62 protein-coding genes (1 of these 62 running past the window's edge) are annotated in these 54,035 nt (G+C 74.6%); 28 read left to right on the top strand and 34 right to left on the bottom strand.

Features of this window, described 5'->3' with window-relative positions; translation table 11 throughout:
* A partial coding sequence (locus GA0070564_RS07350; protein ID WP_141714716.1) for a transposase occupies positions 1 to 306 on the top strand: 306 nt, incomplete at its 5' end.
* A gap of 76 nt (positions 307 to 382) precedes the next feature.
* On the opposite strand, the gene GA0070564_RS07355 is transcribed toward GA0070564_RS07350, so the two are convergent.
* From GA0070564_RS07355 to GA0070564_RS07365, 3 genes are all read right to left on the bottom strand, one after another.
* The gene (locus tag GA0070564_RS07355; protein ID WP_091604735.1) at positions 383 to 976 is read right to left on the bottom strand and encodes a hypothetical protein; all 594 of its coding nucleotides are present in this window, start codon (positions 974 to 976) and stop codon (positions 383 to 385) included.
* 629 nt (positions 977 to 1,605) lie between these two features.
* Complete coding sequence (locus tag GA0070564_RS07360) at positions 1,606 to 2,313, bottom strand: hypothetical protein (protein WP_091604738.1); 708 nt, start codon at positions 2,311 to 2,313, stop codon at positions 1,606 to 1,608.
* A 251-nt stretch (positions 2,314 to 2,564) separates the two neighbouring features.
* On the bottom strand, positions 2,565 to 3,023 hold the full coding sequence (locus tag GA0070564_RS07365) for a VOC family protein (RefSeq protein ID WP_091604741.1): 459 nt from the start codon (positions 3,021 to 3,023) through the stop codon (positions 2,565 to 2,567).
* A 100-nt stretch (positions 3,024 to 3,123) separates the two neighbouring features.
* Between GA0070564_RS07365 and GA0070564_RS07370 the strand changes: the two genes are divergently transcribed.
* The 3 genes from GA0070564_RS07370 to tsaA are packed head-to-tail and all read left to right on the top strand — an operon-like array spanning position 3,124 to position 5,344.
* Positions 3,124 to 3,993 (top strand): MEDS domain-containing protein, encoded by an 870-nt coding sequence (locus GA0070564_RS07370; protein ID WP_091604744.1) that lies wholly within the window; start codon positions 3,124 to 3,126, stop codon positions 3,991 to 3,993.
* Positions 3,990 to 4,937 carry a sensor histidine kinase gene (locus tag GA0070564_RS07375; RefSeq protein WP_091604747.1) on the top strand — a complete coding sequence of 316 codons (948 nt, stop codon included), beginning with the start codon at positions 3,990 to 3,992 and terminating at the stop codon, positions 4,935 to 4,937. Before GA0070564_RS07370 ends, GA0070564_RS07375 begins: the two co-directional genes overlap by 4 nt.
* Positions 4,934 to 5,344 carry a tRNA (N6-threonylcarbamoyladenosine(37)-N6)-methyltransferase TrmO gene (gene tsaA / locus GA0070564_RS07380; protein ID WP_218104893.1) on the top strand — a complete coding sequence of 137 codons (411 nt, stop codon included), beginning with the start codon at positions 4,934 to 4,936 and terminating at the stop codon, positions 5,342 to 5,344. Before GA0070564_RS07375 ends, tsaA begins: the two co-directional genes overlap by 4 nt.
* A 7-nt stretch (positions 5,345 to 5,351) precedes the next feature.
* Here the strand turns inward: tsaA and GA0070564_RS07385 are convergent, their stop codons facing one another.
* Both GA0070564_RS07385 and GA0070564_RS07390 read right to left on the bottom strand, forming a co-directional pair.
* Positions 5,352 to 5,981, bottom strand: a complete 630-nt coding sequence (locus tag GA0070564_RS07385; RefSeq protein WP_091604750.1) for an MBL fold metallo-hydrolase — start codon at positions 5,979 to 5,981, stop codon at positions 5,352 to 5,354.
* A complete protein-coding gene (locus tag GA0070564_RS07390) occupies positions 5,978 to 7,066 on the bottom strand; it encodes an S-(hydroxymethyl)mycothiol dehydrogenase (protein WP_091604753.1) in 1,089 nt (362 codons plus the stop codon). Before GA0070564_RS07390 ends, GA0070564_RS07385 begins: the two co-directional genes overlap by 4 nt.
* A gap of 131 nt (positions 7,067 to 7,197) precedes the next feature.
* Between GA0070564_RS07390 and GA0070564_RS07395 the strand changes: the two genes are divergently transcribed.
* On the top strand, positions 7,198 to 7,617 hold the full coding sequence (locus GA0070564_RS07395) for a hypothetical protein (RefSeq protein WP_091606876.1): 420 nt from the start codon (positions 7,198 to 7,200) through the stop codon (positions 7,615 to 7,617).
* A 78-nt stretch (positions 7,618 to 7,695) separates the two neighbouring features.
* Here the strand turns inward: GA0070564_RS07395 and GA0070564_RS07400 are convergent, their stop codons facing one another.
* On the bottom strand, positions 7,696 to 8,997 hold the full coding sequence (locus GA0070564_RS07400) for an MFS transporter (protein WP_245669855.1): 1,302 nt from the start codon (positions 8,995 to 8,997) through the stop codon (positions 7,696 to 7,698).
* Positions 8,994 to 9,659: a GntR family transcriptional regulator gene (locus tag GA0070564_RS07405; protein ID WP_091604756.1), complete on the bottom strand. Its 666-nt coding sequence runs from the start codon at positions 9,657 to 9,659 to the stop codon at positions 8,994 to 8,996. The genes GA0070564_RS07400 and GA0070564_RS07405 overlap by 4 nt, the downstream gene beginning before the upstream one ends.
* A gap of 130 nt (positions 9,660 to 9,789) precedes the next feature.
* On the opposite strand from GA0070564_RS07405, the gene GA0070564_RS07410 reads away from it, so the two are divergent.
* Entirely contained in the window at positions 9,790 to 10,710 is a 921-nt protein-coding gene (locus tag GA0070564_RS07410) for a glycosyltransferase family 2 protein (protein ID WP_091604759.1), read from the top strand.
* Complete coding sequence (locus tag GA0070564_RS07415) at positions 10,707 to 12,167, top strand: cryptochrome/photolyase family protein (RefSeq protein WP_091604762.1); 1,461 nt, start codon at positions 10,707 to 10,709, stop codon at positions 12,165 to 12,167. The genes GA0070564_RS07410 and GA0070564_RS07415 overlap by 4 nt, the downstream gene beginning before the upstream one ends.
* Positions 12,168 to 12,173: 6 nt before the next feature.
* On the opposite strand, the gene GA0070564_RS07420 is transcribed toward GA0070564_RS07415, so the two are convergent.
* Positions 12,174 to 13,067: an SDR family NAD(P)-dependent oxidoreductase gene (locus GA0070564_RS07420; RefSeq protein ID WP_091604765.1), complete on the bottom strand. Its 894-nt coding sequence runs from the start codon at positions 13,065 to 13,067 to the stop codon at positions 12,174 to 12,176.
* 32 nt (positions 13,068 to 13,099) lie between these two features.
* Positions 13,100 to 14,587, bottom strand: a complete 1,488-nt coding sequence (locus tag GA0070564_RS07425; protein ID WP_091604767.1) for a flavin-containing monooxygenase — start codon at positions 14,585 to 14,587, stop codon at positions 13,100 to 13,102.
* Between the two features lie 65 nt (positions 14,588 to 14,652).
* On the opposite strand from GA0070564_RS07425, the gene GA0070564_RS07430 reads away from it, so the two are divergent.
* Positions 14,653 to 15,315 carry a TetR/AcrR family transcriptional regulator gene (locus GA0070564_RS07430; protein WP_091604770.1) on the top strand — a complete coding sequence of 221 codons (663 nt, stop codon included), beginning with the start codon at positions 14,653 to 14,655 and terminating at the stop codon, positions 15,313 to 15,315.
* Here GA0070564_RS07430 and GA0070564_RS07435 read toward each other — a convergent pair.
* Positions 15,285 to 15,818, bottom strand: coding sequence for a hypothetical protein (locus tag GA0070564_RS07435; RefSeq protein WP_091604773.1), 534 nt, complete (start codon positions 15,816 to 15,818; stop codon positions 15,285 to 15,287). The two genes, GA0070564_RS07430 and GA0070564_RS07435, sit on opposite strands and share 31 nt — an antisense overlap.
* 43 nt (positions 15,819 to 15,861) lie before the next feature.
* On the opposite strand from GA0070564_RS07435, the gene GA0070564_RS07440 reads away from it, so the two are divergent.
* Positions 15,862 to 16,839, top strand: a complete 978-nt coding sequence (locus GA0070564_RS07440; protein ID WP_091604776.1) for a helix-turn-helix transcriptional regulator — start codon at positions 15,862 to 15,864, stop codon at positions 16,837 to 16,839.
* Between the two features lie 3 nt (positions 16,840 to 16,842).
* On the opposite strand, the gene pdxR is transcribed toward GA0070564_RS07440, so the two are convergent.
* Positions 16,843 to 18,339 (bottom strand): MocR-like pyridoxine biosynthesis transcription factor PdxR, encoded by a 1,497-nt coding sequence (gene pdxR / locus GA0070564_RS07445; RefSeq protein ID WP_091604778.1) that lies wholly within the window; start codon positions 18,337 to 18,339, stop codon positions 16,843 to 16,845.
* A 29-nt stretch (positions 18,340 to 18,368) separates the two neighbouring features.
* Between pdxR and GA0070564_RS07450 the strand changes: the two genes are divergently transcribed.
* Positions 18,369 to 18,980: a LysE family translocator gene (locus tag GA0070564_RS07450; RefSeq protein WP_091606880.1), complete on the top strand. Its 612-nt coding sequence runs from the start codon at positions 18,369 to 18,371 to the stop codon at positions 18,978 to 18,980.
* Positions 18,981 to 18,989: 9 nt separating this feature from the next.
* Positions 18,990 to 19,895, top strand: coding sequence for a B3/B4 domain-containing protein (locus GA0070564_RS07455; protein ID WP_091604781.1), 906 nt, complete (start codon positions 18,990 to 18,992; stop codon positions 19,893 to 19,895).
* Positions 19,896 to 20,304: 409 nt separating this feature from the next.
* On the opposite strand, the gene GA0070564_RS07460 is transcribed toward GA0070564_RS07455, so the two are convergent.
* Positions 20,305 to 20,910: an MBL fold metallo-hydrolase gene (locus tag GA0070564_RS07460; protein ID WP_091604784.1), complete on the bottom strand. Its 606-nt coding sequence runs from the start codon at positions 20,908 to 20,910 to the stop codon at positions 20,305 to 20,307.
* A 365-nt stretch (positions 20,911 to 21,275) separates the two neighbouring features.
* Here GA0070564_RS07460 and GA0070564_RS30160 point away from each other — a divergent pair, with 365 nt between their 5' ends.
* Positions 21,276 to 21,404 carry a hypothetical protein gene (locus tag GA0070564_RS30160; protein WP_281182116.1) on the top strand — a complete coding sequence of 43 codons (129 nt, stop codon included), beginning with the start codon at positions 21,276 to 21,278 and terminating at the stop codon, positions 21,402 to 21,404.
* A 168-nt stretch (positions 21,405 to 21,572) separates the two neighbouring features.
* Positions 21,573 to 22,382, top strand: a complete 810-nt coding sequence (locus tag GA0070564_RS07470; RefSeq protein ID WP_091604787.1) for an SDR family oxidoreductase — start codon at positions 21,573 to 21,575, stop codon at positions 22,380 to 22,382.
* Between the two features lie 3 nt (positions 22,383 to 22,385).
* Here GA0070564_RS07470 and GA0070564_RS07475 read toward each other — a convergent pair whose 3' ends face one another.
* On the bottom strand, positions 22,386 to 23,123 hold the full coding sequence (locus GA0070564_RS07475; RefSeq protein WP_091604790.1) for a class I SAM-dependent methyltransferase: 738 nt from the start codon (positions 23,121 to 23,123) through the stop codon (positions 22,386 to 22,388).
* 53 nt (positions 23,124 to 23,176) lie between these two features.
* A complete protein-coding gene (locus tag GA0070564_RS07480; protein WP_091604792.1) occupies positions 23,177 to 23,779 on the bottom strand; it encodes a hypothetical protein in 603 nt (200 codons plus the stop codon).
* 114 nt (positions 23,780 to 23,893) lie between these two features.
* On the opposite strand from GA0070564_RS07480, the gene GA0070564_RS07485 reads away from it, so the two are divergent.
* The 3 genes from GA0070564_RS07485 to GA0070564_RS07495 all read left to right on the top strand — a co-directional run bounded on the left by GA0070564_RS07485 (position 23,894) and on the right by GA0070564_RS07495 (position 25,418).
* A complete protein-coding gene (locus GA0070564_RS07485; RefSeq protein WP_091604795.1) occupies positions 23,894 to 24,805 on the top strand; it encodes a pentapeptide repeat-containing protein in 912 nt (303 codons plus the stop codon).
* A gap of 76 nt (positions 24,806 to 24,881) precedes the next feature.
* Positions 24,882 to 25,118: a preprotein translocase YidC gene (locus GA0070564_RS07490; protein WP_091604798.1), complete on the top strand. Its 237-nt coding sequence runs from the start codon at positions 24,882 to 24,884 to the stop codon at positions 25,116 to 25,118.
* 39 nt (positions 25,119 to 25,157) lie between these two features.
* Positions 25,158 to 25,418, top strand: a complete 261-nt coding sequence (locus tag GA0070564_RS07495; protein WP_091604801.1) for a hypothetical protein — start codon at positions 25,158 to 25,160, stop codon at positions 25,416 to 25,418.
* 18 nt (positions 25,419 to 25,436) lie between these two features.
* On the opposite strand, the gene rnhA is transcribed toward GA0070564_RS07495, so the two are convergent.
* Positions 25,437 to 25,913: a ribonuclease HI gene (rnhA, locus tag GA0070564_RS07500; protein ID WP_091604804.1), complete on the bottom strand. Its 477-nt coding sequence runs from the start codon at positions 25,911 to 25,913 to the stop codon at positions 25,437 to 25,439.
* An 80-nt stretch (positions 25,914 to 25,993) separates the two neighbouring features.
* On the opposite strand from rnhA, the gene GA0070564_RS07505 reads away from it, so the two are divergent.
* Positions 25,994 to 27,130: a serine hydrolase domain-containing protein gene (locus GA0070564_RS07505; protein ID WP_091604807.1), complete on the top strand. Its 1,137-nt coding sequence runs from the start codon at positions 25,994 to 25,996 to the stop codon at positions 27,128 to 27,130.
* 142 nt (positions 27,131 to 27,272) lie between these two features.
* Here the strand turns inward: GA0070564_RS07505 and GA0070564_RS07510 are convergent, their stop codons facing one another.
* The 7 genes from GA0070564_RS07510 to GA0070564_RS07540 form a co-directional block, all read right to left on the bottom strand.
* A complete protein-coding gene (locus GA0070564_RS07510) occupies positions 27,273 to 27,755 on the bottom strand; it encodes a DUF5956 family protein (protein WP_091604810.1) in 483 nt (160 codons plus the stop codon).
* 49 nt (positions 27,756 to 27,804) lie between these two features.
* Positions 27,805 to 28,587 carry a polyprenyl diphosphate synthase gene (gene uppS / locus GA0070564_RS07515; protein WP_245669857.1) on the bottom strand — a complete coding sequence of 261 codons (783 nt, stop codon included), beginning with the start codon at positions 28,585 to 28,587 and terminating at the stop codon, positions 27,805 to 27,807.
* Between the two features lie 56 nt (positions 28,588 to 28,643).
* Positions 28,644 to 29,444: an ABC transporter permease subunit gene (locus GA0070564_RS07520; RefSeq protein WP_091604813.1), complete on the bottom strand. Its 801-nt coding sequence runs from the start codon at positions 29,442 to 29,444 to the stop codon at positions 28,644 to 28,646.
* A gap of 15 nt (positions 29,445 to 29,459) precedes the next feature.
* Positions 29,460 to 29,813 carry an ATP-binding cassette domain-containing protein gene (locus GA0070564_RS07525; protein ID WP_176730594.1) on the bottom strand — a complete coding sequence of 118 codons (354 nt, stop codon included), beginning with the start codon at positions 29,811 to 29,813 and terminating at the stop codon, positions 29,460 to 29,462.
* Positions 29,814 to 29,904: 91 nt separating this feature from the next.
* Positions 29,905 to 30,735: a hypothetical protein gene (locus GA0070564_RS07530; protein ID WP_091604819.1), complete on the bottom strand. Its 831-nt coding sequence runs from the start codon at positions 30,733 to 30,735 to the stop codon at positions 29,905 to 29,907.
* Positions 30,732 to 31,046, bottom strand: coding sequence for a PadR family transcriptional regulator (locus GA0070564_RS07535; protein ID WP_091604822.1), 315 nt, complete (start codon positions 31,044 to 31,046; stop codon positions 30,732 to 30,734). The genes GA0070564_RS07530 and GA0070564_RS07535 overlap by 4 nt, the downstream gene beginning before the upstream one ends.
* 124 nt (positions 31,047 to 31,170) lie before the next feature.
* Positions 31,171 to 32,406, bottom strand: coding sequence for a lycopene cyclase family protein (locus GA0070564_RS07540; RefSeq protein WP_091604824.1), 1,236 nt, complete (start codon positions 32,404 to 32,406; stop codon positions 31,171 to 31,173).
* Positions 32,407 to 32,507: 101 nt separating this feature from the next.
* On the opposite strand from GA0070564_RS07540, the gene GA0070564_RS07545 reads away from it, so the two are divergent.
* Positions 32,508 to 33,575, top strand: coding sequence for a Gfo/Idh/MocA family oxidoreductase (locus GA0070564_RS07545; RefSeq protein WP_091604827.1), 1,068 nt, complete (start codon positions 32,508 to 32,510; stop codon positions 33,573 to 33,575).
* Between the two features lie 6 nt (positions 33,576 to 33,581).
* Here the strand turns inward: GA0070564_RS07545 and GA0070564_RS07550 are convergent, their stop codons facing one another.
* Positions 33,582 to 34,832: an MFS transporter gene (locus tag GA0070564_RS07550; RefSeq protein ID WP_091604830.1), complete on the bottom strand. Its 1,251-nt coding sequence runs from the start codon at positions 34,830 to 34,832 to the stop codon at positions 33,582 to 33,584.
* A 241-nt stretch (positions 34,833 to 35,073) separates the two neighbouring features.
* Between GA0070564_RS07550 and GA0070564_RS07555 the strand changes: the two genes are divergently transcribed.
* Positions 35,074 to 35,910, top strand: coding sequence for an ArsR/SmtB family transcription factor (locus GA0070564_RS07555; RefSeq protein ID WP_091604834.1), 837 nt, complete (start codon positions 35,074 to 35,076; stop codon positions 35,908 to 35,910).
* 49 nt (positions 35,911 to 35,959) lie between these two features.
* On the opposite strand, the gene GA0070564_RS07560 is transcribed toward GA0070564_RS07555, so the two are convergent.
* Positions 35,960 to 36,385 (bottom strand): DUF6069 family protein, encoded by a 426-nt coding sequence (locus GA0070564_RS07560; RefSeq protein ID WP_091604837.1) that lies wholly within the window; start codon positions 36,383 to 36,385, stop codon positions 35,960 to 35,962.
* Positions 36,386 to 36,574: 189 nt separating this feature from the next.
* Here GA0070564_RS07560 and GA0070564_RS07565 point away from each other — a divergent pair, with 189 nt between their 5' ends.
* The 7 genes from GA0070564_RS07565 (at position 36,575) to GA0070564_RS07595 (ending at position 42,782) form a co-directional block, all read left to right on the top strand.
* Positions 36,575 to 37,675 carry a sensor histidine kinase gene (locus GA0070564_RS07565; RefSeq protein ID WP_091604840.1) on the top strand — a complete coding sequence of 367 codons (1,101 nt, stop codon included), beginning with the start codon at positions 36,575 to 36,577 and terminating at the stop codon, positions 37,673 to 37,675.
* Complete coding sequence (locus tag GA0070564_RS07570; protein ID WP_091604843.1) at positions 37,672 to 38,340, top strand: response regulator; 669 nt, start codon at positions 37,672 to 37,674, stop codon at positions 38,338 to 38,340. The genes GA0070564_RS07565 and GA0070564_RS07570 overlap by 4 nt, the downstream gene beginning before the upstream one ends.
* Before the next feature lie 30 nt (positions 38,341 to 38,370).
* Positions 38,371 to 38,850, top strand: a complete 480-nt coding sequence (locus GA0070564_RS07575; protein ID WP_091604846.1) for a hypothetical protein — start codon at positions 38,371 to 38,373, stop codon at positions 38,848 to 38,850.
* Positions 38,851 to 38,948: 98 nt separating this feature from the next.
* A complete protein-coding gene (locus tag GA0070564_RS07580) occupies positions 38,949 to 40,079 on the top strand; it encodes a hypothetical protein (RefSeq protein ID WP_091604849.1) in 1,131 nt (376 codons plus the stop codon).
* 362 nt (positions 40,080 to 40,441) lie between these two features.
* Complete coding sequence (locus GA0070564_RS07585) at positions 40,442 to 40,939, top strand: hypothetical protein (RefSeq protein WP_091604852.1); 498 nt, start codon at positions 40,442 to 40,444, stop codon at positions 40,937 to 40,939.
* A gap of 147 nt (positions 40,940 to 41,086) precedes the next feature.
* On the top strand, positions 41,087 to 41,668 hold the full coding sequence (locus GA0070564_RS07590) for a class F sortase (RefSeq protein ID WP_425412445.1): 582 nt from the start codon (positions 41,087 to 41,089) through the stop codon (positions 41,666 to 41,668).
* Between the two features lie 97 nt (positions 41,669 to 41,765).
* Positions 41,766 to 42,782, top strand: a complete 1,017-nt coding sequence (locus GA0070564_RS07595; RefSeq protein ID WP_091604858.1) for a glycoside hydrolase family 6 protein — start codon at positions 41,766 to 41,768, stop codon at positions 42,780 to 42,782.
* Positions 42,783 to 42,845: 63 nt separating this feature from the next.
* Here GA0070564_RS07595 and GA0070564_RS07600 read toward each other — a convergent pair whose 3' ends face one another.
* On the bottom strand, positions 42,846 to 44,423 hold the full coding sequence (locus GA0070564_RS07600; protein WP_091604861.1) for a M28 family peptidase: 1,578 nt from the start codon (positions 44,421 to 44,423) through the stop codon (positions 42,846 to 42,848).
* Positions 44,424 to 44,660: 237 nt separating this feature from the next.
* Here GA0070564_RS07600 and GA0070564_RS07605 point away from each other — a divergent pair, with 237 nt between their 5' ends.
* Positions 44,661 to 45,071, top strand: coding sequence for a YchJ family protein (locus GA0070564_RS07605; protein ID WP_091606887.1), 411 nt, complete (start codon positions 44,661 to 44,663; stop codon positions 45,069 to 45,071).
* Here GA0070564_RS07605 and GA0070564_RS07610 read toward each other — a convergent pair.
* A complete protein-coding gene (locus tag GA0070564_RS07610) occupies positions 45,047 to 46,300 on the bottom strand; it encodes an MFS transporter (protein ID WP_091604864.1) in 1,254 nt (417 codons plus the stop codon). The genes GA0070564_RS07605 and GA0070564_RS07610 overlap by 25 nt on opposite strands.
* A gap of 202 nt (positions 46,301 to 46,502) precedes the next feature.
* Positions 46,503 to 47,501, bottom strand: coding sequence for a mechanosensitive ion channel family protein (locus GA0070564_RS07615; RefSeq protein WP_091604867.1), 999 nt, complete (start codon positions 47,499 to 47,501; stop codon positions 46,503 to 46,505).
* A gap of 100 nt (positions 47,502 to 47,601) precedes the next feature.
* Here GA0070564_RS07615 and GA0070564_RS07620 point away from each other — a divergent pair, with 100 nt between their 5' ends.
* Positions 47,602 to 49,206 (top strand): sensor histidine kinase, encoded by a 1,605-nt coding sequence (locus GA0070564_RS07620; RefSeq protein ID WP_218104894.1) that lies wholly within the window; start codon positions 47,602 to 47,604, stop codon positions 49,204 to 49,206.
* A 22-nt stretch (positions 49,207 to 49,228) separates the two neighbouring features.
* Here GA0070564_RS07620 and GA0070564_RS07625 read toward each other — a convergent pair whose 3' ends face one another.
* The 7 genes from GA0070564_RS07625 to GA0070564_RS07655 form a co-directional block, all read right to left on the bottom strand.
* Positions 49,229 to 50,293: a hypothetical protein gene (locus GA0070564_RS07625; protein ID WP_091604871.1), complete on the bottom strand. Its 1,065-nt coding sequence runs from the start codon at positions 50,291 to 50,293 to the stop codon at positions 49,229 to 49,231.
* On the bottom strand, positions 50,290 to 50,637 hold the full coding sequence (locus tag GA0070564_RS07630; protein ID WP_091604874.1) for a PadR family transcriptional regulator: 348 nt from the start codon (positions 50,635 to 50,637) through the stop codon (positions 50,290 to 50,292). Before GA0070564_RS07630 ends, GA0070564_RS07625 begins: the two co-directional genes overlap by 4 nt.
* A gap of 41 nt (positions 50,638 to 50,678) precedes the next feature.
* Positions 50,679 to 51,578, bottom strand: coding sequence for an SPFH domain-containing protein (locus GA0070564_RS07635; protein WP_141714717.1), 900 nt, complete (start codon positions 51,576 to 51,578; stop codon positions 50,679 to 50,681).
* A gap of 176 nt (positions 51,579 to 51,754) precedes the next feature.
* Positions 51,755 to 52,441, bottom strand: coding sequence for a hypothetical protein (locus GA0070564_RS07640; RefSeq protein ID WP_091604877.1), 687 nt, complete (start codon positions 52,439 to 52,441; stop codon positions 51,755 to 51,757).
* 19 nt (positions 52,442 to 52,460) lie between these two features.
* Positions 52,461 to 53,288 carry a hypothetical protein gene (locus GA0070564_RS07645; protein WP_091604880.1) on the bottom strand — a complete coding sequence of 276 codons (828 nt, stop codon included), beginning with the start codon at positions 53,286 to 53,288 and terminating at the stop codon, positions 52,461 to 52,463.
* 24 nt (positions 53,289 to 53,312) lie between these two features.
* A complete protein-coding gene (locus GA0070564_RS07650; RefSeq protein WP_091604883.1) occupies positions 53,313 to 53,660 on the bottom strand; it encodes a hypothetical protein in 348 nt (115 codons plus the stop codon).
* 14 nt (positions 53,661 to 53,674) lie between these two features.
* Positions 53,675 to 54,035, bottom strand: partial view of a hypothetical protein gene (locus tag GA0070564_RS07655; RefSeq protein WP_091604886.1) — the 3' portion only. It continues 314 nt past the right edge of the window; the window shows 361 of its 675 coding nt (coding positions 315-675); the start codon falls outside the window, past its right edge; its stop codon occupies positions 53,675 to 53,677.

The following is a 54,035-nucleotide window of genomic DNA, read 5'->3' on the forward strand; positions in this document are numbered from 1 at the left end:
AATCCCGACCGGCTACGTTCCGAAGCGGCCCTGGCCCACCTCTGCGGCGCCGCCCCGATCCCCGCCAGCAGCGGACGCATCGACCGGCACCGCCTCAACCGCGGCGGCGACCGAGCCGCGAACAACGCCCTGCACACGATCGTGCTCAGCCGGATGCGCTACGACCCCCGAACCCGCGCCTACGTTGAGAAACGCACCAAACAGGGCCTCGGCAAGAAAGAGATCATGCGGTGCCTCAAGCGATACGTCGTCCGCGAGGTCCACGCCGCCCTCCTCACCGACTTCACCGCCCTCAACACCCCTTGACATCCATAGGAGCATCGACGCTGGACATGCCGCTGGCCGGCACCCGTCGGGGTGCCGGCCAGCGTTCGTTCATGCGTCAGCTGTTCCAGTGCTGGGCAACCAGGTCGGCGGCCTGCTGCTCCCACTGCGCGTACGCGTCCGGGTAGGCCGAGACCTGCACCGTCTGGGCGGCGTCGGTCAGCGGCATGTCCTGCCACCCGTCGACCTGCTTCAGACCCTTCAGGAACGCCGTCGTGGAGTAGGCCGGGTCGGTGATCTGCTCCGGCGAACCCCAACCACTGGACGGGCGCTGCTGGAACAGACCCAGCGAGTCATGGTCGTTGCGGTCGCCGAGGTGGCCCAGATTCTCCAGCTTCGACTCCTGCAGGCTCGTGGCGATCGAGATGACCGCGGCCCGCTCCGGCAGACCGGCCTTCTTCGTGGCGGCGATGATCGCCTTGGCGTTGCCGGTCTGCTCGTCGTTCAGGTCAATCTTCGACTGCTTGCCCTGCACACCGTGCGGGATCAGCGCCTTCGCGTCCACGCCCGGCTTATCGGCCTGCACCGCCACCGCGACCGGGGAGGCGTGCACCGGCTCAGCGGCGTGAGCGGCAACCGGACCGGCGAACACACCACCGGTGAAAGCAAGACCAGCAATACCCAGCACACTCTTGGTCAGCATCTTGTTCATGACGAAGCTCCTTGGGGGTTTTGGCGCGCCACCCGAGGGGGATCAGGCGACGCGCAAGCACCGTCAGGCGCTCAACAAGCAGGGGAAAGTTCTTGGTGTCCGGCACGGCCACGGACCCAGCGGGGCTCGTCGTGGCGGCGGACCATGTGTAACGACCGCCGGCCCCACATCATTCCGGAGCCCAGGCCCGAGCCGTCAGGGCATCGGCGCTGGCAGCCGGGGGTGCTGCTGCGGTCGTACAGAGGGTGTAACGACCTCGCCTCGGCCGCCATTCCATCGCCGGGGTGCCGCCGGTCACCCGTGATCCGGACATCGGCCGCCAGACCACCCAAGCCGATGGCCCGGATCTCCCCCAGCGCGCCCGCACCGGTCGAGTGCGGCGGCCACCCGCCCTTCTCGTCGCCCGGCGCCAGGCCGCGCAGCGCGTTCATGTGCCCGGGGTCCGGATTCCGCCCCGCAGGCAGGCACCTATGCCGGGACCCGTCGGATCCGGTCCGGGCCCCGGTGAGTCGACAGGTGCGTAGCGGAAGGACCCCTGCTGGCCACCCGGCCGGGATGCGGGAGGGCCGGCCGGCCCCCGGTGGATCGGGAGCCGGCCGGCCCGGTGCTGTCAGTCGGTCACCCGCCCGTCACCACAGCTGGGCGACGATGTCCGCCGCCTGCTCCTCCCACTGCGCGTACGCGTAGGGGAAGGCGGAGACCTGGACGGTCTGCGCGGCCGTGGTCAGCGGCAGGTCCCGCCAACCGCCGATGTTCTTCAGCGCGCCGAAGAACGCCTTGGCCGAGTAGTCGGGGTCGGTGATCTGCTCGGGCGAGCCCCAACCGGACGACGGGCGCTGCTGGAACAGGCCCTGCGAGTCGTGGTCGTTGTACGCGCCGAGGTGGCCGAGGTTGTACAGCTTCGATTCCTGGAGCGAGGTGGCGACACCGATCACGGCGCCCCGCTCCCCCACACCGCTCTCCTTGGCCGCCTTCACGATGGCCCTGGCGTTGGCGAGCTGCGCGTCGTCGAGCGGGATGCGCGACTGCGCGCCCTCGACACCGTGCGGGATCAGCTTCTCCCGGTCGGGCCGGCCGGCCTTGGTCGGGACCTTGTCGCCGCCGGTGGTCAGCGCCGACTCGACAGTGGCGCCCCGCTTACCGGTGGCCAGTTCGATGGCCGCGGTGGCTCCGGCGTGCGGGCCGCTGGTGACGGGTGCGGCGACGGCGGTGGGGCCGAACGCGAGGCCGCCGAGGGCGGCGACGCCCGCGACGGTCAGCGCGGTCCTGCTGTTCGGGGTCTTCGCGACGGCGGTCTTCGCGATGGCGGGGAGCCATCGAGTGAAGTGCTGCTTCACGATGGTTGCCCTTTCGATCGTTACGACGCGCTCCGGGGTGAGCGCCCCTGGGGGAACTACCGGGCGGTACGGGTTTGCGGCCCGGCCGTACGGGGGAACCAACCTGCTTCGCGTATCCGTCATTCCGGAATTGCCCTCAGGAGCGGACGGCTGCGGTCCAGGTCACGCCGCGTACCGGGCAGCCGGGACCGGCCGCGCCCGAAGGTCGCAGCGGCGCTCCGCAGGGCGTGTCGGTGGCGGCGAGGCTCGGATCAGGCGTCGGTGCCGAAACCGTCCAGGGCGGCCCGTTCGTCGAGGTCGGTCAGCTCCTGAAAGACCGTGACGTGCAGCCCGGCGGGCGCGTCGAGGCGGGCGTTGAGCGACCGCCACGGGGTGACGGTCGGCGGGGCGACCTCGACCGCACCGCCGGCGACCAGGCGTTCGGTGACGGCGCGGGTGTCGTCCACCTCGAAGGCCACCCGGATCCGCGGCGCCACCTGCCGCCCCACCTCGACCTCGTCGATCAGCCGCTTCTGCGCCGGATTGGCGAGCTCCAGGGTGGCCCGGCCGGCCTCGAGGATCACCACGCGGGCGCCGTCCCCACCGGAGAAAGCGGCCTGCTCGGACAGACCCAGGACGTCGCGGAAGAACGCCACCGCAGCGTCGTGGTCCTCGGCCTCGACCACGAGGCGCAGCTGGCGTACGGTCGGGGGTCGGCCGGCATCGGTCACGGCCGCCGATCCTAGCGCCCCCGAGGCCGCCTGGCGGGCCGGTTCTGCCGGTCGGTGCCGAACGTTACAGTGGGGCGCGAACCGCGAAAGGCGGAAGACGGTGACGGCAAGCTCGGTGGTCGACCAGCTCCAGCTGGGCGACCACATCTGTTGGGCGTACGACGACGAGGCCGACGGCCTGGATGCCGCCGTCACCTTCGTCGCCACCGGCCTGCGACTCGGCCAGAAGGTCATCTGCTACACCGACACGGTCACCCCGGCAGGCATGCGACAGCGGCTGGAGACGGCCGGTGTGCCCACGGAGAGCGCGCTGGCCACCGGGGCGCTGCGGGTCGTCCCGGCGACGGAGAGCTACCTGCCCGACGGCCCGTTCCTGGGCGACGCGATGATCGCCGGGCTGGCGGACGAGATCGACCGGGCGGAGCGGGAGAACCACCCCGGACTGCGGCTGGTCGGGGACATGGCCTGGGTGCGGCGGACAGGCGTGGGCGTGGCCGAGCTGAGCCGGTACGAGGCCGGCCTCAACCAGCTCTTCCTGGACGGCCGGGCGGTCGGCATGTGCCTCTACGACCGACGGCTCTTCCCGCCGGCGCAGATGCGGGCCGTCGTCGCCGCCCACCCGGGCAGCGCCGGGCCGCACGTCGGGCGCACCTGGCGGCCCATGCTGCGGGCGTACCGGACCGTCGAGCCGGCCGGTCTGCGACTGGTGGGGCAGGTCGACCGGAGCAACCGCAACGCGTTCCAGGCGGTCCTCGCCGAGCTGACCGGTGAGCGGCCGGGCGCGCGACCCGCGGTGCTCGACGTGTCGGAACTCAGCTTCGCCGACGTCGACGGCGCGCACACCCTGGCCGGGGTGCTCCGCGGAAGGCCGACCGAAGTGCGCCTCGTCGGTTGCCGGCCGACCCTGGTCCGCCTGCTCGACCTGGTCGCCGCCACCGAGGCGGGGAACCTCGCGGAGCGACCGGCATGAGCGCCCGCACGGCCGCCAATGGCCTGATCCACGAGGGACTTCTCTACACGAACACCACCGACCTGCTCGCCGGCACCGTCTCCTTCGTCGAGGATGGACTGCGCCGGGACGAGCCGGTCATGGTCGCCGCCCCCGCCCGGACCAGGGAACCGCTGCGGGCCGCGCTGGGCACGGCCGCCGACCGCGTGGGGTGGGCCGACATGACGCAGGCCGGCCGCAACCCCGGCCGGATCATCCCGTGGGTGTTGCAGGCCTTCGCCGACCGGCATCCCGAGCAACGGGTACGCATCATCGGCGAGCCGATCTGGGCGGGCCGGACCGCCCACGAGTACCGGGCCTGCGCCCAGCACGAGGCGATGATCAACGCAGCCTTCGCGGCCCGGCCGATGAGCATCCTCTGCCCGTACGACGCGGTCGGCCTCTCCGCGGGGGCGCTGGCCGAGGCGCGGTGCACGCACCCGGTGCTGGTGGACCGCGCCGGCCGGCGGCCCAGCGGCGGCTATGCGCCCGACGACGTGGTGGCCCGGCACAACCGGCCGCTGCCCGACCCGACCGGTCCGGTGGCCACCCTGGACTACCGGCTGGACACCCTGGCCCAGGTACGCCGCTTCGTCACCGGGCACGCGGCCGGCGCCGGGCTGGACCCGGACCGCACCGACGACCTGCTGATCGCGGTCACCGAGCTGGCGGCCAACAGCGTCGCCCACGGCGGCGGGTCCGGCGGGCTGCGGGTCTGGTCCACCGACGAGCACCTGGTCTGCGAGATCCGGGACGCCGGCCGGCTCACCGATCCCCTCGCCGGACGGCTGGCCCCCGGACACGACGGTGTCGGCGGGCGGGGCCTGGTCATCGTGCACGCCCTCTGTGACCTGGTGCTGGTGCACACCGCACCGGCCGGCACCACCGTGCGGCTGCACGTGCGGCTCGGGACGGCCGTCGGGTGACCGCGGACGGGTACGCGCTGCGCCCGGTCGGCCGGGTGGAGTCGCCGCTGACCGACCCCGAGCTGGCGCCGAGACAGGGCGACGAGGGCGCCCCACCCGCGTGGCTGGTCTTTGCCGACCCGTACGCCCCGGCGCTGCGCGACCTGCGGCCGGGCGCCGACGTGCTGGTGCTGACCTGGCTGGACCGGGCCCGCCGCGACGTGCTGGCGGTGCACCCGCGCGGTGACCGTACCCGCCCGCTGACCGGGGTGTTCGCCACCCGCTCCCCGCACCGGCCCAACCCGATCGGGCTGCACCGGGTGCGGGTGCTGGCGGTCGACGGCGTGCGGGTCCGGGTCGCGGACCTCGAGGCGCTGGACGGGACGCCGGTGCTCGACGTCAAGCCGGTCCTCGACGGCGAGCGCTGACGCCGGCTCAGTGCCCCCGGGCGATCCACTCGTCGAGGTGCGGGGCCTCCGCGCCGATGGTGGTGTCGTCGCCGTGTCCGGTGTGGACCACCGTCTGCGGGGGCAGGGTGAGCAGCCGGGTCCGGATCGACTCCACGATGGTGTCGAAGTCGCTGTACGAGCGGCCGGTGGCGCCCGGCCCACCGGCGAAGAGGGTGTCGCCGGTGAACACCGCCGCCAGGTCGGCCGCGTACAGGCTGCACGCGCCGGGGCTGTGGCCGGGGGTGTGCAGCACCCGCAGGGTCGTCCCGGCGACGTCGACGGCCTGCCCGTCGGCCAGCTCCCCGTCCGGCGGGGTGTCCGGGTGGACCAGGTCCCAGAGCACCCGGTCGGCGGGGTGCAGCAGCACCGGGGCGCCGGTGGCTCGGGCCAGCTCCGGCGCGACGCGTACGTGGTCGTCGTGGGCGTGGGTGGCCAGGACGGCGACCACCCGGCGGCCGCCGACGGCGCGCAGGATGGCCGACACGTCGTGCGGCGCGTCGAGCACCACGCACTCGGTGTCGTCGCCGACCACCCAGACGTTGTTGTCGACGTCGAAGGTCTGCCCGTCGAGGGAGAAGGTGCCGGAGGTGACGGCGTGGTCGACGCGGGCGGTCACGGGAAGACCACCACCGAACGCAGCACGTCCCCCTGGTGCATCCGGGTGAACGCCTCCTCCACCTGGTCCAGGGCGATCTCCTCGGTGACGAAGGCGTCCAGGTCGAGGCGACCCTGCCGGTAGAGCTCGGTGAGCATCGGGAAGTCGCGGCTGGGCAGGCAGTCGCCGTACCAGCTGGACCTGAGCGCGCCGCCACGGCCGAAGACGTCCAGCAGCGGCAGGTCGATCGTCATCTGCGGGGTGGGTACGCCGACCAGCACGACGGTGCCGGCCAGGTCCCGGGCGTAGAAGGCCTGCTTCCAGGTCTCCGGGCGACCGACCGCGTCGATGACCACGTCGGCGCCGAACCCGCCGGTGGCGGCGCGGATCGCCTCGACCGGGTCGTCCTCGGAGGCGTTGACGGTGTGGGTGGCGCCGAACTTCCGCGCCCAGTCGAGCTTCCGGGAGTCGGTGTCCACGGCGATGATGGTGGTCGCGCCGGCCAGGGCCGCGCCGGCCACCGCCGCGTCGCCGACCCCACCGCAGCCGATCACCGCGACCGAGTCGCCCCGGGTGACCTGGCCGGTGTTCATGGCCGCGCCCAGGCCGGCCATCACGCCGCAGCCGAGCAGGCCCACGGCGGCCGGTCGGGCCGACGCGTCGACCTTGGTGCACTGACCGGCGTGCACCAGCGTCTTCTCCGCGAACGCGCCGATGCCCAACGCCGGGGTCAGCTCGGTGCCGTCGGTGAGGGTCATCTTCTGGGTGGCGTTGTGGGTGGCGAAGCAGTACCACGGTCGGCCGCGCCGGCAGGCCCGGCACTGGCCGCAGACGGCCCGCCAGTTGAGCACCACGAAGTCGCCGGGGGCGACGTCGGTGACCCCGGCACCGACCTGCTCGACGACGCCGGCGGCCTCGTGGCCGAGCAGGAACGGGTAGTCGTCGTTGATGCCGCCCTCGCGGTAGTGCAGGTCGGTGTGGCAGACCCCGCAGGACTGGACGCGGACCACCGCCTCGCCCGGCCCCGGGTCGGGCACCACGATGGTGGTGACCTCCACCGGCGCGCCCTTGCGCCGCGAGACGACTCCCCGGACTTCCTGGCTCACCGTGCCTCCTTGGTCGGGACTGCTCTCCCCGCGAACCTACCGCCCGGGCGCCGGCCACGGCACGCTCCGGTGGTTAGCCCGGCCGTCGCCGGGTAGGCGGGGGCACCTTTCCGGTAGCGACGGGAGTGATCATGAGGTTGACGCATGCGCCGCTGCGGGTCGTCATCGGCGCGTTCATCCTGAATTCCGGGCTCGGCAAACGGACACTGGAGGGTGAGGCCGCCGCCGGGATGCACGGCATGGCCGTCGGCGCCATCCCGCAGCTCGGGGAGCTGGAGCCGGACCGGTTCGCGAAGCTGCTCTCCCGGGCCGAGATCGCCCTCGGTGCGGCGCTGCTCGCCCCGTTCGTGCCGTCGGCGCTGGCCGGACTCGGGCTCGCCGGCTTCGGCGCCGGCCTGGTCCAGCTCTACCTGAAGACGCCGGGGCTGCGCGAGCCGAACAGCCTGCGGCCGACCCAGGCGGGCATCCCGATCGCCAAGGACTCCTGGCTGGTCGCCGCCGGCCTCACCCTGGTGCTGGACTCGTTCACCCACCGCCGCCGGCGCCGCTGAGACACACCGGCCCGGCGGCGCCGCGCCGAGCCGCCACCCGGCGCGGCGCAGCGGCCACCGCCTCCGCCCGGGCGGGGGTCAGCCGTTCACCGGGGCGGGCACCGGGACGGTGGAGCGTTCGGCGGCGACCCGGCGGCGGGCGGCCCGGCGGTAGCGCAGCACCTGCACCGCGCCCAACGCCCAGAGCAGGTACTGCACGGCGAAGGCCGCGCGGAAGGCGTCCAGCGACGGCGCCGGCCGACCGGCCGGGGTGGCGAGGTCGAGCAGCACCCCGACGGCGAGCACCACCGTGATCGAGGCGACGAAGCCGCCCACGTTGACGATGCCGGTGGCGCTGCCGATGCGGTGGGTGGGGTTGAACGTGCGGGCGTAGTCGAAGCCGATCACCGAGCCGGGGCCGTTGACCGCGAGGACCAGCACCAGCGCCACCAGCAGCCAGGCCGGCGCACGACCGGGCCAGGCCAGCACGACGGTCCAGACCGCCGCCGTCGCGCCGGTCACCGCGAGCACCAGCGCCGAGCGGTGGAACGGGTGCCGGGCGCAGAGGTGGGCGATGACCGGGCCGGCCACCAGGCTGCCCAGGGTCATCAGGGTCAGCAGCGAGGCCGCCGCGGTGGGCGCCAGCCCCTGCCCCTGCACCAGGAACGGATAGCCCCAGAGCAGCGCGAAGACGGTGCCGGAGAACTGGGTGACGAAGTGCGTCCACAGGCCGAGCCGGGTGCCGGGATGCCCCCAGGCGGCGGCGAGCTGCCGGCGTACGGTGGCCAGGTCGGGGGCGACGGCGGCGGCGTGCTCGCGGTGCGGGGTGTCGCGGACCACGACGAGCACCACCAGCAGGACGGTGGCCCCGAGCGCCGCCGCGGTCAGGAACGCCGGGGTCCAGCCGGCCCGGTGCAGCAGGGCCACCAGGGGTACGGCGCCGAGCACCGCCCCGAGCTGGCCGAAGGTCCCGGTCAGCTGCACCAGCAGCGGGTTGCGCCGGCCGGGGAACCAGAACGCCACGATGCGCAGCACGCTGATGAAGGTCATCGCGTCGCCCAGGCCGACCAGCACCCGGGCGGCGACCGCCAGGGGCACGTCGCCGGCGAGGGCGAAGCAGAGCTGCCCGGCGACCATCAGCGCTCCGCCGGCCAGCAGCAGCCGGCGCGAGCCGTACCGGTCCAGCAGCACTCCCACCGGCACCTGCATGGCGGCGTAGACGGCCAGCTGGGCGACGGAGAAGGTGGCCAGCGCGGAGGCGTTGATCCCGAACCGGTCGGCGGCGTCGACCCCGGTGACGCCGAGCGAGCTGCGGTGGAACACCGCCGCCACGTACGCGCTGAGCGCCACCGCCCAGACCAGCCAGGGCGAGCGGCCGCGGGTCGTGGTCGGGGCGCTCACCGCAGGGTCCGCAGCACGGCGGCGGCGTTGTCGATGTGCCCGGCGACGGCGGCCAGCCAGGGCTGCGGGTCGTCGCCGTCGAGGGCGGCGAGCTGCGCGGCGTGTTCGGTCAGCGCCACCTCGGCCCAGCCGGGCGAGAGCCGGAAGGTCGCCTCCCCCATCCGCAGCTGCCGGTCGCGCAGCCGGTGGTACAGCTCGGCGAGGATCTCGTTGCCGGCGGCCTCGACGACGGTGGCGTGGAACGCGCGGTCGGCGGCCATCAGGGCCCGGACGTCGCCCGCCGCGTGGGCGGTGCGCATCTCGGCCAGCCACCGGGTCAGGTCGGGGCGGAGCGCGGCGCGCCCGGGCCAGACGCGTTCGGCGGCGTGCAGCTCGACCAGCCGGCGGGCCTCGATCACGTCGGCGATCTCCCGGGCCGACACGGGCCGGATCAGCGCGCCGCGCTTCGGGTAGAGGGCGACCAGCCCCTCGGCCTCCAGGCGGAGCAGCGCCTCCCGGACGGGGGTGCGGGACACCCCGGCGGCCTCGGCGATCTCGCCCTCGCTGACCAGCGAACCGCCCGGGTACACCTGCTCCAGGATCGACCGTTTGAGGTGCCGGTACGCCCGCTCGGCGGCCGACGGGACGGTCGGGCGCGCCGCCGCGGGGCTGGGATGCGTCATGTATCTATGATGCGTCCCAGCGGGGTGGCGCCACAGCCGACCGCCGTCGGGGTGGCCGCCGTCTCAGTCCGGGATCATCCGGCCGGCCGGTCGCGGCGTGAGATCGCCGCCGGCGGGTACCAGGGCGGCCATGACGACCGACGTGACCGTGGTGGTGGCCACCCGCAACCGGCGGCACCAACTGCTGGAGACCCTCGCCCGGCACGCCGCGCCGGTGATCGTGGTGGACAACGGCTCAACCGACGGCACCCCGGCGGCCGTCCGCGCGGCGTTCCCCGACATCCGGGTCATCGAGCTGGGCCGCAACGCCGGCGCCGGAGCGGCCCGCAACGCCGGGGTGGGCGCCGCCGACACCCCCTTCGTGGCGTTCGCCGACGACGACTCGTACTGGGCGCCCGGCGCGTTGGAGCGGGCCGTCGCCCTGCTGCACGCCCACCCCGGCACCGCTCTGCTGGCCGCCCGGGTGCTGGTCGGGCCGGAGCGACGGCTCGACCCGATCTGCCCGGCGATGGCGGCGGCGCCGCTCGGCACCGCCCCGGGGGCGCCCGGCCCCACCGTGCTGGGCTTCCTCGGCTGCGCCGTGGTGCTGCGCCGCGAGGCGTACCGGCGGGTGGGCGGGTTCACCGAGCGGCTCGGCACGTACGGCGAGGAGGCGCTGCTGGCGATGGACCTGGCCGCCGCCGGCTGGAACCTGGCGTACGTGCCGGAGCTGGTGGCCCACCACCTGCCGCAGCCCGACGGCCGGGACCCGGGCGCCCGGACGCGCGTCGAGGCGCGCAACCGGCTGCTGACCGCCGCGTTGCGGCGCCCCGGCCGGGTGGTCCTCGGTGAGGTGGTCCGGGCCTGGCGGGCGCCGCGGCAACGGGCCGCGCTGGTCGACGTGGCGCGCGAGCTGGGTTGGGCGCTGCGGCACCGACGCCCGCTGCCGTCCGATGTGGAGCGGGATCTCGCCGTGCTGGAGCACGACGGCGGAGGTCGGCCGGATCACATCGCGGACACGCCGACCGCACCGGGACGCACGGCGGTCGCAGCCGGCAGAATCGACGGATGACTGCTCGCCGGTGGCTGCTCGCCGACCAGCTCGGCCCGCACTTCCTCGACGACGACCGGCAGCCGGTGCTGCTGATCGAGACCCGGGAGCTGCTCGGCCGCCGGCCGACCCACCGGCAGAAGGCGCACCTGCTCCTCTCCGCCCTGCGCCACCGGGCCGCCGAGCTGGGCGACCGGGCCCTGCTGGTCCGCGCCGACACCTACCGCGAGGCGCTGGCCCGGGTGGACGGTCCGGTGGAGGTCTGCCACCCGACCTCGCGGACGACGCTGGAGATCGCCCACTCGGCCGACGCGGTGACGGTGCTGCCACCCCGGGGTTTCGTCACCGACCGGGCCGAGTTCGCCGCGTGGGCCGACCAGCCCCGGCGAGGGCCGCTGCGGATGGAGGAGTGGTACCGGCACGCCTGCCGCCGGCACCGGGTGCTGACCGACGGTCCGGCGGAGCCGGCCCGGGCGCGGCGCGCCGCCGCGCCCGCCCGCGCCACCGCGCTGGAGGTGCCACCGCCGCCGCCGGTGGTCGAGGACGAGATCGACGCGCAGGTGCGCCGCGACCTGGACCGCTGGGCCGCCGAGGGCGTCCGCTTCGTGGGCCGGGACGGGCCCCGCCAGCATCCGGCCACCCACGCCGAGGCCACGGCCCGGCTGCGGCACTTCCTGCGCCACCGGCTGCCCGAGTACGGCCGGTTCGAGGAGGTGATGAGCGCCGGTGATCCGCTGCTGGCGCACAGCGTGCTCTCCTCCTCGTTCAACCTCGGCCTGCTCGACCCGGAGCCGGCCGTACGGGCCGCCGAGCGGGCCTGGCGCACCGGCCGGGTGCCGCTGGCCGCGGTGGCCCCGTTCGTGCGGCAGCTCTTCGGCTGGCGGGAGTTCCTCTGGCAGCTCTACTGGTACTTCGCGCCGCAGTTCCGCGGCCAGGACTGGCTGGCCGCCGGCGAGTCGCTGCCGGACTGGTTCGTCGAGCTGGACGCCGACGCGGTGGAGGCGCGCTGCCTGTCGCACGTGCTGGCCGGGGTGCGGGACCGGGCCTGGGCGCACCACCCGCAGCGGCTGCTGGTGCTCGGCAACTACGCCCTGCAACGGGGCTGGCGCCCCACCGAGCTGGTCGAGTGGTTCCGGAACTCCTTCGTCGACGGCGCCGACTGGGTGATGAACACGACCGTGGTCGGGATGAGCCAGTACGCCGACCTGGCCCGGGTGGACACCCGCCCGTACGCGGTGGACGGCAGCTACATCGACGAGCTCAGCGACTACTGCGCCGGCTGCCGCTACCAGCCGCAGCGGGTGCTCGGCGACCTGGCCTGCCCGTACACCGGGGGGTTCGAGGCGTTCCTGCACCGCAACCGGGTGCGCCTCGCCGGGGATCCGCGGCTCGCCGCCGAGCTGGCCGACCGCGACGACCCGGAGCGGCGCGACGCGGTGCTGGCCCAGGAGGAGAAGCGCGGCAGCAGCCCGCCCTGACCCGGTTCAGTCCACCGTGGCAACCGGGTCGGCGGGCTCCAGGCGGGCGGTGGACCGGCTGGCCGGGCCGCCCGCCGCGCGGTTGAGCCCGACGGCCAGCAGCCGCCCGTACGACGCGGGGGCCACCCGGGCCAGCAGGTCGGGCAGCTTGGCCGACCAGCCGATCAGGACCCGGCCGCGCCGGCGTCGCACCCCGCGCAGGATCACCTCGGCGGCCTTCGCCGGCGGGATGGAGAGCAGCTTCTCGAACTGCCGGCGGCCCTCCTCGTACTCCTGCACCGACACGCCGCTACCGACCCGGGCGCTGGAGGCGATCCGGGTGGCGATGCCGCCGGGGTGCACGGAGGTGACGCCGACGCCCTCGTCGACCAGCTCGTGCCGCAGCGCCTCGGTGAAGCCGCGCACCGCGAACTTGCTCGCCGAGTAGGCGGCCTGCCCGGCGGGGGCGATCAGCCCGAACAGGCTGGAGACGTTGACCAGGTGGGCGCCGGGCTCGGCCTTGAGCGCGGGCAGCAGGGCGTGGGTCAGCCGGACCACGGCCCGGAAGTTGATGTCGATCACCCAGTTGAACTCCTCCAGGGTGACCTGGTCGAAGCGGCCGCCCAGCGCCACCCCGGCGTTGTTGACCAGCAGCCGGATCCGTGGGTGCGCGGCACGGACGGTCGCGGCGACCCGGTCGGTGGCGTCCGGGTCGGCCAGGTCGACCACGTGGGTGTCGACCGCGCGGCCGGCGTGCGCGGCGCGGATGGCGGCGGCCACCGCGTCGAGTCGGTCGGCGTCCCGGTCGAGCAGGACCAGGTCGGCGCCGCGGCGGGCCAGCCCGTGGGCCAGCGCCTCGCCGATGCCGCTGGCGGCGCCGGTGACCACGGCGGTTCCGCCGAGAAAGACGAAGTCACGCATCGGTACGGCTCCTTTCCGCCAGCGGTGCGCCGTCAGGCGACCGGGGTGGCGGGGGTGGTCGGGGCGGTGGCGCGGGAGAAGCGGACGCCTTCGTCGGTGAGCCGGCCGTGCCGCATCAGCAGCACGTCGCGGGGGTAGTTCTGGTGCAGCCGCCACGGCGCGGCCGGCCCCTGCTTGGGCAGCTGGTCCACGGCGCGCAGCACGTACCCCGACTTCAGGTCGATGATCGGCTCGAGGTCGGCGGTGTCCGGGGCGAGCGGGGTGACGATCTGCTGCCCGGTGGCGTCCAGGTGGCGCAGCAGCCGGCAGACGTAGGTGGCGACCAGGTCGGCCTTGAGCGTCCAGGAGGCGTTGGTGTAGCCGATGGTCATGGCGAAGTTCGGCACGCCGGAGAGCATCATGCCCTTGTAGGCCACGGTGTCGGCCAGGTCGACGTCGGCGCCGTCGACCGACAGGGTCATCCCGCCGAAGGCGAGCAGGTTGAGCCCGGTGGCGGTGACCACGACGTCGGCGGGCAGCTCCTCGCCGGAGGCGAGCCGCAGCCCATGCTCGGTGAAGGTGTCGATGGTGTCGGTGACCACCGCCGCCCGGCCCGATTTCACGGCGGCGAACAGGTCGCCGTCGGGAACCACGCAGAGCCGCTGGTCCCACGGGTCGTAGCGGGGTGAGAAGTGCCGGTCGACGTCGTACCCGACGGGCAGCTTGCCCTTGGCGGCCCGGCGCAGCAGCGCCTTGACCACGCCGGGGGCGCGCCGGCTGAGCTGGAAGTTCGCCACCCCGAGCAGGACGTTCTTCCAGCGGACGATGGGATACGCGGCCTTCGCCGGCAGCCGGCGCCGCAGCGCGTCGGCGAGCGGGTCGCGCGAGGGCAGCGAGATGACGTACGTCGGTGAGCGCTGGAGCATGGTGACGTGGGCGGCCTGCCGGGCCATCGCCGGGACCAGGGTGACCGCGGTGGCGCCGCTGCCGATCACCACCACCCGCTTGCCGGTGTGATCCAGGTCGGCGGGCCAGTGCTGCGGGTGCACCAGCCGGCCGGTGTAGCGCTCGACGCCCGGCAGCTGCGGGGTGTAGCCCTCGTCGTAGCGGTAGTAGCCGGAGCAGGTGAAGAGGAAGTCGCAGGTGAGGACCACGTCCTCGGCGGTGTCGGCGCGGTGGGCGTGCACCGTCCAGCGGGCGGTGCCGCTGTCCCACTCGGCGCGGACCACCTTGTGGTGGAAGCGGATGTGCTCGTCGACGCCGTACTCCCGGGCCGTGTCGTTGACGTAGTCCCGGATGGAGTCGCCGTCGGCGATGGCCTTGGCGGCGGTCCACGGCTTGAACGAGTAGCCGAGGGTGTACATGTCGGAGTCCGAGCGGATCCCCGGGTAGCGGAACAGGTCCCAGGTGCCACCGATCGCGCCGCGCGCCTCGAGCACCGCGTAGGTCTTGTCGGGGCAGTTGCGGCGCAGGTGGACGGCGGCGCCGATGCCGGACAGCCCGGCACCGACGATCAGCACGTCGACGTGGTCGATGGCCATGGGGACAGTCAACACCCTGTCGACTCCGCTCGACAAGGTGTCGACCACGGGTAGGATCGAGCCCCATGACCGTCGCCCGTACGCCGACCGGGGCCGTCCCGCCGCGCGGCCGGCGGGCCGGACGCTCGGCCGGCGACGACCGGGAGGCGGCGATCCTGGCCACCGCCGAGCGGCTGCTGGAGCAGCGCTCCTTCGGCGACATCTCCATCGACGACCTGGCCCGCGGCGCGGGCATCTCCCGGCCGACGTTCTACTTCTACTTCCCGTCCAAGGACGCGGTGCTGCTGACCCTGCTGGACCGGGTCACCGCCGAGGCGGACAGCGCCGGCGGTGACGTGCTGGACCGGCTCGCCGAGGACCCCCGGGCCCGGTGGCGGGAGCTGATCGGCCGGTTCCACGCCACCTTCGGCGCCCACCGGGCGGTGGTGCTGGCCTGCGCGCAGGTGCGCGGCACCAACGCCGAGGTGCGCCGGCTCTGGGCCGACGTGCTGGAACGCTGGGTGCAGGCGGTCCAGCACGCGATCGAGGCGGAGCGGCGGCGCGGCGCGGCCCCGGGCGGCCTGCCCGCCCGGGACCTGTCGATCGCGTTGAACTCGATGAACGAGCGGGTCTGGTACGCCACCTTCGCCGACGACGGGCCCGCGGTGGCCGAGCGGGACGTCGTCGACGTGCTGCTCGACGTGTGGCTCACCGCGATCTACCGCGACACCGCTCCCCCGCCGGCCTGATCCTGGCCGGTCCGGGTGAAATCCATGATCCAGTTGGTCTCCCAGGTCCGTTCGCCGTCGGTGGAGAACGCCTGCTCCCAGCGGCACGACGTCGGCGTGATCGCCGACCAGAGGAACCGGCAGCGGACCGGCCGCCCCTCGTCGGTGTCGTCGGCGAGGAAGGTGCCGACGCCGTCGACGAACCGCCCGACCACCGGCGGCAGCTCCAGCGCTCCCCGGCTGCTGTTCATCCAGTAGATGGACCAGAGTCCCGTCGTGGGGTCGAGGAGCCGCACGGTGGAGCCGGCGAACCCGCGGGTCGGGAAGCGGATCTCGTCGAAGCTGCCGGCGCCGTCGAAGAACGAGCGCGCCACCGAGGTGCCGGGGAAGACGTCCCAGTCGTCGCTGCCGACGTGCCGCTTGCGCAGCCGCCGGTTGGTGACGTCCCAGCTGCCGACGAAGAAGTCGAAGTCGCCCCTCGGGCCGTTGGAGTCCGGCACGGCAAGGTCCTTGTCGTGAGTCATGCCGGCAGGCTAGGAGCGCTTCCCTGACAGCTACTGTCAGTGGATGCGGGCCAGTCGACTCCTCTCCGTCCTGCTGCTGCTCCAGGCGCACGGCCGGTTGACCGCCGCCGAGCTGGCGCAGCGGCTGGAGGTGTCGGTACGCACCGTCTACCGGGACGTGGAGGCGCTGCACTCGGCCGGCATCCCACTCTACGGCGAGGCCGGGCACGCCGGCGGCTACCGGCTGGTCGACGGCTGGCGGACCCGACTGACCGGCCTCACCGCCGAGGAGGCCGAACGGCTCGTCTTCGCCGGGCTGCCCGGGCCGGCCGCCGAGCTGGGCTACGACAGCGTCGTCGCCGAGGTGCAGCGCAAGCTGCACGCCGCGCTGCCCGGCCCGTACGCCGACCGGGCCGCGCAGGTGCGGCAACGCTTCCACCTCGACCCGGCCGGGTGGTACTCCGACGGGGACGCCTCGGCGCACCTGCCGGCAACCGCCGACGCGGTCTGGGGCCAGCGGCGGATCCGGGTCCGCTACCGCGGCTGGCGGGGCGAGGTCGTCCGGGTGCTCGAGCCGTACGGGCTGGTGCTCAAGGGCGGCCGCTGGTACGCCGTGGCGGCGCGCCCGGACCGGCCCGAGCCGGCCACCTACCGGGTCAACCAGGTCCTGGAGCTGACCACGCTGGACGAACGCTTCGACCGGCCCGCGGACTTCGACCTGCCGGGCTGGTGGCGGGCGCACGTGGTGGACTTCCGGTCCCGGCTGCACCGCGACGAGGCGACGATCCGGCTCTCGCCCCGGGGCCGGCAGCGGCTCGGTGAGATCGCCGGCGACCTGGTGGTCGCCGCGGTGGACGCCAGCGCCGGGCCGCCGGACGGATCCGGGTGGGTGGAGGCGGTCGTACCCATCGAGTCGCTGACCCACGCCCACGGTGAACTGCTGCGGCTCGGCGCGGAGGTGGAGGTCCTCTCCCCCGCCGCGCTGCGCGACCGGCTCGCGGCGACGGCCGCCGGACTGGCGGCGCTCTACGCCGCCGGCTGACAGTCAGCCCAGCTCGCGCAGGGCCGCCCCGAGGGTGGCCACGCCCCGCTCGATGTCGCCGGTGGCGTTGGCGGCGTAGCCGAGCACCAGGCCCGGCGGCTGGCGACGCTGCCCGTGCCAGGACAGCGGCTGCACCTTCACCCCGCGGCGCAGCGCAGCGGCGGCGAGCGCGGTGTCGGGCACGCCCCCAGCGAGGGTGACCATCAGGTGCAGGCCGGCGGCGGCGCCGTGCACCACGGCACCGGGCAGGTGGGCGCGGACGGCACGGATCATCGCGTCCCGGCGGCGGACGTGCCGGCGGCGCAGCAGCCGCAGGTGCCGCTCCAGCCCGCCGGACTCCATCAGCTCGGCGAGCACCAGCTGCGGCAGGGCCGCGTTGCCGAGGTCGGCGGTGCGCTTCGCGGCCACCAGCGCGGCCCGGTACGGCGGGGGCGCCAGCACCCAGCCGATCCGCAGCGCCGGGGCGAGCAGCTTGGAGACGCTGCCGGTGTAGCAGACCCGGTCGGGCAGCATGGCCCGCAGCGCCGGCACCGGCGGCCGGTCGTAGCGGTGCTCGGCGTCGTAGTCGTCCTCGATCACCAGGCCGCCCCGCTGCGCCCAGTCGATCAGCCGGCGCCGTCGGGCGCCGTCGAGGACCACCCCGGTCGGGAACTGGTGCGCGGGGGTGAGGATGACCGCCGGCGCCCCGGTCGCGGCCAGTTCGTCGACCCGCAGTCCGTCGGCGTCGACCGCGACCGGCGGGGTGGAGAGGCCCCAGTTGCGCAGGTGCTGGCGTACGCCCAGCGAGCCGGGGTCCTCCACGGCCACGGTGTGCACCCCGTCGGCGTGCAGCACCTGGGCGAGCAGGCCGAGCGCCTGGGAGACGCCGGCGACCACCACCACCTCGGCCGGGTCGACCCGGATGCCCCGGTTGCGGGCCAGCCAGGTGGCCACGGCGTGGCGCAGCGCGGGCGTGCCGGTCGGGTCGCCGTAGCCGAAGGCGGCCGGTTCGAGGCGGTGCAGCACCGACCGCTCGGCGCGTAGCCAGGCCGCGCGGGGAAACGCCGCCAGATCGGGCACGCCGGGGGTCAGGTCGATCTCGGCCGGGGCGGTACGCAGCGCGTCGAACACGTCGGTGCCGGGCCGGTGCGGGAACAGGTGGTCGCCGGCGTACGCCGGATCGGGCGCGAGGGCCGGCTCCGGTGGGTGCCCGCCGGCCGGCCCGGGGCGGGCCACCACGACGGTGCCGGCGCGACCCCGCCCCGTCACGTGCCCGTCCTCGGTGAGCCGCTGGTACGCCTCGGTCACCACTCCCCGGGAGACGCCGAGGTCGGCGGCGAGCACCCGGCTGGCCGGCAGCCGGGAGCCGACCGGCAGCTGGCCGCCGGCGATCGCCGCCCGCAGCCGCTGCGCCAGCCACTCGGCGCGGCCACCTCGGGGCGCCTGGCCCACGTCGAGCTGGAGGAAGTCCGAGCCGGCCGTTATGGACCGGTCGTCGGCCACCGCTTTGGCACTATCCATCGGACCATTGTGACTGCAGGGTGGAGTCCGTGAGCATCACGTTCCTGATCACCACCCTGGTGGTGGTGGCCACCCCGGGCACCGGGGTCATCTTCACGTTGTCCGCCGCGCTGTCCCACGGGCGTCGGGCCGGTCTGGTCGCCGCGTTCGGCTGCACGCTGGCGGCCGTGCCGCACGCCGCCCTCGCCCTCACCGGCCTCGCCGCGCTGCTGCAGACCGGCGGCCTGGCCTTCCTGCTGGTCAAGTACCTCGGTGTGGCCTACCTGCTCGGCCTGGCCTGGGCCATGCTGCGCGACCGCGGCGGTCTCGCGGCACCACGAAACACACCGCCGCGTACGGCGACCCGGGTGATCGTCTCCGCCGTACTGGTCAACCTGCTCAACCCGAAGCCGGCGCTGTTCTTCATCGCCTTCCTGCCACAGTTCGTGCCGGCCGACGCGTCGGGGGCGACGCCGCGCATGCTCGTGCTCAGCGGCGTGTTCGTGCTCTGCACCTGGCTGGTCTTCAGCGGATACGGCCTCTTCGCCGCCGCCGTACGCGGTCACCTGTTGACCCGGCCACGGGTCACCTACCGGCTGCGTCAGGTCTTCGCCGCCTCGTTCCTCGCCCTGGGCGTCAAGCTCGCCCTGACCACCGCCTAGGAGACCACCGTGCGCTTCCGACACTCCCGCCGGATCTGGGCGGCCTTTCCCGAGCTGACCTGCGGCGTCCTGCACAGCGGCGGGATCACCGCCGACGCCGACGTGGCCGCATGGCTCGAACCCCTCCTCGACGCCGCGCGGGGGCGGCTGGCCGACGGGCCGGAGAGCGGATTCCCCGAGATCCGGGCATGGCGCCGGACCTTCGCCGCGATGGGGCTACCACCGACCCGATACCGGTGCGCGGCGGAGTCGCTGCTGCGCCGCTACCGCCGGGAGGGCGTGCTGCCGCGGCTGCACCCGCTCGTCGACCTGTGCAATGCCGTCTCCCTGGCCCACGCCGTGCCGGTGGGAGTCTTCGACGTCGACCGGATCGACGGGGACCTGGAGGTGCGGCACGCCAGCGGCGACGAACGCTACCTGACCTTCGCCGGCGGGGAGGAGCACCCCGAACAGGGAGAGGTGATCTTCGCGGACTCCCCGGGACGGGCGCATGCCCGACGCTGGACCAACCGGCAGAGCGGATGGTCGGCAGTTCGCGAGGGCACCGGTGAGGTGCTGGTGGTGGTGGAGGCGATGCACCCTGGCGCCGACGTGTCCGCGGTGCTGGCGGAGCTGGAGTCCACGCTGGCGGCAGTGTGGTCGGTGGCCGCGCGGACGACGATGCTGACCGCCGCCGCGCCGACCTTCGAGGTGCCCACCGACCAGCCCTGCCCGCGTCGTCGGAGTCCCGGCCGGCATGGTGACGCCGGTGCTCCACCGGCCGACGGCTCAGGAGGGTTCGGGTGGGTCGATCCAGGACCAGGTGACGCCGTCGGCGGAGAGCCACGCCCCACGGCTGTCCGGCCAACCGGTCTGCACGTACCCGCCGGGCACCGGCCGGGCGTCCGCGCCCGGTCCGAGCGGAACGCTCCGTAGGCTCCGGCCGCCGTCGGTGCTGGCGAACATCATCGGCTGCTCCGCGGCCGAGATGCCGGCCTGGATCAGCAGGACGCCGTCGGGGCGCACCGTGGCGCGCAGGGTGCGGTTCGCCACGTCGGCGGTGGCGGTCGCCTGCCGCCAACTGGCGCCCCCGTCCGTGCTGCGCCAGATCACCAGCCTGCCGGTGACCCGGCCCACCGCGCGAGGTGGCCGGTGGCGGGGTCGACCGCGAGCAGCGGCTCCTGGCTCGGCCCGGGCTCGCGGTCCAGTACCCGCCAGTGGCAGCGCGGCCACGGTTCGGCTCGTTGGCGTCGAGCTGCCCGGCCAGGGCCCGCCGGGCGCGGACGAGACGGGTCTTGACGGCGTCGAGACGCGAGGGCCGTGAGGTCGGGCCGGGCCGTGCCGGTCAGGCGGTCTCGCCCGGGGCGAGGTAGCGGTACCGGTCGCCGAGGGTCTCGCCGAACCAGCCGTTGACGCTGGCCAGGCCGCGGTCGTTGAGCTGGGCGTCGTGGATCGGGACCACCCGCGCCGAGTCGACCGCCCGGGCGAAGTCGATCGCCTCGGTCAGCTTCAGCCAGGAGGCATGGGCCGGCACCAGCAGCGTCTCCACCGGCACGTCGGGCCGGTGCAGCGAGTCCCCCGGGTGATAGACGGCGTCCGCCACCAGATAGCCCAGGTTGGCGCAGTCCGGTTGCCCGTCGTGGATAACGGCGTGCCGGCCACCCACCGCGGTCACCTCGAAGCCGGCGGCGGTGAAGCGCTGGCCGACGCGGACCCGGGTCACCGGCAGGTCGGGCGCCGCCGGCAGCGTGGCGTCCTCGGGCAGGAAGACCGGCACGCCGAGGCCGGCCAGGCGCAGCACGTCGATGTGGTCGGCGTGCTCGTGGGTGACCAGCACCGCGTCCGCCCCGGCCAGGGCGTACGGCTCGCTCCAGGTGCCCGGGTCGACGACCAGCACCCGCCCGGCGTCCTCCAGGCGTACGCAGGCGTGGGTGAACTTGGTGATCCGCATCCGGGCACACTATCGCCCCGGTCGGCACCGGTGTGGACCGATGGGATCGACGTATCGACATCTGAAGGCAACCCGTCGGTAACATCTGCGCACCTCGGACACCCTCACCGAGGCCCACCGCCCCGGCGTACGGCCGTCGCCACACCGGCCGGGCCCGGCGCACGTCTCGACGTACACCGCGTCGAGCGACCCGATCCTGTTCGTGCACGGCTGGAACAGCAGCGCCAGCACCCGGAACACCATGATCAGCCGGTTCCGGGCCGACGGCTGGCCGAGCAGCCACCTGCGTGCCTTCTCCTACAACACCAGCCAGTCCAACGCCACCACCGTCCAACTGGTCGCCCAGGAGGTCGACAAGCTGCTGGGTGATCTACCCGGCGACCAGCACCGTGCTCTCCGGCGCCACCAACACCAACACCGCCTGCATCGGGCACACCAGCCTGCCGACCGACGCCACCGTCTACGGCCAGGTGCGGGACTTCGTCAACCCGTGACCGGCGTGGGGCCGCCCGTGGAGGACCGGAGCGGCACTCGCATCGGGTCCCGCCGGTCGATCCGGAACCGGCACGGCGACTCCTCGACCAGCTCCATGCGCCGCGGCTACCCGCCTGCCGACCCCTCCACACCCGGTTGAGTCCGCTCCACCCGGGTAGTGCCGCCTCATGCCACAGCGATACGACAGCTACCCGCGGATCGCGGTCGTCACCGGCGCCGACTCCGGCATCGGCAAGGCCTGCGCCGTCGCCCTCGCCGCCGACGGCTTCGACATCGGCATCACCTGGTACGGCGACCCGGACGGCGCCCGGCGCACCGCCGAGCAGGTCCGCGCCACCGGCCGGCGCTGCGAGACGGCGGAGACCGACCTGAGCCGGCTGCCCGCCGGCGCCGAGGTGATCGACGAGCTGGCCGACCGGCTCGGCGGGATCGGGGTGCTGGTCAACAACGCCGGCACCGGAGGCTCCACGCCGTTCCTGGACACCGGGTGGGAGCAGTGGCGCCGGGTGCTGTCGGTGGACCTGGACGGCCCGTTCCTCTGCGCCCAGCGCGCCGCGCGACGGATGCGCGCCGCGGGCCTCGGCGGGCGGATCGTCAACATCACCAGCGTCCACGAGCACGCGCCCCGGGTCGGGTCGGCGGCGTACTGCGCCGCGAAGGGCGGGCTCGGGCTGCTCACCAGGGTGATGGCGCAGGAGCTCGCCGCCGACGGGATCTGCGTCAACGCGGTCGCCCCCGGGGAGATCGCCACCCCGATGACCGGGCAGGAGGACGTGGACCCGTTCACCGAGGAACGTCCCGGCGTACCGGTCGGCCGGCCCGGCGACGCCCGCGAGGTGGCCGCCGTGGTGGCGCTGCTCGCCTCCCCCGCCGCCGCGTACGTCACCGGGGCGTCCTGGCCGGTCGACGGCGGCATGCTGCTGATGGGGCCGCAGGCCGGCTCGCACCTGAGCAGCGACGAGTGGCGTTCGGCCTGACCGCTACCGGTCGACGCGCTCGGCGACGGTGATGATCTCCGGGCTCGTGGCGGTCGGCGGGCTGCCGTCCCAGTCCCCGTGGCGGTCCCGCACCACCAGACCGGCCTCGGCGAGGAAGCCGTCCAGGGTCGGCGCGTCCAGGAAGCGCAGGCTGCTGCGGCTGATCCGCGGCGCCGGCCAGGCGGGACCGGTGAACGTGGTGGTGAAGGCGACCACCGGACCGTCCGCGCGGTCGACCCGGTGCGCGACGTCGACCGGGGCGCCGTCGGGGCCGGTCACCCGCACCCCGTGGACCGGCGTCCAGCGCTCCCACGGCCGGGCCGCGGGGTTGCGGGTCTCGAACGCGAACCGGCCACCGGGAACGAGGATCCGACGCACGGCCGCGAGACCGGCGCGTACCTGGTCGTCGGTGAGCAGCACCTGGAGGGCGTGCCCGGTCATCACCACCAGGTCGAACTCCCCCCACCACGGCGCACCGGCGAGGTCACCGAGGACCCACTCGACGTCGGTGCGGACCCGCGCCCGGTCCAGCATCGCCGCGGCCGGGTCGAGCCCGCACAGCCGCCCGGTGTGCCCGAGCTCGCGGGCCCGGCGCAGCAGCGCGCCGGTGCCGCAGCCCACGTCGAGCACCGCCCCGGCGTCACGCACCAGCCGCAGGTGGAAGTCGTCGCCCGGCCCCCACGGGTTCAACGCGTCGTAGAGGGCGGCCAGCGTCTCGTCGGCGTACGCCTCGTCGATCATCGGCCCAGGCTGCCGGCCCGTCCGGCCCGGCGCCAGGGGTTTACCCGCCGGCGTCAGGCGTTCAGCAGCGACGAGCGGTTGATGTGGAACAGTTGCCCGGCGAACGCGGCCAGCGCCGCGACCACCCCGACCAGGATCGCCGCCGCGGGGCCGAGGCCGGCCAGGCCGAGCAGCAGGGCCACCCCCGCTCCGATCAGCAGGGCGTTGACCGCGCCCACCATCGCCGCGGTGGTGAACAGCAGGTGGTAGCGGGACGGGCGGGTCCCGACCGCCGCCCAGCTGGCCCGGACCGGGTCGGTGATCGTCGCGTCGGCGAAGAAGTCGTACTCGCCGGCGTAGTGCTCGTGGTAGTACGCCCGGATCTTCTGGATCCGCCGCAGGTCCAGCGAGTTCTCCACCATCGTCTGCACCAGCCGGGCGAAGGTCAGCAGCCCGGTGATCACCAGGGTCGGCAGCACCGCCGCGAGGTAGGGCTTGACCAGCTGGTTGTTGCCGGAGACGAAACCCAGCCCGATCAGGGACGCGGAGAGCAGGGACAGGAACACCGTGGCCCGGCCCACCGACTCCGTGATGGTGGCACCCCGCGACGTCTGCAGCACGAAGTGCTCGGTGGTCAGGGCGGTGAGCAGCGCCTGTTCCCGCTCCTGGTCCGCCATGCCGCGACTCCCCCGCCCGTTGTGAGCTGGACCTCACCCACGATACGGAGCGTCCCGGCCGTCCGGAGGGCGAACGTGCACCCACCGGTGGGCGCCGGGCCCGGTCAGCGGACAATGGGCCGGTCGTCGAAGCCCTCGGTGCAGGGCGGAAAGGAGGTCGAGGTGCCGGACCGGGAGCTGCGGGCCGACTGCGGCCGCTGCTTCGGCATCTGCTGCGTGGCGCCCGCCTTCGCCGCCTCCGCCGACTTCGCCATCGACAAGCCGGCCGGACGGCCGTGCCCCAACCTGGGCGCCGACTCCCGCTGCGGCATCCACGCCGAGCTGCGGGACCGCGGCTTTCCCGGATGTACGGTCTTCGACTGCTTCGGCGCCGGCCAGCACGTCGCCCAGGTGACCTTCGGCGGTCGGGACTGGCGCGACGACCCCCGGCACGCGGCGACGATGTTCGCCACCTTCGCCGTGGCCCGACCCCTGCACGAGCTGCTCTGGTACCTGACCGAGGCGCTGGCGCTGACCCCCGACGGTCCGCTGCGCGCCGAGCTGACCCGCGCGTACGACGAGACCGCCCGGCTGGCCGACGGCAGCCCCGCCGAGCTCCTCGCCCTGGACGTCGACGCGCACCGGGGGCGGGTGAACCCGCTGCTGTCCCGCGCCGGTGAGCAGGCCCGCGCCCGGGCCGGGCGGCTCGGGGCGGACCGGCGGGGCGCTCCGCTGATCGGCGCCGACCTGCGCCGCGTCGACCTGGTCGGGGCGAACCTGCGCGGGGCGTACCTGATCGGCGCGGACCTGCGCGGCGCGGACCTGGGTTGGGCCGACCTCACCGGGGCGGACCTGCGCGGCGCCGACCTGCGCGGCGCGGACCTGAGCCGCGCCCTGTTCCTGCACCAGTCGCAGCTCGACGCGGCACGCGGCGACGCGACCACCGGCCTGCCGGACCGGCTGCGCCGCCCGCCGCACTGGTCGTCGCTGACCCTCACCCCGGTCCGGTCCGGCCGCCGCTCCCCGACCGGCCGCCGCCGACGCTGACCCCGCCCGGCCGCTGCGGCGTTTCGCGGCTCACCGGCCGGGTAGCCGCCCACAGCGGCGCGACCAGGAGGCGGGCATGGGATATCGGACACGTCAGGGTGAGCAGCCGGTCGACCCGGCGCACGCCGAGGACCCGGCCGGCCAGGTCCGGCTGGTGCAGGTGGAGGCGGACACCGAGGTACCCGCACCCGAGCCGGGAGCGCCCCCGCCCGACCAGGTGACCGAGGACGACGGGTCGGGCGTGGCCGGCGGCGCCTCGGGCAGCAGCTCGGGCGGTTCCTCGATGCCCACCCACCCGGACGCGCCCCGATGACCGGGTTTGCCCCCGGCGCCGGTGGGCAGAAGGTGCGCCATGACGAGTGAACAGTCCTTCGGCCGCGCGGACACCGACGAACCCGACGGCGCCACCGCGTACGAGGCGTCGCTGCGCCCGCCGGGCGAGTCCCTGCACAGCACCGACGACACCGGCGACGACTTCGCCGACGAGCCCGCCGAGGACCGGCGCTCGGCCCGGGAGGTCAGCCGCGCCGGCTACGACGTCGACGCGGTCTCCGGCACGGCCGACCCGGCCGACGGACCGGAAGAGATCGAGGAGGGCCGCCCGCTGCGGTAGGCCCCGCGCCGCGCCGGGTCAGCGGGCCGCCGCGAACCCGGCGCGGGCCTCGGTCATCCCCCGGCCGGCAAGCGCGTCGGCGCGCTCGTTCTCGGGGTGCCCGTTGTGCCCCTTCACCCACAGCCAGGTCACCTGGTGCCGGGCGCAGGCCGCCTCGAGGCGCTGCCACAGGTCGGCGTTCTTCACCGGCTGCTTCGCCGCGGTCAGCCAGCCGTTGCGCTTCCACGACGCCAGCCAGCTGGTGATCCCGTTGCGCACGTACGTGCTGTCGGTGTGCAGCTCCACCGTCACCGGGCGGGTCAGGCCCTCCAACGCCTGGATGGCGGCCATCAGCTCCATCCGGTTGTTGGTGGTCGGGGTCGCCTCACCCCCGCACAGCTCCCGCTCGTGCCCGCCGTAACGCAGCACCGCACCCCAGCCCCCCGGGCCCGGATTGCCGCTGCACGCCCCGTCGGTCCAGATCTCCACGACCCGCCCGGCCGCCGCGTCCACCATGCCGGCAACCTACCGTGCCCGGCCCGCCGTACGGAAAACCCGGTGCGGCGCGCGGCCCGCCGATGGCAGGCTCGACCACCATGAGCGACGGCTGGGACGCCCTGCGGGCACGGGTGCAGGAATTCGTCGAGGAGCTGGTCGACTCGGGCCGGGAGGCCGGCGTGCAGGTCGCCGCGTACCTGCACGGGCGGCCGATCGTCGAGGTGCACGCGGGGACTGCCGACCCCACCACCGGCCGGCCGGTCACCCCCGACACCCCGTTCCCCAGCATCTCCACCGGCAAGGGTCTCACCGCCACCGTGGTGCACGTGCTGGCCGAGCGCGGGCAGCTCGACTACGACCTGCCGCTGGCGCGGGTGTGGCCGGAGTTCGCCGCGCACGGCAAGGACCGGATCACCCTGCGGCACGTGCTCACCCACACCGCCGGGCTGCCCGCCCTGCCCGCCGACACCACCCCCGCCGACCTGGTCGACTGGGACCGGATGTGCGCGCTGCTCGCCGACGCCGAGCCGCTGTGGGCGCCCGGCGAACGGCTCGCGTACCACGCGTGGACGTTCGGCTGGCTGGTCGGCGAGACGGTCCGGCGGGTCACCGGCCGGCCCATCTCCCAGGTGCTCGCCGAGGAGGTCGCCGCCCCGCTCGGCGTACCCGGGGAGTTGTTCTTCGGGGTGCCCGAGGCGGACCTGGCGCGGGTCGCGCGGCTGGCGGACAACGGTCTGGCCGCGATGATCGACCAGGCGGCCACGGTGCTGCCCCACCTGGACCGGGTCGCCCCGCCCGGCGTGCGGCCCGACGCCCGCACCGCCGGCCGGCCCGAGGTGCTCCGCGCCGACCTGCCGGCCGTCGGCACGCTCAGCGCCCGCGCCGCCGCCCGGATGTACGCCGCGCTGCTCGGCGAGGTCGACGGCGTCCGCCTGATCTCCGCCGCGCGGCTGGACGAGGCCGCCACCGAGGCGGTCCGCGGCCCCGAGTGGGTCTTCGGCGCCGAGGCCGCGTGGGGCCTGGGGTACGCGGTCGACGCCGACGGGTCCTTCGGCGCCGCCGGCAGCGGCGGCAGCCTCGCCTTCGCCTACCCGCGGCTCGGCCTCACCGTCGCCGCCACCCGCAACCGGGTCGCCGCCGGCGACGGCGACCCGATGGAGCAGCTGCGGACGCTGATCCGCGACGAGGTACGCGCCGGTGTCGAAACCGGCGGGAGCCGAACGTATCGGAGGTGAGGGGCGGCGACGGGCCGGCCCGCCGACCCGCGAGGTACCCGGATGCGGAAGATCGTGGTGACCAACAACCTCGCTCAGCGGGGCGAGCAAGGCCGCAGAGCGGATGTATCCGCAGGTGGGACCGAGTCAGGTCCCGAGGGCGTCAACGGCCCGCGCCTTCGAAGATCTCTCGAAGGATGCTGCCGACCTGGCGGGCGATGCAAGCGGGATGCGTGGCGGCCGGATGCGCGTGGTTGAGCGCCTCGTGCAGCTCGCTCCAGAACTCATCCTCGTGGTAGCCGGCCGGCAGGCGCAGGAACCAGCGGTAACCGGCAGGGCGGGCCGGGATGCCGCCGTCTCGCAGGTAGATGTCGATGTCGCCGTCGAGCTCGACCTGTTCAGCCTCCGTGCGCGGTCGGCGCCGGTGGCGGTCGCCGGCGGGACCGCTCGTGGTCATGACCGTGGTGTGGGCCTCGGGCCGCTCGGGGACCCGGACCAGCTTCGCCGGCCCAGCCGCCCAGCCCACCAGCGCGCCCCACCCACTCGCGGGCAGCTCGACGTACTCACCTGTCGCAGCGGGCGGAGCCTCGGCCGACAGCGGCACGTCGATCCAGCCACCGGGGCCCGCCCCCAGCTGGCCGCCCATGGTCACCTCCCGCGCGTGGCCTGGTGATGATGCTGTACGGCTGTCGTGTTCAGCTGCCGAAGCGGCGCCTGCGGGCGGCGTAGGAGCGCAGCGCACGCAGGAAGTCGATTTTACGGAAGCCGGGCCAGTGGACGTCGCAGAAGTAGAACTCCGAGTAGGCGGCCTGCCAGAGCAGGAATCCGGACATGCGGTGTTCGCCGCTGGTGCGGATGACCAGGTCGGGGTCGGGTTGGCCGCTGGTGTAGAGGTGGCTGGCGATCTGGTCGGCGGTCAACCGCTCGGCGACGTCGTCGAGGGTCCGCCCGGCGTGCGATCCGGCCTCCAGCAGGGCTCGCAGGGCGTTGACGATCTCGTCGCGTCCGTCATAGCCGACAGCGACGTTGAGGTGGAACCCGCTGTTCCTGTCGCGGGTGGCTTCTTCGGCGAGCTTGAGGGCGTGGCGGGTGGAGTCGGGCAGGATGTCGACCCGGCCGGCCGTCTTGACCTGCCAGACGCCGGCCGGATGCGACAGGCGCTGGGCGATCACGTCCTCGATCATGAGCATCAGGTTGTCGACTTCGTCAGTGTCGCGTTTGCGCAGGTTGTCGACGGAGGCGACGAAGACGGTGACGTGGTGGATGCCGAGTTCTCTGCACCAGACGAGGACTTCGTCGAGGTGTTCGGCGCCGTAGCGGTGGCCGACCTTGGCATCGTGGAAGCCGTTCTGGCGCGCCCACCGCCGGTTGCCGTCCATGACCATGGCGACGTGCCGCGGCAGGGACGCGCGGGACAGCTCGCGGGTCAGCCGTCGGGCATAGACCGTGTAGACGGCCGACTTCACGGCGCTGAGCACGTGTCGTTCCTTCCCCTGGGTTTTCGAGCCGGATCGTGGACAGGCGGGTCGGGGTTCTAGGCGGCCGGGTCGCGGTGGCGCAGGATGAGCCAGCCGGCGCTCGCGCACAGGGCGATGGTGACCAGTTGGACGACGGCGCCGAGGGCCAGGTGGCTCACGCCGGCGGGGTCGAACAGCCCCACCCAGTCCTGCCAGTGGTGCACCGGCAGGACGGCTGCGACGGCGGCCAGGGCAGGCTGGCCGTTGATGACGCTCGCGAGCACCACGAAGCCGACGGCGACCGCCAGGGCTTCGGCTCCGCGTGGCAGCAGCAGCCCCAGGGTGAAGGCGATGGCGGCCATGGCGAGCATGCACAACAGCGTGTATCCGGTGGCGGCCAGCACGCGCCCGGCCGCGTCCCCGGTGGTGAGGGTGGCCGCGCCGATGATGTGGAAGGGGTGCCAGCCGAAGAGGACGGTGCCTGCGGCGAGGCCGGCGGCCATGACGACGACCACGGCGACCAGGGTCGCCAGGGCGGCGGCGGTGAGCTTGGCGGCCAGCAGACGTTCGCGGGTGACCGGCGCGACGTAGAGGTAGCGCAGCACGCCCCAGTCTCGGTCGGCCGAGGCGATCGCGCAAGCGAGCAACGCCACGACGATCGGCAGCAACAGCGGGCCCATGAACTCCAGGCTCGCCATCGCGTGGTTGGCGGCCGAGTAGGGCGAGGCGCCGAACAGGCCACTCTCGTTGCCGTTGCGCCGGCCGGGCTGGGATGCGAAAGGAACGGCGGCGGCGGCGATCGGCACCCCGGCGAGGCAGGCCAGTGCGATCAACGTCCGGACGCGCAGCAACTGTGTAATGAGTTCAAAGCGCAGCATCGTGGCACCTCTCGGTCATCGCCAGGTAGGCGTCCTCGAGCGATTCGTGGCAGCCGACCAGAGCAGTTTGAGGTTGGCGGCGCCGCTCAGGTGCGGCACGAGCGCGGGCCCATCGATGACGACGCCGACGTGCCGCAGCACGGGTGCGCCAAGATGAACGGGGGTTCCGGCGATGCTCGCGGTGCCGGCGTCGGGTCTGCACAGTCCGATGAGCATTCGCATGGTGGAGGTCTTCCCGGCGCCGTTCGGGCCGAGCAGCGCGCAGATCTCCCCTTCACCTACCTGGAAGCTGAGCTGGTCGACGGCCAGTTGGCGGCGATAGCGCTTGGTCAGGCTCTCGGCCCGGATCGTGATCGGTGGTGCGGGCACGGGGCATCGCCCTTTCTCAGCGGGGCGCCGGAAGGTCCGGGGAACCCGGCAGTTTCGGAAGGTGGTGCGGGGCGGCGGCCGAGGACGAGCGTCAGGGGGCGGTCCGGTGGTGCCGCGCGGCGACTGCGCCGAGCACGCTCGCGGCACAGAGGGCGATCAGCACCGCGAGCCAGCTGGAGACGAAGGGTGTGGCCAACAGGCCCTGATCGCTGTGGAAGGCGGCGGCGTCGGTGGCGCGTACGCGAAGACCCCAGACCAGCACAGCGAATGTGGCACCGGCCATGCCCGTCGCCATCGCCGTCACGGCCGAGCCCCGCAGCCGGCCCGGTCCGGCGAGGGGCACCCGCTGCAGAATCCTGGTGGCCGCCCATGCGGTGGCGGCCAGGACGCCGAGCCCGGTGACGGCGATCAGAGCAAACGCGGCGATGTTCGGTCCGGAGTGCACCGTACGACCCGCGGTCGCGGCGGCGGCGACCCGTGCCACTCCACACCAGGCCGCGGCGCCGACGATCGGGACCGCGACGTATCTCCACGCGTCGGCTGCGCGGCCGGGCACGAGGGCGGCGGCAGCCGGTGCGGCCGCGACGGCCAGGGCAAGCAGCGCGACTGCCGCGGCAACGATCACCGCGGCGTGGGCGGTGGTGGCGACGCCGGAGAGATCCTCGGCGAGCTTCGCGAAGCCGATCCCCGCCGCGGCGAACAACGCGGCCGCCCAGACGGGCAGCGCGAACGATGGACGTCCGGACATCAGCGCACCTCCGTGGGCTCGGGCAGCCCCGAGCAGCGAATCGGCCACGAGCCGTGGGCGGCGATGGACCTGCATGTCACAGAGCAACTGGGCGTACTCCTCGCCATACCGGCGCCGCCACACCGGCGGGTAGCAGCCGACCAGCGCCCTTACCAGCCGTGCGTCGCTGCTCATGTCGGCCTCACCTGGAGACGGTCGAGACTGAGGGTGGCGAGACGTCGCATCCGTTCCGCCTGGGCGGAGAGTTCTGCCGCTCCGGCCGCGGTCAAGCGGTACGGCCGGCGCCGCCCCTCAGCCGGCAGGCCCTCGATCAGGCCTCGTTGCTCCAGTCGTTGCAGGGCCGCGTACAACGTGCCCGGGCCCAGGGTCACGCCCGCCTGCTCGGCGACGTCCATGGTGATCGCGTAGCCGTGCTTTGCGCCTTCCGCGAGGCTCGTCAGCACCAACAGCCCCGGTTCGGCCCAACGGCCCAGTTCCTCGCCCACCGCGTACTCCGTTCTCCGCTATATCGGTAAACGTACTATGCCGGACGAAGTAGCGCCACCCGTTCAGCCCGAGCGGACCCGCCGCCCGGACACGAGGCTGGTCCGGAGGCCACCGACGCGCCGCCTACGAGCCGCTCCGCCCCGCCGTCCGGGACCCGACCTCCGGCCCGGGGGCCGGGATCCGGCGCAGCCGGGCACGCAGCCGGCCGGCCGCGTCACCGACCACCGCCGACGTCATCGGCAAAAGCGGACTGGACCGCATCACCGCCAGGTCCTCCGCCGGGCTGGTCGCGCCGTCGAGGAACCGCAGCACCCGCTCGGCGGGATTGCGGTCGAACAGCCGCTGGAAGAACTCCGGCCCGCCCACCCGGCCCTGGTCCAGGGCCCGCAACGCCACCGCGTCCATCCACCGGTGCCGCCCCGGGTACGCCGGCCGGGGCACCGGCGGCCGCCCCGCCGCCAGGGCGGCGGCCACCTCCCCGGCCTGCCGGTACATGGCGGAGAAGGTGAACCCGGTCGACGGCCGGGTCGCCCCGCCCGCGGTGCCGAGGCGGACCACCCGCGGCGACGGCCGGCGCGGGAAGGGCGCGTCGGTCATCGGGATCACCCCGTCCTCCACCTCCCGCACCCGCAGCGCCGCCGGGTCCAGGCCGAGCAGGGCCAGGTAGCCGCGCAGCCCCGCGCCGTAGCCGGCGTCGTCGAGCAGGGCGGGCGAGAACTCGGTGTACTCCACCAGCGCGTACCGGTCGCTGACCGGCAGCACGTAGCCGAAGGAGACCCCCCGGGCCGGCTGCGGGGTGCGGAAGTCCATCAGCACCGCCCGCTCCGGGTCGAACAGCGGCCGGTCGCTCTCCACCCACCAGCCCCGGAAGTGCTGCAACCAGCTGGTCCGGCCGGGGCGTACCGGCGGCCGGGGACGGGAGTCGAGCACCCAACCGGCGCGCAGCAGCACCCGCCCGTCGGTGTCGTGCACGGTCACCCCCGACCCGTCGTCGGCCAGCGCGCCGACCGTGGCGTCGAACCGGGTCGCGCCCAGCCGCTCGGCCGCCTCGGCGGCCCGCGCGTAGACCGGGGCGGAGCGCAGCATCGCGTACCGCAGCGGGGCCAGCGGCAGCACCTGCCGGCCGGCCGCGGTGACCACGTCGACCCGCGACCAGCTGGCGCTCAACAGCGGGTCGAGGTCCGTGCCGGGCCGACCCCAGAACGCCCAGGTACGGTCCTGGCCGCTCTTGCGCACCGGATCCAGCACGGCGATCCGCAGGCCACGCAGGTCGTGGCGGTCCAGTGCGGCGAGGACGAGCGAACCCGCTCCCCCACCCCCGACGAGGGCCAGGTCGAAGTGCGGCGGCGCGGCGGTCACCCGCCCACGCTGTCACACCACCGCCCGGGTGACCGCGCCGGCTCCCCGCCGGCCGCGTAGGTTCTAACGTGCCGGGCTCGCCGATCGGACGGGGGACGACCATGGGTGACGCGCCACTGCGGGTGGGGCTGCTGGGGTACGGAGTGGCCGGCCGGGTGTTCCACGCCCCGCTGATCGCCGCCACCGCCGGGCTGCGGCTCGACGCGGTGGTCACCGCCAACCCCGAGCGGCGCGAGCAGGCCCGCCGGGAGCACCCGCAGGCCCGGCTGGTCGACGACGCCGACGACCTCTGGACGCAGGCCGACACGCTCGACCTGGTGGTGGTGGCGACCCCGAACGACCAGCACGTGCCGCAGGCCCGGGCGGCGCTGGCGGCCGGCCTGCCGGTCGTGGTGGACAAGCCGCTCGCGGCCACCGCGGCGGAGGGCGCCGAGCTGGCCGCCGAGGCGGACCGGCGGGGCGTGCCGCTGACCGTGTTCCAGAACCGGCGCTTCGACGGCGACTTCCTGACCGCCCGTCGGCTGGTCGCCGGCGGCGAACTGGGTCGGGTCGCCCGCTTCGAGTCCCGCTTCGAGCGCTGGCGGCCGGTGATCAAGCCCGGGTGGCGGGAGAGCGGCACCCCCGAGCAGGCCGGCGGTGTCCTCTACGACCTCGGCGCCCACCTCATCGACCAGGCGGTACAGCTCTTCGGCCCGGTGCGGCGGATCTACGCGGAGGTGGACCGGCGCCGGCCCGACGCCCGGGTCGACGACGACGCGTTCGTGGCGCTGACCCACACCGGCGGGGTCCGCTCCCACCTGTGGATGAGCGCGGTCGCCGCACAGCTCGGGCCGCGGATGCGCATCCTCGGCGACCGGGCCGCCTGGACGACGTACGGGCTGGACCCGCAGGAGGCGGCGCTGCGCGACGGCGGCCGGCCCGACGCGCCCGGCTGGGGCGAGGTCTCCCCCGACCGGTACGGCCGGCTCGGCGCCGACGACGACCTGCGCCCGGTGCCCACCGAGGCGGGCCGCTACCAGGAGTTCTACGCCCAGGTGGCGGCGGCGCTGCGCACCGGCGCCCCGCTGCCGGTGGACCCGCGGGACGCGGTGGCCACCGTGCGACTGATCGAACTCGCGCACTCCTCCGCCGTCGAGGGCGTCACCCTGCCCGTCCCGCCCCCGGACTGACCCCGCTCAGCCGACCGGCGCCGGGGTGTCCCGCTCGGCCGGGGTGGCGTACGCGGCGGCCACGGTCGCCCGGTCGAAGACCCGCCAGGTGGCCACGACCACCACCAGGGCGACCACGAAACCCACCCAGTACGGCGCGGGCAGCCCGAACCGGTCGGCGACCACCCCGCCGAGCAGCGCGCCGCCGCAGTTGCCGCCGGCGGCCAGGAACAGGTTGACGCTGCCGACCCGGCCCAGCAGGGCGGGCGGGGTGAGCCGCTGGCGCAGCGACGTCGCCACGATGCCCCAGAGCGAGGAGTGGACCCCGAAGGCGAACAGCGCCGCCCCGACCACGGCGGCGCTGCGGGACGCGGCCAGCGCCAGGTGCAGGCCCGCCTCGATCAGCAGACCGACCCGGACGGTCCAGGTGGCGGTGATCGCCGCGACCAGCCGGTCCCCCACCACCGCGCCGAGCAGCCCACCGAACGCCATGCAGGTGAACAGGGCGCCGTAGCCCACCGAGCCCAGGCCGAGCCGTTCGGTGGCGAGCAGCACCAGCACCGCCATGGCGGCGGTGAGGGTGACGTTGAGCAGGCCGATCAGCAGGGTCATGGTCCGCAGCAACCGGTGCGACAGCAGGAACCGGAACCCCTCGGCGACCTCCGCGCGCACCGAGCGCCGTCCACCCGGGGCGACCTCGCCCCGGTACGTGCCGGCGAGCAGTCCGATCAGGACCGCGCTGAGCGCGTACGTGCCGGCGTTGACGGCGAACGGGACGGCGGCGGCCACCAGGAACAGGAACCCGCCGAGCGGACCGGCCACCAGGTTCTGCATGACCTGGGTGCCGCCGCCGAGCCAGCCGTTGGCCCGTTCCAGGCGGGATCGCGGCACCACCGCGGGGACCAGCGCCTGGGCGGCGACCCGGAACACCACCTCCCCTGCGTTGACCACGAACAGCACCGCGTACAGCAGGGCGATGCCGGCCCGCCCGGTGAGCAGCGCGGCGGCGAGCACACCGAGCACCACCACCCGGGCCCAGTCGATGCCGATCATCAACCACCGCCGGTCGACCCGGTCGGCCAGCACCCCACCCGGCAGCGCGAAGAGCAGCCACGGTAGCCAGGAGACCGCCGCCCCGGCCGAGACGACCAGCGGATCATCGGTCCGGGACGCCACGTAGAGCGGCGCGGCCACGGTGGCGAGACCGCTGCCGAGCGCCGACATGGTGGCCGCGGTCCAGAGCCGGGCGAAGCGCCCGTCGAGCCTGTCCCCCGTCACAGCGGCGGAAGTTACCAGCATCCGGGCCGCCCGCCGATCGAGTTTCGCCTGGCAGGTGGTGACGGCGCACACCCTCTACAGCGTCCTAGGAGGATAGTTGGCTCGCTGGAGTCGAACGGCGGTGGCGCCCGCGGCTGCGGGGGCCTGGCGCCGGCGCCGCCGGGGCGCCTGGACATGCAGCCGCTTGGCTGCATATCATGCAAAGGGCAACCAGATGGCTGCATCCAAGAGGTGGTGACGGGTGGACGAGGTGTTCCGGGCGCTGGCCGACGCCAGTCGACGTCGGCTGTTGGACAGCCTCAACACCCGCAACGGGCAGAGCCTGCGGGAGCTCTGCGCCGGGCTCGACATGACCCGCCAGTCGGTCAGTAAGCACCTCGCGGTGCTCGAGGCGGCGGAGCTGGTCACCACCAGCCGGCGCGGCCGGGAGAAGCTGCACCACCTCAACGCCGCCCCGATCAACGCCATCGCCGACCGGTGGATCAGCCGGTACGACCGCGAGCGGGCCCGCGCCCTCGCCGACCTGCAGACCGCATTGGAGGCCCGACCCGTGTCCAGTCCCCGCTTCGTCTACACCACCTACATCCGCGCCACGCCGCAACGGCTCTGGGCGGCCCTCACCGAGCCGGCCTTCACCCGCCGGTACTGGGGCGGGGTCGCGCTGCGCTCCGAGTGGACCGCCGGCTCCCCCGTGCTCTGGCAGGACGAGCCCGACGGCGAGTTCCGGGACCTCGGTCAGCGGGTGGTCGTCGCCGAGCCGTACCGCCGGCTGTCGTACACCTGGCACGGGTTCCAGCCCGAGCACGCCGCCCACTTCGGCTGGTCCGCCGAGGAGCTGGCGGCCCGGCTCGGCGAACGCCGCTCCACCGTCACCTTCGACCTCGCGCCGCACGGCGACGCCGTCCGGCTCACGGTGACCCACGACGACTTCTCCCCGGACAGCGAGATGTACCGGGCGATCAGCGGCCAGCTCGACGGCAGCGGTGGCTGGCCCGAACTGCTGGCCAGCCTCAAGACGCTGCTGGAGACCGGCGAACCGCTGCCCGAGCCGGAACCCGCCGTCACCGCGGGCGCCTGACCGGGCCGGTCCGCCCGTCGAAACCGGGCGGACCGGGCGGGCCCACGGTTCAGCGGGGCGCGGTGCGGCCCAGGGCCGGGACGAGCAGGCCGGCGACGAGGTGCATCGTCACCAGGGTCAGCTTCGCTGCCGTCCCGACGCCCTCGGCCAGCGGCGGGAGCAGCGACACCAGCAGGACGGCCAGCGCCAGCCCGGTCCAGATCGACCGGGCGCGTCGGGTGCGCCGTTCCAGCAGGGCCAGCACCGCCCAGCCGGCCAGCCCGACCAGCAGGGTGGTGCCGGCGACGGCGCCCGGGCCGACGGTCCGGTCGGCGCCACCGGACCGGGCCACCAGGTCCACGCCGGCCAGTGGGACGGCCACCGCCCAGACGGCGACGGTGGCGCAGGTGACGGCGAGGACCGCCAACGGGCGGGTGCGCCGGGACGGGCGGGTCACGCCGGCGGGGTGGGCGGCGACAGGGTGGACGGTGCTCATCGGCGTACCTCCGGATCGGTCGCGGGCCGGGCCCGCGACGGTGGCCTTCCCGGCACACTAGGCGCGCGGGGACCCGGTCCGGATCGGTCCGCGGAACGGTCCCGGAGTACGTCGCACGGCCCGGTCCCGCGCGAATCTCCGTCTCGCGACCGATGAGGTGGGCACAAGTCCGCCTCTAGCATCCGCGGTGTGTGTAGATGGCCGAGGTCCACGATCCTCCCGCTGATCGACGGCGGGATCGCCGCCGTGCTGTTCGCCCTGCTGCTGGTCGCCGTTACCGCCGGCGGGCAGCGCCCGGACAGCCCGACGGGTGTCGTCCTCGCGGTCGCGCTCTGCGCCGTGCAGGCCGGCTGCCTGTTGTGGATCCGCCGGCGGCCGCTCCCGGCGCTGGCGGTGGCGGCACTCGCCGGCGTGGGGCTGGAGGTGCTCTGCCCGCAGCTCGGCTGGCTGGGGCAGGTCGCGGTGCCACTGAGCTACGTCGCCCGGCTGCGACCGCCGCGCGTCTCGCTGCCCGCCCTGGGCGTGCTGCTCGCCCCAACGCCGTGGAAGCTGGTCCACGGTGGTTGGCGGGACCTGCTGCTCGCGGTGGCCGGGCTGGGCCTCGGGTGGGCGTTGGGTGAGGTGCAACGCGGACGCGCCGAGCGACGGCACGCCCGCCGGGCCCGGACGATCAGCCAGGAACGGGAACGGATCTCGCGGGAGCTGCACGACGTGGTGGCCCACCACGTGGCCGTCATCGCGGTGCAGGCCGCCGCCGCCGAGGACGTCCTCGACGAGCACCCCGAGCAGGCCCGGCTGGCCCTCGGGTCGATCCAGGACGCCGCCCGGTCCGCGCTGGCGGAGCTGCGGGCGATCCTGCACGCCCTGACCGCCGACCCGGGACCCGACCCGGCGGGTCCGCAGCCCCGGCTGGCCCAGCTCGACGCGCTCGCCGACGCCGTCCGCGCGGTCGGCCTCCAGGTCACCATGGACCGACGGGGCGACACCGTCGGGCTGCCGGGCGGGGTGCAGCTGTCCGCGTACCGGATCGTGCAGGAGTCGCTGACCAACGCCGTGCGGCACGGCCGCGCCACCCGGGCCGAGGTCAGCGTCCGCTACGACGACGGTGAGCTGCGCCTGGAGGTGGTCAACGACGGTCCCGTGCCACCGGCCCGGCGGGCCGCCGACGGGCACGGCATCCTCGGCATGCGGGAACGGGCCCGGCTGCTCGGCGGCACCCTCGACGCCGGCCCGCTGCCCGCCGGCGGTTTCCGGGTGCGGGCACGGATCCCGGTACGGGTGGCCCGATGACGATCCGGGTGGTGGTCGCCGACGACCAGGACCTGATCCGCGCCGGCCTGCGGATGATCCTCGACGCCCGGCCCGACCTGACGGTGGTCGGGGAGGCCGCTGACGGGCGGGCGGCCGTCGACGTGGTGCGGCGGACCCGCCCGGACGTCGTCCTCATGGACGTCCGGATGCCCCGGCAGGACGGCATCGCCGCGACCCGCGAGCTGGTGGCCGCCGGCGACCCCGCCCGGGTGGTCATCCTGACCACCTTCGACCTCGACGAGTACGTCTACGCCGCGCTGCGCGCCGGGGCGAGCGGCTTCCTGCTCAAGGACACCCGCCCCGGCGAGCTGGCCGAGGCGGTCCGGGTGGTGGCCCGCGGCGACGCCCTGCTCGCCCCGGGCGTCACCCGAAGGCTGCTGGACCGGTTCGCCGACCGGCTGCCCGGCGCCGGTACGCCCGCCCGCCGGCTGGCCGCCCTGACCGCCCGCGAGGTGGAGATCCTCACCCTGGTCGCCGGGGCGTTGTCCAACGCCGAGATCGCCGCCCGGCTGCACCTGAGCACCGCCACGGTGAAGACCCACGTCTCCGCCGTGCTGACCAAGCTGGGTCTGCGCGACCGGGTCCAGGCCGTCGTCCTCGCCTACGAGGTGGGGCTGGTCCGCCCCGCCCCACCGGTCGACTGACCGCCCCTCCCGCACACGAACGGAGCCGAGATGAGCACGCTGACGTTGCACCGGACCACCCGTCGCTCCTGGGAGCTGACCGACGGGGCCACCCCGCGCGGCACGCTGCACGCCGGTCGAGGTCTGGTCCGGGCCGAGGCGACGACCGCCGAGGGGAGCTGGGCGCTGCGGTCCCAGGGGCGCCGGCGCTGCCGGGTCGTCGCGGGACCGGCCGGAGTCACCACCGTGGAGCTGGAGCCGCCGCTGGCCCGGCTGGCCGGCCGGGACGCCCCCGCACGTTGGTCGGTCGGCCGGGGGTGGCGGCACTACCGGGGTGTCCTGACCGACGGGGACCGGGAGATCTCCGCCCGCACCGTGTCCGGGCGCGCCGGGGCCATCCAGGTGGAGGTGGTCGGCGCGCCGTCCGACCTGCTGGTGGTGACGGTGTGTTTCGCCCTGCTGAGCCGGCGGCACCAGGACCGGATGCGGGCGCTGTGGATCGCCGCGATCACCTCGCACGGCCCGCGGTGACCGAGGTACGCCTCCGCCACCCGGTGACTCCCGGGAGGGAGCAGACCTCCCGTTCCAGGGGGAGTCGCCGCGTCGGGGCCGCTCCTAGCGTCGTGGGCATGCAGACCCCACGCCCGCACCGCAGCGGCCCGGCCACGGCGGCGGCCGTCGTCGCGCTGGTCACCGGCGGCATCGGCGCCGGCTGGCTGGCCCGGCCGTCGACCTACCCGTTCGGCGCCACGGACCGGGTGACCATGTCGGTCACCCACGACCTGCCCGTCGCGGTGGCCGGGGGAACGCTGCTGGCGGCCGCGGCGCTCGGGCTGGCCATCGCCGTCCTGGCCGGCCGTCCCGCGCCCGGCCACCGGGCGGCCGGTCCACTCGCGGCCGGGCTGGCCGGGTTCTTCGCCCTGGTCATGGCGGACACGTCCCTGATCAGCCTGCTCGGGTACGCCCTCGCGCTGGGCGCCCCGCTCGTCGTGACCACGGGAATCGTGCTGGCCTGCGTACGCGGTGGGCGGTGGGGACGGCTCGCCGGGGCGGCGCTGCTGCTGCTCGCCACCGTGGCGGTGCTCGCCGGCCCGGTCGACCCCGGGGTGCTGCTGCGGTTCACGCGCAATGTGCTGCACGCCTTCGCCGAATACGGCACCCGGCTGCTCTGGGGGCTCGCCATGGCGGCGCTCGCCGGGGCGTGGGGCGCGGTGGCGTACCGGCTGCTGCGGGCGGGACGGACCGGCGGCCGCCCGGGGTGGGCCCGGCCGGAGCGGGCCCGCCGCTGGGGGCGGGTGGCGGCGCTCGGCGCGGCCCTGTGCCCGCTGCCGTACGCGTTCGTCCGGTTGACCTGGCTGACGCCGTGGGCGATCGGCCTGGACCGCGACATCGACGATCCGGCGCTGCGGTTGCAGGGCGGGGCGCTGGGCTGCGCGGCGCTGATCGGCGCGGTGCTCACCGTCGGCCTGGTCAGCCGCTGGGGCGAGGTGGTCCCCGGCTGGGTGCCGGTGCTCGGCCACCGGCCGGTGCCGGTCACGTGGGCGGTGGCGCCGGGCGGCCTGGTGGCCACGGCCACCTGTGTGGCGGCGCCGGGGCTGCTGCTGCACGCCGTGGAGACCGGCGGGTTCGGGGAGGGGCTGCGGGGCGTCGCGTTCGGGCTGCTGTTCTTCCCGTTCCCGGTGTGGGGGCCGCTGCTGGCCGCAGCGGTGCTGGCGTACGCGCTGCGGCGGCGGCCGGTGGAGGCACCGGTCGCCGGTTGAGCCGCGGCGCGAACGGGGGTCGACGGCCCGGGCGGTGACGCCCGGGCCGTCGGTGTTCGCGGCCGCCGTCCCGAACGGCGACCCGCCGGCGCTTCAGCCGGCCGCCGACCTCGTCGATCAGCGCCAGCAGGCCCCGGGGAGCCGGTCGCGTTCGACCGCCCCTGTCCTCGGCGGCATCCGTGCCGGCATGTCCGCACCCGGGTGGCGATGGGGCGGACACGGGACGGCAAAGAGGAATTCTCATTTTCCCTGGTTGGACGGGTCAACCGGCCTAGTGTTGGCCACACCGGTGCTAGTCACGGAGTTGGCCACCCGAACGACGTCCCACGCAGTCAGCGGACGAAAAGTGAGGGAAGACGCGTATGAAGGCAAAGGCAGTTCTCGGCTCTGCGGCGGTCGGCGTGGGTCTCGGCGCGCTCCTGCTCCCGGCCATCGCCCTCGCGGAGACCACCGTGTCACCGGCCACCACGCCGGTCGGCGGAACGGTCGTGCTCACCGCCAAGACGTGCAACCCGAAGGACGGCGACGCGATCTTCCGCGTCACCGGGCCCGACCGTGACCAGAACGTCCGGTCCACCACCGCCGCCGCGGGCGGCGGGCTGAGCGCCGAGCTCTTCACCGCCGGGTTCACCCTCGGCACGTACACGGTGGCCGCCACCTGCGGTGACGGCAGCTCGGCCGGCAGCGCCCAGTTCAGCGTCACGCCGATCGGTGGCGCGCCCGCCGGCGCCGGGGGCAGTGGGGGCACCGGCACGGGCGCGGCGGTCGCGTTCGGCGCGGGCGGCGCGCTCCTCGGCGCCGGCGCCACCGGCCTGGTCGTGCTCCTGCGCCGCCGGCGCCACGCCGGCGCGATGGCCTGACGCCCGTACCCACCATCGGAGAACGGGTGCCCGCGCCGGTGACACCGGCGCGGGCACCGGCGACCCCCGTCGGACGGAGGTGCGGCCCTGCCATCGCCGAACCGCGCCGGCTCCCCGGCGCCCACGACCCGGTCGGCGGTCGCCGCGATCGCCGTGGCCGGGGCGACCGGGCTGGCGCTGCTCGCCGCCGGGGTGGGCCTGGAGCCCGCGCCGCCGCCCCGGCCGCCGGCCGCCACGGTCGCACCGGAGCCGTCGGCCCCCGCCGGGGACACGCTCCCCCGCTCCGCGCCGGTGCGGGTCACGATCCCGGCGATCCACGTCAGCGCCGACGTGGTCCCGGTGGCCGGCGACGCCGACGGACGGCTGGAGGTGCCACCGCTGGACCGGCCCGAGGTCACCGGCTGGTACCGGCCGGGTGTCAGCCCCGGCGAGGCCGGCAACGCGGTGATCGTCGGACACGTCGACTCGCTGAGCGGCCCGGCGGTCTTCTTCAACCTGGGTCGGTTGCGGGTCGGCGACACCATCCGGGTCGACCGGGTCGATTCCACGACGGTCGCCTTCCGGGTGGACGGGGTCGGGTCGTACCCGAAGGAGCGCTTCCCCACCGAACGGGTCTACGGCGGCGGCGCCGCGTCACGATTGCGGCTGGTCACCTGCGGGGGCCGGTTCGACGTACGCCGGGGCGACTACCTGGACAACGTCGTGGTCTTCGCCACCCGCGTGCCCTGAGCCCGAACCCGGCCGGGCACGGTCGGGATCGGACGGCCTTCGCGGCGGGTGCCAGCCGGCGTGGTTCCCGTCGCCCCGGCCGGATAGGTTGTCCGACATGCGTACGGCCCTCCTCACCGGCACGCTCGTCACGGTGCTCGTCGGCGCGCTCGGTTGCGCGGCCACCACGCCCGAGGCGCAGCCGCCCGTCCAGCGGCATCCCTTCCGCGGGGCCGTCATGGCGGTCGACCCCGCCCTGCCGGCCCTGCAGTGGCAGCGGGCGCACGGCGCCGGCTGGCTGGACCCGATCACTACCCGGCCGCAGGCGCGCTGGGTGAGCGGGCCGCGGGACCTGCCGGAGCTGGACCGGCTGCTCCGGGCCGCCGACCAGACCGACGCCCTGGTGGTGCTGGTGGTGCGCTACCTGCCGAACCGGGACTGCGAGGGCTGGGGGGCGGCCGACGGCGCCGCCTACGACGCGTTCGTCGGTGACCTGGTCCGCCGGATCGGTGACCGCCAGACGGCGGTGATCCTGGAACCCGGCGGCCTGGACGCGGAGTGCTTCGACGACGAGCGGGCGGCGTTGCTGGCCGCCGCGGTGACCCGGCTCGCCGACGCCGGGCAGTACGTCTACCTCGACGCCGGGCGCCCCTACCGGCTCGACGTCGCGGAGACCGCGCAGCGGCTGCGCCGGGCCGGCATCGACCGGGCCGAGGGTTTCGCGGTGAACGTGGGCGGCCGGGAGCTGACCCAGTTCAGCCACCTGTGGGGGCTGGCCGTCTCCGACCTGGTCGACGGCCGGGAGATGCTCATCGACACCTCCCGCAACACCGGCCGACCGCCGGAGGAGGCCAAGTCGTGCAATCCGCCGCTGCGGGCGCTCGGCTATCCCCCCACCACCCGGCCGGACCTGGAGCGGGTCGCGGCGCTGCTGTGGGTGAAGCATCCGGGTGAGTCGGACGGCGACTGCGAGCGCGGCGAACCGGCGGAGGGGCAGTTCTTCCCCACCCTGGCCTGGGACGCCGTCGTCCGCGCACCGTGGCTCGCCCCCTTCGACCGGTTGCGGGCCGCCTCCGCCCGGCGCCCCGAGCCGCCGCTGGCACCCGGGCCGGACGGCGCGGCCGTGCGCTACTGACGCCGCCACGCAGCGGGGCCGGACCCGCTGGCAGCGGACCCGGCCCCGGATGTGGTGCGTCGGTCAGCCGGCAAGTTCGCCGTGCGAGTGCGGGTCGACGCCCGCCCCGGCGCTGTGCCCGGCGTCGTGCGACCGGCCGGGGGCCCGCCGTACGCCGTTGACCGCCGAGGTGTCGAACGCGAACGTGATGATCGCGGTGGCGATCGCGTCCGCGTTGACGTCCAGCGCGAAGGTGTTGACGTTGCCGTGCAGGCCGTACGCGGCGTCGAGGGCCGCGTACAGGTCGGCGTCCGCGCCGTCGGCGACCGGGGTGAGGCTGTCGCAGCCCTGGTGGTAGCAGGGGTCGTACGCCTTGCCCGCGATGCCGCCGAAGAGCGCGGCCTCCTGGACGGTCTTCAGCCCTTCCGCCCCGGTGAACAGGCCACCGGCCGGGATGTCCACCCCGGCGGCGATGAACGGCCCGTAGTCGGAGCGGCCGGTGAAGTCGGCCGGCACGGTGGCCAGGCCACGCTCGGCGAAGAACCGCTCGAACACCGACTCGATCTGCGCCGAGCCCTCCGGGCCGGGCCCGGAGCCGGTGGCGGCCGAGTCGTCACCGTCGTAGACGCCCAGCACGTAGTTGGGCGAGCCGACCATGTCGAAGTTGAGGTAGAGCGCGATCTGCGCGATCTGCGCGTCGGTCAGCTCGGCGACGTAGTGGTTGGAGCCGAGCAGGCCCCGCTCCTCCGCGCCCCACCAGGCGAACCGCACCGCGTTGTTCGACTTCACCTTGGCCATCTGCAACGCGACCTCGAGCAGCGCGGCGCTTCCGGTGCCGTTGTCGTTGTAGCCGGGGCCCTCGGGCACCGAGTCCAGGTGGGCGCCGGCCATCACCACGTTGTCGGTGCGGCCGTACCGGGACTGGGCCACGACGTTCCAGGTGGTGCGGATCTCCGACTCGGTGTCCGCCACGATCCGCACGACCAGCCCGGCGGTGGCGGCGAACTGCGCGCCGGTGTCGAAGGAGACCGAGATGGCGGGGATGCCGACCGGGGCGCTGAGCGTGCCGGAGAAGAGGGCGAACCGGTCCGGGTTGGCCTCCCGGGTGCCGTTGCCCTGGTTCATGATGATCACCGCGGCCGCGCCGGCGTTCTTGGCGTTGGTGGCCTTCACCCCGAAGCCGCAGTTGGTGCCGCCGCGCTGGATGAGGGCGACCTTGCCGGTCAGGTCCAGCCCGGCGAAGTCCGACGCCGTGCAGCCGGACGTCGCCGCCGCCGGGTCGGCGAGGTTCAGGTCGACCGGCACGACCGCGCCGGTGACGTCCCCCGGACCGGAGTAGGTCATCAGGGTGTAGTCGACGCCCGCGGTGTAGGTGGTCGGGTTCGGCGCCACCTGGGCGAAGGACGACCCGTGCGCCTCGTAGTAGGGGAACGGGAAGGCCTGCCGGGTCACCTGGTAGCCGGCCCCCTCCAGCTTCCCGGCGACGTAGTCGACGCTGGCCTGGTAGCCGGGGGTGCCGGAGGCGCGGGTGCCGCCGTTGGCGTCGGCGATGGACTGGAGCGCGTCGAGGTGGCGCAGGACGCCGTCCACCGTGACCGCCTTGGTGAGCTTCTTCGCGGAGTTGTTGTTGGGATCGGCCTGGACGGGGGCCGCGAGGGCCATCGACGCAGCCACGACACCGACGACGGCGCCGGCGAACCTTCTCTGGACAGACACCACGATGTGCCGTACCTCCTCGGTGCGGGAAACCGGCGACCAGCTCCGCCCGCCGGTCCATCGACTGTAGACACCCGCCACGGGTGCTGGGAAGCGTCGGAGCAGCGCGATCGTCGGACCCGGCGGTGGCGGTCGGCGGTGGGCGCCGCCGATCGGCGCCGGACGATCGGGGACAATGTCGGGGTGTCGAGACGTGCTGACCGGCCGAGCGCGGCCGACCGACCCTGCCCCTGCGGCTCCGGCCGGCCGTACGCGCAGTGCTGCGGACCGCTGCACCACGGCGAGGCGGACGCCCCGACGGCGGAGGCGCTGATGCGTTCCCGGTTCAGCGCCTTCGCCGTCGGCGACGCCGACCACCTGCTGCGCAGCTGGCACTCCAGCACCCGGCCGGCGCGGCTGCGCCTCGACCCGGACCAGCGCTGGGTCCGCCTGGAGGTGCGCGACACCCACGGTGGTGGGCTCTTCGACGCCGAGGGCACCGTCGGGTTCCGCGCCCACTACCGGGAGGGGGGCCGGCCGGGCATGTTGGAGGAGCGCAGCCGCTTCGTCCGGGAGGACGGCCGCTGGGTCTACCTGGACGCCCTGCCCGACTGAGCCGGCCGGCGGGCCACGAGCAGGCAGCCGGCCACCACCAGGTACGCCGCCGCGGCGACCGCGAACGCCCACCGGTGTCCGCCGACGCCCTCCACCGGCACGTAGCCGGCGTAGACGGCGATGACGGCGAGGTCGGTGACCAACCCGGCCAGGGACGTGACGGTCGCCCGGCTCGGCCCGGTGATCCGAGCCTGGAGCCGGGCGTCGGCCAGCACGGTGGCCAGTTGCAGTCCGCCGAACCCCGCGGCGACCAGCACCAGGCCGGTCGGGCGGCCGGAGCCGGCGCCGACGGCCAGCGCCAGCGCCGAGACCGCCAGCAGGGCGGCGTATCCGCGTCGGCGCAGCCGCTCCCCCAGCGGCGCGGCCAGACCGCCCACGGTGACGCCGACCAGGACCAGCGCGACCAGCGCCGGGACCGCCGCGGCCGGCACCCCGGCCTCCCGGATCAGCAGCGGGGTGTACTCGTCGAGCGCGCCCCAGACCGCGGCGACCACCGCCAGCAGCAGCACCGCCGCCCCGACCGCCGGGACGGTGCGCGCCTCGGCGAGGCCGGCGCGCAGGCTGGCCCCCCAGCCCGCTTCGGCGGCCTCGCCGCCTGCCGGGGTGTCGTCGGTCGGACCGCCCGCACCGGCGGGCTCGTGCCCGTGGTGTTCGGGGAACCGGCCGGCGAGCGCCGCGGCCAGCAGGCAGGCCAGCACGCTGGCCACCCCGACGGCCGGATAGCCGCCGGCCGCGAGCGCCGGCCCGGCGAGCGCCGCGGCGACCAGGGTGCCGAGCACCCCGGCCGTCCTCGCCCGGCCCATGGTGCGGGCGTACCGGCCGGCGGCGCCGAGGCGGTCGAGTTCGGTGAAGACCAGCGCCTCCAGCGCCCCGGAGGCCAACGCCCCGCCGGCTCCCCAGAGCAGGAAACCGAGGGCGAAGGCCGGGTAGGACGGGAGGAACACCCAGACCGCGAAGCCGGCGCCGGCCAGCAGCGGGGCCAGGCACAGCAGCAGCCGGCGGGACACGGCGTCGGCCCAGGCGCCCGAGGGCACCTCCAGCGCGATCGCGGTGACCGACCAGAGGACGAAGAGCGAGGAGATCTGCCCGACCGACAGCCCGGTTTCGCTGAACAGCAGCGGATACAGCGGATAGAGCAGGACGGCGTCGGTGAGGAACGCGTAGCCGTAGAGGGTGGCCGCCAAGCGGCGCACGCTGGTGTCGGGCACCCGCGCGGTGGTGACAGTCATGAGGCCTTCCTGGGGACGAGGTGGACGCCGGCTGGTGCGGCGGCCACGGCGGCCCTCGGTCAGTGCCTCTGGCTACGGATCAACATCGCCAGGTCATGGGGGTGATGGTAGTCGCCCCGACGGCGTCGGCGCGGCCCCGTGCCGACGGTGAAGGGGGTGGGACCGGACCGGCCCCACCCCCTGTCACGACGAGCCGGGACGGTCAGCGGTGGAACCGGTCGACGTCCTGCTGGGACGGGATGATCATGGTGGCCTCGGCGTCGCCGCCCGGACGCTCGACCGGCGGCGCCGGCTGGTTCGGCACGGTCGGGTCGGCCGGCGTGGTCGGAGACGTGCGGTCGGCGTCCGCGTACGGGGTGACGGGCTGGGTCAGCTCCGCCTCGTCGTAACGGGAGACGACCTGGGTGGTCTCGGTGGCGTCGTACGGGGTGACCGGCTGGGTCGGCTCGGCGTCGGAGGTGACGGGGGCCGCCGGCGGGGTGATCCGGGCCGCCGCCTCGCGGCGCTGCTCCCGGTAGGCGCGGGCGTGCGTGGCGATCGCCGTCGACTCCTGCTCGGCCCGGCTGAGCCAGGACTCCCAGCGGCTCTGCATCGGCCGGACCAGGCCACCGCCCACCCCGACGACCAGGATGCCGCCGACCGTGGCCAGGACCGCGATCAGCACCGGGGTGGTCACCGCGGTGGCCACCCCGATCTGGTTGAGGGCGGCGATGACGCCCAGCCCGAGGATGAACACCGAGGCGACGGTGGCCAGCAGCCGGCCGTACGACAGGCCGCCGAGGGCGCCGCCGATGATGTCCTTGACGGCCCGGGCGATGGCGGCTGCGACCACGACGATGACGATCGCCACGAAGGCGCGGGGCAGCCAGGCGACCACCCCGGCGATCAGGTCCGAGATGGGGTTCGGGCCCCAGATGCCGAAGGCCAGTTGCAGGGTCACCAGCAGCACCGCGTAGTAGGCGAGCTTGGCGACGATGTCGCTGGCGTCGTAGCGGGACCGGGCCAGGGCGGTCTTGACGCCGCCGCGCTCGACCGCCCGGTCGAAGTGGACCCGCTCGAGGACCTTGTCGACGATCTTCAGCACCGCCTTGGCGATCAGCCAGCCGACCACCAGGATCGCCACGAAGGCGACCGCCTTGGGCAGGAACAGCATCACCGACCGGAGCGCGTCACCCACCGCGTCCCCGAAGTTGTCCTTCATCTGAGGTTCCTCCACGCCTGTCAGCTCGGGTCGTACCGGGGCGGCACTACCCTGGCCGGCTCGGCGGGAAACGCCGTCACCGTTCGGTTACCCTGCTGCGGTGAACAGCAGCTCCACAGCGGGGGACGGCCGGCGGGCCCGCCTGACGACCAGCCGGTGGCTGAGCATCATGATGCTCACGATGACGGTGCTGGTGCTCGCCGGTGGCGGGTTCGGGGCGACGCAGCTGGCCCACACGGCCGCCGTGTCGAACCGGCTGTCGGACCGGATCGCCCCGGCCCGGACCGCCGTCGGGCGGCTGGAGAGCGGCCTGCTGGAGCAGGTGGTGGCGGTGCACGGGTACGTCATCACCGGCGACCCGACGCTGCTGCTCCCGTACGACGAGGCGGTACGCACCGAGCGCACGACGGCGGCCCGGACGCGCGACCTGCTCGACGGCGAGCCGGCGGCGCTGCGGGAGCTGGACGCGGCGGTGGGGCTGGCCGACCGCTGGCGGACGGAGTTCGCCGGCCGGTTGATCGCCCAGCGGCGGGCCGGGACGCCCGCGACGGCCCTGGCGCCGGTGGTGCGGCGCGGCGGGGTCGCCTTCGACGCCGCCCGGACCGCGCTGACCCGGCTGGAGAGCCGGCTGGACCGGGTGCAGGCGGCCGGTCGGGCGGACCTGGACCGGGCGCGGGCCCGGCGTGACCTGTTCTTCGTGGTGCTGCTGGCGACGCTGCTGCTGTCCAGCGTGGTCATCGCGGCGCTGGTACGCACGACGGTGCTGCGCCCGCTGAACCGGCTCGGCGCGTCGGTGCGGCAGGTGGCCGGCGGCGAGTTCGACCACCGGCTGCGCCCGGAGGGTCCGGCCGACATCGCCCGGCTGACCGCCGACGTGGAGACCATGCGCCAGACGGTGGTGGACGCGCTGATGTCCAGCCGCCGGGACCGCGACGCGCTGGAGCAGCAGGCCGACGAGCTGCGCCGTTCCAACGAGGACCTGGAGCAGTTCGCCTACGTGGCCTCGCACGACCTCCAGGAGCCGCTGCGCAAGGTGGCGTCGTTCTGCCAGATGTTGCAGCGCCGCTACGGCGACCGGCTCGACGACCGGGCCCGGCAGTACATCGGGTACGCGGTGGACGGCGCGACCCGGATGCAGGACCTGATCAACGACCTGTTGGCGTTCTCCCGGATCGGCCGGATCTACGGCGACGAGCGGGAGGTGGACCTGGAAGAGGTGTTCACGCAGGCCCGCTCCAACCTCTCCGGCGCGGTCGCCGAGGCCGGCGCCGAGATCGAGGCCGACCCGATGCCGGTGGTGCGCGGCGACCCGACCCTGCTCACCATGCTCTGGCAGAACCTGCTCGGCAACGCGGTGAAGTTCCGCAGCCCGGATCGGCCGCCACGGGTGCGGGTCACCGTCACCGAGGAGCCGGCGGGCTGGTCGTTCGCGGTCGCCGACAACGGCATCGGGGTCGACCCGAGGTTCGCCGACAAGATCTTCCTGATCTTCCAGCGACTGCACCCGCGCGGCACCTACGACGGCACCGGGATCGGCCTGGCCATCTGCAAGAAGATCGTCGAGTACCACGGCGGGACGCTGCACCTGGACGACGGGTACGCCGACGGTGCGCGCTTCGTGTTCACTCTGCCAAAGCCGGCGGAGCCCGCCGCCGAGCCGCTGCCGGAGCAGCGCGACGGGCGGGAGCCGGTGGTCCCGGTCTGAGCCCGGGACCACCGGCGTCGACTCACCCGGCGGGCCGCTCCCGGTCGGCGGCCCGGCCCAGGGCCACCATCCGCAGGGTCTCCTCCCGGCGGCGGACCAGCAGCACCCCGGCCAGGAAGGTGATCACGGGCACCAGCAGGATGCCGGTCCACTGTGCCGGCACGAGCGGAATCGGATGTCCCATGTGTGCGTTGGAGGCGACCCAACCGGCCAGCCCCGTGTCGATCAGCAGCATCAACGCCGCCACCGGGGCCGCCAGCACGAGGATCCGGCGGCGCACCTGCGGGGCCAGGGTGGCCAGGGCGAGCAGGACGGCGAGGCCGAGCACCGCGAGGGCGGCGGCGTATAGCCAGACGGCCAGCTGGGTGCTCGCCTCCAGGTCGTAGAGGACGTAGGAGGTGTAGTCGCGGTGCGGCACCATCTCCGGCTGAGCCAGTCGGTTGGCCGCCAGCACTCCCACCGCCGTCAACGGCGTCAGGACGAGCACCGCCAGACGCCGTACGCCGAGCAGGGCCGCGGCCCGGCGGCGCGGGGCCGGAACGGTCAGGGTGGCGGCTCCGATCACGGCGACCGCCACCTGCGGGAAGAGGTCGACCACGAGGACCGGGCTGGCGGGAAAGTGGGTCAGCAGCCACCATGACCAGACGGCCAGCCCCGCCCAGGAGAGGCCGGCGGCAAGGACCCGCGCCCCGGCCAGCGCGGCGATGGCGACCGAAGCCCAGCCGGCCAGCCGCAACCAGTCGACGAGGTCGGGGCCGGGCACGTTGCCCGGTGGCACCCACGGCCCGGGGACCAGCCGGCCGGCCATGGTGCGGGCGGCGAGCGCGAGCAGGACCAGCGTGGCGAGCAGGCCGGTGACCGCGGCGGCGTCGGCCCACGCCGGCCGGGTGAGCTCCCGCCCGGCCAGCCGCAGCCGGGTGGCGACGCCGGCCACCAGCAGGTTGCGGACGTCCGCGGCGGCGGGCCGGCGTTGACCGGGCCGGGCCCCGGCGAGGAGGACGGCGAGCATCTCCTCCTCGTACACCCGGCGGTGCTGCCACGGGTAGACGGCGAGCAGCCGGCGGTAGCGGCGTTCGAGGTCGCTCATGCCGGGCCCCCGTCCACGAGCAGGCCGCTGCGGCGCAGCCGGGCGCCCGCGGCGTCGGCGTTGTGCCGTAGCCGGTCGACCTCGGCGGCGAGCCGGGTGGCGCCCAGCGCGGTGAGTCGGTAGTAGCGGCGCAGCCGGGACTGCACGACCTCCTCCCGCTCGACCTCGATGAGTCCGTCGGCGCGCAGCCGGTCCAGGACGGCGTAGAGGGTGCCGGCGCGCAGCCGGACCCGGCCGTCGGAGATGCGCAGGACGTCCTCGATGACGGCGTACCCGTGCAGCGGTGTCTCGGCCAGCGCGGTGAGGATGAGGAAGGTGGGTTCCCGTAACGGGCTCTCTGCCATGCCGGCAGAATATACCGGCTATCGGTATATGCGCTGCCCGGTCAGTGCCGGGTCTCCGGGTGGCCACGGTGCCCGTCGCCCGCCCCGACGCTGTCGGGCGCCGGCACCGGCGTCGCCGGCTGCCGGGCCGGGGTCGCCGGCTGCCCGGCGGCCGGGGCGGGCTGCTGCCGGGTGCCGTTGGCGAACTCGTCGAAGAACCGCAGCAGCTCGACCGGGAACGGCATCACCAGGGTGCTGTTCTTCTCCGCCGCCACGTCCACCACCGTCTGCAACAGCCGCAGCTGGTACGCCCCCGGAGTGTCGGCCATCGCCCGGGAGGCGTCGGCGAGCCGCCGGGACGCCTGGTACTCGCCGTCCGCGGCGATCACCCGCGCCCGGCGTTCCCGCTCCGCCTCGGCCTGCCGGGACATCGAGCGCTTCATCCCCTCGGGCAGCGCGACGTCCTTGACCTCCACCCGTTCGATCAGCAGCCCCCACGGCTTCTCGGTCGGGGCGTCGATCACCGACTTGAGTTCGGCGTTGATCCGCTCCCGGTCACCGAGGACGGTGTCCAGGTCGGCCTTGCCGATCACCGACCGCAGCGCCGTCTGCGCCACCTGGAGCACGGCCGACGGATAGTCCCGCACGTTGACCAGGGCCTTCACCGGGTCCACCACCCGGTAGTAGACGACCGCGTCCACGGTCAGGGTGACGTTGTCCCGGGTGATCGCGCCCTGCGCCGGCACGCCGATCACGGTGGTCTGCATGCTGACCCGGACCATCCGGTCCGCGATCGGCACGATCAGGTGCAGACCGGGCTGCCGGATGCGGTCCAGCACCCGGCCGAACCGGAACACGATCCCCCGCTGGTACTGCTGGACCAGGCGGACGCTCAGCGACCCGAGCAGCACCACCAGGACCACGACGACGACCAGGCCGATGAAGGCGGCGGCGCTTCCCATGACCCCTCGCTCCCGGAGGCCCCCGCCTCCCGGCGCCGCGCATACCCGCCGCGGCGCCGGTCACTCCTGCCCGCCGGCCGTCGGTCGCTGCGCGGCGCTGCCGCCGTTGCGGCGGGTCGGGACCGGACGGCGCGGAGCGGCAGCGGCGGACCCGGCCGTGCCGGTCCCCCGGCCGCTCAGCGCAGGTCGTCCAGGACGTCCGCGGCCAGCTCGCGCAGCTGCGGGCGCAGCGCCCGCAGCTGCCCGGTGACCACCGGCAGCCGATTCTCCGGCGAGCGGCCCAGCAGGAGCCGCACGGTCACCACCGCGTTCGCCGACCGGACGGTGGTCGCGGCCACCCTCTCCGCGGGGTAGAGCACGGTGAACGCCTCGTCGCCCGGCGTCGCCTCGGGCACCAGCACCGTCCGCCCGCCGTTGCTCGCCTCGCCGGCCTCGGCGCGGATCCCGGCGAGCAGCCCGGCCAGCTGCGAGGTCGCCTCCTTCGTCACGTCCCCGCCGGCCGGCACGCGCAGGTAGACGGTCACCTTGGCGTTGACCCCGGGACGGCCGCCCTGGGCGGCGGCGCCCCACGCGCAGCCGGCGGTCGTCACGTACGTCCCGTCGCCGGACTCGGTCCGGTCCGGGGTCCCCGCCCCGGTGGCCTGCCACGTCCGGGCCGCCGCGCTGGTCAACGCCGGGCAGCGTTGGGTGAGCCCGCTCCACCGGGCACCGCTGGTCGCCGCCTCGGTGACCGGCGGCGTTCCGACGGCGGCCGTGGTCGGCGCGGGATCGGGCTGCTCTGCGTCGTCGGCGGTGGAACCACAGCCGGCCGCCAACAGCAGGGCGGGCAGGGCGACGGCGGTGACGAGACGGGATGCGCGCACGCGGGCTCCTCCTGGTGGGTCAGCCGGTCACGGACTGCGGCCAGCGGCCGCCGCTGAGCTCGCCGCTGTGGTCGGCGATCTCGTTGGCCAGCGTGTTGATCGACTGGAGCACCTCGGCGAGCCGCTTGCCGAGGTTGACCGCGTAGGCGAGCGTCTCGGTGGTGGCGGTGCCGATGGTCCCGGCGAGGTCCTGCAGGGCCAGCGGCGCCTGGGTGACCGCGCCCGCGCCGATCGCGCCGACGTCGATGGCGGTGGCCAGGATGGAGCCGGCCACGCTGGCGCCACGCTCGCCCAGCTCGGCGATGTACGCCGTGTTCGCCGTCGCCACGTCGGCGAGCCACTCACTGGTGGCCTTGACCTTGCCGACGCTGGCGTCCACCGCGCTGGTCTGCTTCTCCACCTCCTGGGTGTAGACCTCCTTGGTCGGCCCCTGCCAGTAGGCGAGGTTGTGGCCGCCGCCCATGTCGTTGCCGATCTCGGACAGGGGGGTCAGCACGCCGGTGGTGTACCGGAAGCCGGTCTCGAAGAGCGAACCGATCGGCACCGAGCCCTGGACGGCCTTCTCCACACGCTCCAGGACGGTGCTGACGCTCTTCTGGATGATCTCCATCTTCTCGTGGACGGCCCGGACCGCGTTGGCGATCTTCTCGGTCCACCACTCGGAGATGGTCGCCCAGATGCTGTCGTTGTTCAGCTCCTCTTCGACCTTCGCGAGCAGCCCGTTGACCTTGCCGACGAGCTCGTTCCAGCTGTCCCGGATCTTCCTGAGCGCATCCTCCACCAGCTCGGTGCCCTTGCGGTAGGCGAGCAGGATGGTGGGGGCGAACTCCGTACTTTGCGGCGGCACGACGGCTCCTGTCGGTTCCGGGGGTCAGGCGGACCAGATCTTGTCGAAGTTGGCGATGTTGTCCTCCTCGGCGCGCTCGTACCAGTCGGCGTTGCGGTTGAGCGCACCGGCGAACTGATCGAACTCGGTCACCGCATCCCGGAACAACGTGGTGAGCTGACTGTGCATCTTCTGGTAGGCGTTCTGGAGGTCGGCCGCCGAGATCCCGCCGATCACCTGGTCGGGCACCATGAAGGCCAACGGGGAGAGATCCTGGTCGGCGGTGGTCCGTGCGACGGCCTCCATCCGGTCGGAGAGCTTGCGCCACTTGACCGCCTCCGCCCGGATGGCCTCCGTGGCCACCTGCACCTTGGCCCGCGAGTAGTCGCCCATGGTCCTCCTCCTTCTCAGCGCCGCACGGCGATGGTCAGCCGCGCCGCCTCGCGCAGCGCGGCCAGGGCGTCGGCGGCGATCCGGTCACCGTCGGCCGGCCCGAGGTCGTACCCGTCGACCTCGGCGGAGACGACCGCGCCACCGGCCACGCCCACCCGGACGATCCCGTACGGCCCGGCGACCAGCTGCCGGTCCGGCTCGGCGGCCTGCCGGCTCAGCCGCTGGGTCGCGTCGAGGATCGCGAAGCCCCGGTCGATCTTCTCCGAGATCGCCTCCAGGTAGCGGGGCGAGTCGGGGTCGGGCAGCGGTGCGGTGGGCGGCGGGATCAGGTGCTGCGCGCTCGGCGGTGCGGCGGGGGCGGGCAGCTCGTGGCCG

The sequence above is a fragment of the Micromonospora mirobrigensis genome (genome assembly GCF_900091555.1).
GTDB lineage: Bacteria > Actinomycetota > Actinomycetes > Mycobacteriales > Micromonosporaceae > Micromonospora > Micromonospora mirobrigensis.

Bases quoted from the DNA above. Each gene is read 5' to 3' on its own strand.
- GA0070564_RS07355 (WP_091604735.1), bottom strand. From the start codon at position 976: ATGAACAAGATGCTGACCAAGAGTGTGCTGGGTATTGCTGGTCTTGCT.
- GA0070564_RS07375 (WP_091604747.1), top strand. From the start codon at position 3,990: ATGAGCGCCCGCACGGCCGCCAATGGCCTGATCCACGAGGGACTTCTC.
- GA0070564_RS07395 (WP_091606876.1), top strand. From the start codon at position 7,198: ATGAGGTTGACGCATGCGCCGCTGCGGGTCGTCATCGGCGCGTTCATC.
- GA0070564_RS07405 (WP_091604756.1), bottom strand. From the start codon at position 9,659: ATGACGCATCCCAGCCCCGCGGCGGCGCGCCCGACCGTCCCGTCGGCC.
- GA0070564_RS07410 (WP_091604759.1), top strand. From the start codon at position 9,790: ATGACGACCGACGTGACCGTGGTGGTGGCCACCCGCAACCGGCGGCAC.
- GA0070564_RS07415 (WP_091604762.1), top strand. From the start codon at position 10,707: ATGACTGCTCGCCGGTGGCTGCTCGCCGACCAGCTCGGCCCGCACTTC.
- GA0070564_RS07420 (WP_091604765.1), bottom strand. From the start codon at position 13,067: ATGCGTGACTTCGTCTTTCTCGGCGGAACCGCCGTGGTCACCGGCGCC.
- GA0070564_RS07425 (WP_091604767.1), bottom strand. From the start codon at position 14,587: ATGGCCATCGACCACGTCGACGTGCTGATCGTCGGTGCCGGGCTGTCC.
- GA0070564_RS07430 (WP_091604770.1), top strand. From the start codon at position 14,653: ATGACCGTCGCCCGTACGCCGACCGGGGCCGTCCCGCCGCGCGGCCGG.
- GA0070564_RS07435 (WP_091604773.1), bottom strand. From the start codon at position 15,818: ATGACTCACGACAAGGACCTTGCCGTGCCGGACTCCAACGGCCCGAGG.
- GA0070564_RS07440 (WP_091604776.1), top strand. From the start codon at position 15,862: ATGCGGGCCAGTCGACTCCTCTCCGTCCTGCTGCTGCTCCAGGCGCAC.
- pdxR (WP_091604778.1), bottom strand. From the start codon at position 18,339: ATGGATAGTGCCAAAGCGGTGGCCGACGACCGGTCCATAACGGCCGGC.
- GA0070564_RS07460 (WP_091604784.1), bottom strand. From the start codon at position 20,910: ATGCGGATCACCAAGTTCACCCACGCCTGCGTACGCCTGGAGGACGCC.
- GA0070564_RS07470 (WP_091604787.1), top strand. From the start codon at position 21,573: ATGCCACAGCGATACGACAGCTACCCGCGGATCGCGGTCGTCACCGGC.
- GA0070564_RS07475 (WP_091604790.1), bottom strand. From the start codon at position 23,123: ATGATCGACGAGGCGTACGCCGACGAGACGCTGGCCGCCCTCTACGAC.
- GA0070564_RS07480 (WP_091604792.1), bottom strand. From the start codon at position 23,779: ATGGCGGACCAGGAGCGGGAACAGGCGCTGCTCACCGCCCTGACCACC.
- GA0070564_RS07485 (WP_091604795.1), top strand. From the start codon at position 23,894: ATGGGCCGGTCGTCGAAGCCCTCGGTGCAGGGCGGAAAGGAGGTCGAG.
- GA0070564_RS07490 (WP_091604798.1), top strand. From the start codon at position 24,882: ATGGGATATCGGACACGTCAGGGTGAGCAGCCGGTCGACCCGGCGCAC.
- GA0070564_RS07495 (WP_091604801.1), top strand. From the start codon at position 25,158: ATGACGAGTGAACAGTCCTTCGGCCGCGCGGACACCGACGAACCCGAC.
- rnhA (WP_091604804.1), bottom strand. From the start codon at position 25,913: ATGGTGGACGCGGCGGCCGGGCGGGTCGTGGAGATCTGGACCGACGGG.
- GA0070564_RS07505 (WP_091604807.1), top strand. From the start codon at position 25,994: ATGAGCGACGGCTGGGACGCCCTGCGGGCACGGGTGCAGGAATTCGTC.
- GA0070564_RS07510 (WP_091604810.1), bottom strand. From the start codon at position 27,755: ATGGGCGGCCAGCTGGGGGCGGGCCCCGGTGGCTGGATCGACGTGCCG.
- GA0070564_RS07520 (WP_091604813.1), bottom strand. From the start codon at position 29,444: ATGCTGCGCTTTGAACTCATTACACAGTTGCTGCGCGTCCGGACGTTG.
- GA0070564_RS07530 (WP_091604819.1), bottom strand. From the start codon at position 30,735: ATGAGCAGCGACGCACGGCTGGTAAGGGCGCTGGTCGGCTGCTACCCG.
- GA0070564_RS07545 (WP_091604827.1), top strand. From the start codon at position 32,508: ATGGGTGACGCGCCACTGCGGGTGGGGCTGCTGGGGTACGGAGTGGCC.
- GA0070564_RS07560 (WP_091604837.1), bottom strand. From the start codon at position 36,385: ATGAGCACCGTCCACCCTGTCGCCGCCCACCCCGCCGGCGTGACCCGC.
- GA0070564_RS07570 (WP_091604843.1), top strand. From the start codon at position 37,672: ATGACGATCCGGGTGGTGGTCGCCGACGACCAGGACCTGATCCGCGCC.
- GA0070564_RS07575 (WP_091604846.1), top strand. From the start codon at position 38,371: ATGAGCACGCTGACGTTGCACCGGACCACCCGTCGCTCCTGGGAGCTG.
- GA0070564_RS07580 (WP_091604849.1), top strand. From the start codon at position 38,949: ATGCAGACCCCACGCCCGCACCGCAGCGGCCCGGCCACGGCGGCGGCC.
- GA0070564_RS07585 (WP_091604852.1), top strand. From the start codon at position 40,442: ATGAAGGCAAAGGCAGTTCTCGGCTCTGCGGCGGTCGGCGTGGGTCTC.
- GA0070564_RS07595 (WP_091604858.1), top strand. From the start codon at position 41,766: ATGCGTACGGCCCTCCTCACCGGCACGCTCGTCACGGTGCTCGTCGGC.
- GA0070564_RS07600 (WP_091604861.1), bottom strand. From the start codon at position 44,423: ATGGCCCTCGCGGCCCCCGTCCAGGCCGATCCCAACAACAACTCCGCG.
- GA0070564_RS07610 (WP_091604864.1), bottom strand. From the start codon at position 46,300: ATGACTGTCACCACCGCGCGGGTGCCCGACACCAGCGTGCGCCGCTTG.
- GA0070564_RS07615 (WP_091604867.1), bottom strand. From the start codon at position 47,501: ATGAAGGACAACTTCGGGGACGCGGTGGGTGACGCGCTCCGGTCGGTG.
- GA0070564_RS07625 (WP_091604871.1), bottom strand. From the start codon at position 50,293: ATGAGCGACCTCGAACGCCGCTACCGCCGGCTGCTCGCCGTCTACCCG.
- GA0070564_RS07630 (WP_091604874.1), bottom strand. From the start codon at position 50,637: ATGGCAGAGAGCCCGTTACGGGAACCCACCTTCCTCATCCTCACCGCG.
- GA0070564_RS07635 (WP_141714717.1), bottom strand. From the start codon at position 51,578: ATGGGAAGCGCCGCCGCCTTCATCGGCCTGGTCGTCGTCGTGGTCCTG.
- GA0070564_RS07650 (WP_091604883.1), bottom strand. From the start codon at position 53,660: ATGGGCGACTACTCGCGGGCCAAGGTGCAGGTGGCCACGGAGGCCATC.